General features: G+C 59.8%; 42 protein-coding genes and 2 rRNA genes (1 of these 44 only partly in view). 36 read left to right on the top strand and 8 right to left on the bottom strand.

The features are described 5' to 3' along the window. The first annotated feature begins 244 nt into the window (after positions 1-244). The 8 genes from HU754_RS04895 (at position 245) to yfiB (ending at position 15264) form a co-directional block, all read left to right on the top strand. Positions 245-3138 (top strand): 23S ribosomal RNA (locus HU754_RS04895). A gap of 152 nt (positions 3139-3290) precedes the next feature. After that, a 5S ribosomal RNA gene (rrf, locus tag HU754_RS04900) occupies positions 3291-3406 on the top strand. A gap of 154 nt (positions 3407-3560) precedes the next feature. Continuing rightward, positions 3561-7013 (top strand): exodeoxyribonuclease V subunit gamma, encoded by a 3453-nt coding sequence (gene recC, locus HU754_RS04905; RefSeq protein WP_186622979.1) that lies wholly within the window; start codon positions 3561-3563, stop codon positions 7011-7013. Continuing rightward, complete coding sequence (gene recB / locus HU754_RS04910) at positions 7010-10699, top strand: exodeoxyribonuclease V subunit beta (RefSeq protein ID WP_186622981.1); 3690 nt, start codon at positions 7010-7012, stop codon at positions 10697-10699. Before recC ends, recB begins: the two co-directional genes overlap by 4 nt. Further along, positions 10696-12804, top strand: coding sequence for an exodeoxyribonuclease V subunit alpha (gene recD / locus HU754_RS04915; protein WP_186622984.1), 2109 nt, complete (start codon positions 10696-10698; stop codon positions 12802-12804). Before recB ends, recD begins: the two co-directional genes overlap by 4 nt. Positions 12805-12923: 119 nt before the next feature. Then, positions 12924-13499 carry a regulatory sequestration protein YfiR gene (gene yfiR / locus HU754_RS04920; RefSeq protein ID WP_093442386.1) on the top strand — a complete coding sequence of 192 codons (576 nt, stop codon included), beginning with the start codon at positions 12924-12926 and terminating at the stop codon, positions 13497-13499. Further along, the gene (gene dgcN, locus HU754_RS04925) at positions 13496-14764 is read left to right on the top strand and encodes a diguanylate cyclase DgcN/YfiN (RefSeq protein WP_186622994.1); all 1269 of its coding nucleotides are present in this window, start codon (positions 13496-13498) and stop codon (positions 14762-14764) included. The genes yfiR and dgcN overlap by 4 nt, the downstream gene beginning before the upstream one ends. Before the next feature lie 14 nt (positions 14765-14778). Beyond that, positions 14779-15264: an outer membrane lipoprotein YfiB gene (yfiB, locus tag HU754_RS04930; protein WP_189661466.1), complete on the top strand. Its 486-nt coding sequence runs from the start codon at positions 14779-14781 to the stop codon at positions 15262-15264. Here yfiB and HU754_RS04935 read toward each other — a convergent pair. Then, entirely contained in the window at positions 15261-16208 is a 948-nt protein-coding gene (locus tag HU754_RS04935) for a LysR family transcriptional regulator (RefSeq protein WP_186623125.1), read from the bottom strand. The two genes, yfiB and HU754_RS04935, sit on opposite strands and share 4 nt — an antisense overlap. Before the next feature lie 149 nt (positions 16209-16357). Between HU754_RS04935 and HU754_RS04940 the strand changes: the two genes are divergently transcribed. Together HU754_RS04940 and mmsB are read left to right on the top strand one after the other, a co-directional pair. Next, positions 16358-17884: a CoA-acylating methylmalonate-semialdehyde dehydrogenase gene (locus tag HU754_RS04940; protein WP_038357437.1), complete on the top strand. Its 1527-nt coding sequence runs from the start codon at positions 16358-16360 to the stop codon at positions 17882-17884. Between the two features lie 10 nt (positions 17885-17894). After that, positions 17895-18797 carry a 3-hydroxyisobutyrate dehydrogenase gene (gene mmsB / locus HU754_RS04945; RefSeq protein WP_093442369.1) on the top strand — a complete coding sequence of 301 codons (903 nt, stop codon included), beginning with the start codon at positions 17895-17897 and terminating at the stop codon, positions 18795-18797. A 163-nt stretch (positions 18798-18960) separates the two neighbouring features. Here mmsB and HU754_RS04950 read toward each other — a convergent pair whose 3' ends face one another. Then, positions 18961-19305, bottom strand: coding sequence for a cupin domain-containing protein (locus tag HU754_RS04950; RefSeq protein WP_003177747.1), 345 nt, complete (start codon positions 19303-19305; stop codon positions 18961-18963). Between the two features lie 511 nt (positions 19306-19816). Here HU754_RS04950 and HU754_RS04955 point away from each other — a divergent pair. From HU754_RS04955 to HU754_RS05005, 11 genes are read left to right on the top strand one after another with little or no spacing between them, the layout of a single operon-like run. Continuing rightward, complete coding sequence (locus HU754_RS04955) at positions 19817-20386, top strand: acyl carrier protein (RefSeq protein WP_186622998.1); 570 nt, start codon at positions 19817-19819, stop codon at positions 20384-20386. An 8-nt stretch (positions 20387-20394) separates the two neighbouring features. Then, positions 20395-21669 (top strand): beta-ketoacyl-[acyl-carrier-protein] synthase family protein, encoded by a 1275-nt coding sequence (locus HU754_RS04960; RefSeq protein WP_186623000.1) that lies wholly within the window; start codon positions 20395-20397, stop codon positions 21667-21669. Position 21670: 1 nt separating this feature from the next. After that, on the top strand, positions 21671-22729 hold the full coding sequence (locus tag HU754_RS04965) for a beta-ketoacyl-[acyl-carrier-protein] synthase family protein (RefSeq protein ID WP_186623002.1): 1059 nt from the start codon (positions 21671-21673) through the stop codon (positions 22727-22729). After that, complete coding sequence (locus HU754_RS04970; RefSeq protein WP_186623004.1) at positions 22726-24021, top strand: beta-ketoacyl-[acyl-carrier-protein] synthase family protein; 1296 nt, start codon at positions 22726-22728, stop codon at positions 24019-24021. The genes HU754_RS04965 and HU754_RS04970 overlap by 4 nt, the downstream gene beginning before the upstream one ends. Then, positions 24018-25226 carry a beta-ketoacyl synthase N-terminal-like domain-containing protein gene (locus HU754_RS04975; RefSeq protein ID WP_186623006.1) on the top strand — a complete coding sequence of 403 codons (1209 nt, stop codon included), beginning with the start codon at positions 24018-24020 and terminating at the stop codon, positions 25224-25226. Before HU754_RS04970 ends, HU754_RS04975 begins: the two co-directional genes overlap by 4 nt. Before the next feature lie 54 nt (positions 25227-25280). Then, positions 25281-28151, top strand: a complete 2871-nt coding sequence (locus HU754_RS04980) for an aminotransferase class III-fold pyridoxal phosphate-dependent enzyme (RefSeq protein ID WP_186623008.1) — start codon at positions 25281-25283, stop codon at positions 28149-28151. Between the two features lie 9 nt (positions 28152-28160). Next, positions 28161-28898 carry a 3-oxoacyl-ACP reductase family protein gene (locus HU754_RS04985; protein WP_093442345.1) on the top strand — a complete coding sequence of 246 codons (738 nt, stop codon included), beginning with the start codon at positions 28161-28163 and terminating at the stop codon, positions 28896-28898. After that, on the top strand, positions 28895-29659 hold the full coding sequence (locus tag HU754_RS04990; protein WP_186623009.1) for an SDR family NAD(P)-dependent oxidoreductase: 765 nt from the start codon (positions 28895-28897) through the stop codon (positions 29657-29659). Before HU754_RS04985 ends, HU754_RS04990 begins: the two co-directional genes overlap by 4 nt. A gap of 2 nt (positions 29660-29661) precedes the next feature. Continuing rightward, the gene (locus tag HU754_RS04995) at positions 29662-30960 is read left to right on the top strand and encodes a DUF1302 family protein (RefSeq protein WP_186623010.1); all 1299 of its coding nucleotides are present in this window, start codon (positions 29662-29664) and stop codon (positions 30958-30960) included. A gap of 57 nt (positions 30961-31017) precedes the next feature. Then, a complete protein-coding gene (locus tag HU754_RS05000; protein ID WP_093442334.1) occupies positions 31018-31854 on the top strand; it encodes an outer membrane lipoprotein-sorting protein in 837 nt (278 codons plus the stop codon). 33 nt (positions 31855-31887) lie between these two features. After that, on the top strand, positions 31888-34503 hold the full coding sequence (locus HU754_RS05005) for an efflux RND transporter permease subunit (protein ID WP_186623011.1): 2616 nt from the start codon (positions 31888-31890) through the stop codon (positions 34501-34503). A 69-nt stretch (positions 34504-34572) separates the two neighbouring features. Here HU754_RS05005 and HU754_RS05010 read toward each other — a convergent pair whose 3' ends face one another. The 3 genes from HU754_RS05010 to HU754_RS05020 all read right to left on the bottom strand — a co-directional run bounded on the left by HU754_RS05010 (position 34573) and on the right by HU754_RS05020 (position 36695). Beyond that, entirely contained in the window at positions 34573-34983 is a 411-nt protein-coding gene (locus tag HU754_RS05010) for a MerR family transcriptional regulator (RefSeq protein WP_034154373.1), read from the bottom strand. Between the two features lie 199 nt (positions 34984-35182). Further along, complete coding sequence (locus tag HU754_RS05015) at positions 35183-35758, bottom strand: NAD(P)H-dependent oxidoreductase (protein WP_095051034.1); 576 nt, start codon at positions 35756-35758, stop codon at positions 35183-35185. A gap of 55 nt (positions 35759-35813) precedes the next feature. After that, positions 35814-36695, bottom strand: a complete 882-nt coding sequence (locus tag HU754_RS05020; protein ID WP_093442329.1) for a LysR substrate-binding domain-containing protein — start codon at positions 36693-36695, stop codon at positions 35814-35816. A gap of 216 nt (positions 36696-36911) precedes the next feature. On the opposite strand from HU754_RS05020, the gene HU754_RS05025 reads away from it, so the two are divergent. Next, positions 36912-37676: a sulfite exporter TauE/SafE family protein gene (locus tag HU754_RS05025; protein ID WP_186623012.1), complete on the top strand. Its 765-nt coding sequence runs from the start codon at positions 36912-36914 to the stop codon at positions 37674-37676. Here HU754_RS05025 and HU754_RS05030 read toward each other — a convergent pair. Further along, positions 37666-37980 (bottom strand): putative quinol monooxygenase, encoded by a 315-nt coding sequence (locus HU754_RS05030; RefSeq protein WP_186623013.1) that lies wholly within the window; start codon positions 37978-37980, stop codon positions 37666-37668. The genes HU754_RS05025 and HU754_RS05030 overlap by 11 nt on opposite strands. 184 nt (positions 37981-38164) lie before the next feature. On the opposite strand from HU754_RS05030, the gene mdaB reads away from it, so the two are divergent. From mdaB to HU754_RS05070, 8 genes are all read left to right on the top strand, one after another. Further along, a complete protein-coding gene (gene mdaB / locus HU754_RS05035; RefSeq protein ID WP_186623014.1) occupies positions 38165-38755 on the top strand; it encodes an NADPH:quinone oxidoreductase MdaB in 591 nt (196 codons plus the stop codon). Positions 38756-38815: 60 nt separating this feature from the next. After that, positions 38816-39727 carry a LysR family transcriptional regulator gene (locus HU754_RS05040; RefSeq protein ID WP_116256485.1) on the top strand — a complete coding sequence of 304 codons (912 nt, stop codon included), beginning with the start codon at positions 38816-38818 and terminating at the stop codon, positions 39725-39727. Positions 39728-39830: 103 nt separating this feature from the next. After that, on the top strand, positions 39831-40724 hold the full coding sequence (locus tag HU754_RS05045; RefSeq protein WP_186623016.1) for an NAD-dependent epimerase/dehydratase family protein: 894 nt from the start codon (positions 39831-39833) through the stop codon (positions 40722-40724). A 140-nt stretch (positions 40725-40864) separates the two neighbouring features. Beyond that, on the top strand, positions 40865-41482 hold the full coding sequence (locus tag HU754_RS05050; protein ID WP_186623018.1) for a Fic/DOC family protein: 618 nt from the start codon (positions 40865-40867) through the stop codon (positions 41480-41482). Positions 41483-42112: 630 nt separating this feature from the next. Next, positions 42113-43462 (top strand): GntP family permease, encoded by a 1350-nt coding sequence (locus tag HU754_RS05055; protein ID WP_095051052.1) that lies wholly within the window; start codon positions 42113-42115, stop codon positions 43460-43462. 15 nt (positions 43463-43477) lie between these two features. Then, positions 43478-44338 carry a MurR/RpiR family transcriptional regulator gene (locus HU754_RS05060; protein ID WP_186623020.1) on the top strand — a complete coding sequence of 287 codons (861 nt, stop codon included), beginning with the start codon at positions 43478-43480 and terminating at the stop codon, positions 44336-44338. A 1-nt stretch (position 44339) separates the two neighbouring features. Next, positions 44340-45797 (top strand): N-acyl-D-amino-acid deacylase family protein, encoded by a 1458-nt coding sequence (locus HU754_RS05065; RefSeq protein ID WP_186623022.1) that lies wholly within the window; start codon positions 44340-44342, stop codon positions 45795-45797. A 118-nt stretch (positions 45798-45915) separates the two neighbouring features. After that, positions 45916-46284: a glyoxalase superfamily protein gene (locus HU754_RS05070; RefSeq protein WP_038357449.1), complete on the top strand. Its 369-nt coding sequence runs from the start codon at positions 45916-45918 to the stop codon at positions 46282-46284. 401 nt (positions 46285-46685) lie between these two features. Here the strand turns inward: HU754_RS05070 and HU754_RS05075 are convergent, their stop codons facing one another. Together HU754_RS05075 and gliR are read right to left on the bottom strand one after the other, a co-directional pair. Beyond that, positions 46686-47051, bottom strand: coding sequence for a DUF6124 family protein (locus tag HU754_RS05075; protein ID WP_099757938.1), 366 nt, complete (start codon positions 47049-47051; stop codon positions 46686-46688). A 482-nt stretch (positions 47052-47533) separates the two neighbouring features. After that, a complete protein-coding gene (gene gliR / locus HU754_RS05080; protein WP_186623024.1) occupies positions 47534-48550 on the bottom strand; it encodes an AraC family transcriptional regulator GliR in 1017 nt (338 codons plus the stop codon). A 211-nt stretch (positions 48551-48761) separates the two neighbouring features. Between gliR and HU754_RS05085 the strand changes: the two genes are divergently transcribed. The 6 genes from HU754_RS05085 to HU754_RS05110 all read left to right on the top strand — a co-directional run. Then, positions 48762-50357, top strand: a complete 1596-nt coding sequence (locus HU754_RS05085; protein ID WP_186623026.1) for an FAD-binding oxidoreductase — start codon at positions 48762-48764, stop codon at positions 50355-50357. 5 nt (positions 50358-50362) lie between these two features. Next, a complete protein-coding gene (locus HU754_RS05090; RefSeq protein WP_186623028.1) occupies positions 50363-51955 on the top strand; it encodes a glycerol-3-phosphate dehydrogenase/oxidase in 1593 nt (530 codons plus the stop codon). Positions 51956-51975: 20 nt separating this feature from the next. Beyond that, entirely contained in the window at positions 51976-53544 is a 1569-nt protein-coding gene (locus tag HU754_RS05095; protein WP_186623030.1) for an FGGY-family carbohydrate kinase, read from the top strand. Between the two features lie 241 nt (positions 53545-53785). Then, positions 53786-55075 (top strand): phospholipase C/P1 nuclease family protein, encoded by a 1290-nt coding sequence (locus tag HU754_RS05100; protein WP_186623032.1) that lies wholly within the window; start codon positions 53786-53788, stop codon positions 55073-55075. A gap of 46 nt (positions 55076-55121) precedes the next feature. Further along, complete coding sequence (locus HU754_RS05105) at positions 55122-57080, top strand: DUF1302 domain-containing protein (protein ID WP_186623034.1); 1959 nt, start codon at positions 55122-55124, stop codon at positions 57078-57080. Between the two features lie 145 nt (positions 57081-57225). Further along, positions 57226-57671, top strand: partial view of a DUF1329 domain-containing protein gene (locus HU754_RS05110; RefSeq protein WP_186623036.1) — the start only. 928 nt of this gene lie beyond the right edge of the window; the window shows 446 of its 1374 coding nt (coding positions 1-446); its start codon is at positions 57226-57228; the stop codon falls past the right edge of the window.

Genomic DNA, 57671 nt, shown 5'->3' on the forward strand with positions numbered 1-57671 from the left:
ACTGCTTCTCTTGTATAAAGCTTAGAAATGAGCATTCCATCATGATGATGGTGAATGTTGATTTCTAGTCTTTGACTAGTTCGTTCTTTAAAAATTTGGGTATGTGATAGAAAGATAGACTGAACGTTACTTTCACTGGTAACGGATCAGGCTAAGGTAAAATTTGTGAGTTCTCTTAATTGAGAAATTCGAATTTTCGGCGAATGTCGTCTTCACAGTATAACCAGATTGCTTGGGGTTATATGGTCAAGTGAAGAAGCGCATACGGTGGATGCCTTGGCAGTCAGAGGCGATGAAAGACGTGGTAGCCTGCGAAAAGCTTCGGGGAGTCGGCAAACAGACTTTGATCCGGAGATGTCTGAATGGGGGAACCCAGCCATCATAAGATGGTTATCTTGTACTGAATACATAGGTGCAAGAGGCGAACCAGGGGAACTGAAACATCTAAGTACCCTGAGGAAAAGAAATCAACCGAGATTCCCTTAGTAGTGGCGAGCGAACGGGGACTAGCCCTTAAGTGGCTTTGAGATTAGCGGAACGCTCTGGAAAGTGCGGCCATAGTGGGTGATAGCCCTGTACGCGAAAATCTCTTAGTCATGAAATCGAGTAGGACGGAGCACGAGAAACTTTGTCTGAATATGGGGGGACCATCCTCCAAGGCTAAATACTACTGACTGACCGATAGTGAACTAGTACCGTGAGGGAAAGGCGAAAAGAACCCCGGAGAGGGGAGTGAAATAGATCCTGAAACCGTATGCGTACAAGCAGTGGGAGCAGACTTTGTTCTGTGACTGCGTACCTTTTGTATAATGGGTCAGCGACTTATTTTCAGTGGCGAGCTTAACCGAATAGGGGAGGCGTAGCGAAAGCGAGTCTTAATAGGGCGTCTAGTCGCTGGGAATAGACCCGAAACCGGGCGATCTATCCATGGGCAGGTTGAAGGTTGGGTAACACTAACTGGAGGACCGAACCGACTACCGTTGAAAAGTTAGCGGATGACCTGTGGATCGGAGTGAAAGGCTAATCAAGCTCGGAGATAGCTGGTTCTCCTCGAAAGCTATTTAGGTAGCGCCTCATGTATCACTGTAGGGGGTAGAGCACTGTTTCGGCTAGGGGGTCATCCCGACTTACCAAACCGATGCAAACTCCGAATACCTACAAGTGCCGAGCATGGGAGACACACGGCGGGTGCTAACGTCCGTCGTGAAAAGGGAAACAACCCAGACCGTCAGCTAAGGTCCCAAAGTTATGGTTAAGTGGGAAACGATGTGGGAAGGCTTAGACAGCTAGGAGGTTGGCTTAGAAGCAGCCACCCTTTAAAGAAAGCGTAATAGCTCACTAGTCGAGTCGGCCTGCGCGGAAGATGTAACGGGGCTCAAACCATACACCGAAGCTACGGGTATCACCTTCGGGTGATGCGGTAGAGGAGCGTTCTGTAAGCCTGTGAAGGTGAGTTGAGAAGCTTGCTGGAGGTATCAGAAGTGCGAATGCTGACATGAGTAACGACAATGGGTGTGAAAAACACCCACGCCGAAAGACCAAGGTTTCCTGCGCAACGTTAATCGACGCAGGGTTAGTCGGTCCCTAAGGCGAGGCTGAAAAGCGTAGTCGATGGAAAACAGGTTAATATTCCTGTACTTCTGGTTATTGCGATGGAGGGACGGAGAAGGCTAGGCCAGCTTGGCGTTGGTTGTCCAAGTTTAAGGTGGTAGGCTGAGATCTTAGGTAAATCCGGGATCTTAAGGCCGAGAGCTGATGACGAGTGTTCTTTTAGAACACGAAGTGGTTGATGCCATGCTTCCAAGAAAAGCTTCTAAGCTTCAGGTAACCAGGAACCGTACCCCAAACCGACACAGGTGGTTGGGTAGAGAATACCAAGGCGCTTGAGAGAACTCGGGTGAAGGAACTAGGCAAAATGGCACCGTAACTTCGGGAGAAGGTGCGCCGGTGAGGGTGAAGGACTTGCTCCGTAAGCCCATGCCGGTCGAAGATACCAGGCCGCTGCGACTGTTTATTAAAAACACAGCACTCTGCAAACACGAAAGTGGACGTATAGGGTGTGACGCCTGCCCGGTGCCGGAAGGTTAATTGATGGGGTTAGCTAACGCGAAGCTCTTGATCGAAGCCCCGGTAAACGGCGGCCGTAACTATAACGGTCCTAAGGTAGCGAAATTCCTTGTCGGGTAAGTTCCGACCTGCACGAATGGCGTAACGATGGCGGCGCTGTCTCCACCCGAGACTCAGTGAAATTGAAATCGCTGTGAAGATGCAGTGTATCCGCGGCTAGACGGAAAGACCCCGTGAACCTTTACTATAGCTTTGCACTGGACTTTGAATTTGCTTGTGTAGGATAGGTGGGAGGCTTTGAAGCGTGGACGCCAGTTCGCGTGGAGCCATCCTTGAAATACCACCCTGGCAACTTTGAGGTTCTAACTCAGGTCCGTTATCCGGATCGAGGACAGTGTATGGTGGGTAGTTTGACTGGGGCGGTCTCCTCCTAAAGAGTAACGGAGGAGTACGAAGGTGCGCTCAGACCGGTCGGAAATCGGTCGTAGAGTATAAAGGCAAAAGCGCGCTTGACTGCGAGACAGACACGTCGAGCAGGTACGAAAGTAGGTCTTAGTGATCCGGTGGTTCTGTATGGAAGGGCCATCGCTCAACGGATAAAAGGTACTCCGGGGATAACAGGCTGATACCGCCCAAGAGTTCATATCGACGGCGGTGTTTGGCACCTCGATGTCGGCTCATCACATCCTGGGGCTGAAGCCGGTCCCAAGGGTATGGCTGTTCGCCATTTAAAGTGGTACGCGAGCTGGGTTTAGAACGTCGTGAGACAGTTCGGTCCCTATCTGCCGTGGACGTTTGAGATTTGAGAGGGGCTGCTCCTAGTACGAGAGGACCGGAGTGGACGAACCTCTGGTGTTCCGGTTGTCACGCCAGTGGCATTGCCGGGTAGCTATGTTCGGGAAAGATAACCGCTGAAAGCATCTAAGCGGGAAACTTGCCTCAAGATGAGATCTCACTGGAACCTTGAGTTCCCTGAAGGGCCGTCGAAGACTACGACGTTGATAGGTTGGGTGTGTAAGCGCTGTGAGGCGTTGAGCTAACCAATACTAATTGCCCGTGAGGCTTGACCATATAACACCCAAGCAATTTGCGTCGAAGAGACCAGATTGCGGTGTGTGAAGACGAAACGAACCGAAAGTTCGATGTTCACAAAACACCGAAAGCTGTCACATACCCAATTTGCTGAAGCGAGGCCACAAGGTCACGAGTCAGTACCCGAATTTCTTGACGACCATAGAGCGTTGGAACCACCTGATCCCATCCCGAACTCAGCAGTGAAACGATGCATCGCCGATGGTAGTGTGGGGTTTCCCCATGTGAGAGTAGGTCATCGTCAAGATTAAATTCCGAAACCCCAATTGCGAAAGCAGTTGGGGTTTTGTTTTGCCCGCAGGAAAGTTCGTACAGCATTCAAGGATGTCGTCCGGCTGTCATACCCTGTCGACAATGCTAAGGTTCTGCCCTGGCTTTTGTACTTCTCCAAGGAAACCCTTATGCCGGACGCCCAGTCCCTCAACGCTGCATTCATGGTGGTCCAGAGCAATAGTCTGGATGAACTGCGCAGCCTTGTGATCAGCATAATGCGGCGCTATCCACTGGCCCCGCTGGAAAACGAAATCGCTCTGGTGCAGAGCAACGGTATTGCCCAGTGGCTCAAACTGGCCTTGGCTGAAGATCCAGAGGACGACGACCTCGGAGGTTGCGGTATTGCTGCCGCGATAGATGTGCAACTGCCGGGCAGTTTCATGTGGCAGCTTTACCGCATGGTATTGGGTCGAGATGAAATTCCTCCCAAATCCCTGCTCGATAAGGCCCCGCTGACCTGGCGCCTTATGCGTCTGCTGCCACAGGTCATTGATCGCCCGCATTTCGAGCCGTTGCAACGCTTCCTTACCCATGACACCGACCTGCGCAAGCGCTATCAATTGTCCGAACGCTTGGCGGATCTGTTCGACCAATATCAGGTGTACCGGGCCGACTGGCTGGAAGACTGGGCCGAAGGCCGGCATCAATTGCGCACTGTCAAAGGTGAAGTAAAACCACTGCCCCCGACCAGTTGCTGGCAGGCAGAACTGTGGCGCGCGCTGCTGGATGACGTAGGCGAACAGGGCATGGCGCAGAGTCGTGCTGGCGTCCATCAACGGTTTCTCGAACGCATCAATAACCTCAACGAAGCACCTGCGGGATTGCCTTCGCGAGTGATCGTTTTCGGGATTTCTTCGCTGCCAGCCCAAGTGCTTGAAGCGCTGGCCGGGCTCGCACGTTTCAGTCAGGTTCTGCTGTGTGTACACAACCCGTGCCGGCACCATTGGGCCGATATTGTCGCCGACAAGGATCTGCTGCGGCATCAATACAAACGGCAATCGCGCAAGACCGGAATGCCAGCAGTGCTGGATCCTGAAACACTGCATCAACACGCCCATCCACTGTTGGCTGCGTGGGGCAAACAGGGCCGGGACTACATCAACCTGCTCGACAGTTATGACGATCCCAATAGCTATCGGGCGGCTTTTCGCGACGGCCGCATAGACCTGTTCAGCGAAACTCAGCCGCACAATCTGCTCAATCAACTACAGGACGATATCCTGGAGTTGCGCCCACTCAATGAAACCCGTGAGCACTGGCCTGCTGTCGATCTGGCACAGGACGAGTCGATCCGCTTTCATATTGCCCACAGCGCTCAACGTGAAGTCGAAATACTGCATGACCAGCTCCTGGCACGCTTCAGTGCCAACCCGGATCTGCGTCCGCGCGATGTGATCGTCATGGTGCCTGACGTCGATAGCTATGCTCCGCATATCCGCGCGGTTTTTGGTCAGCTTGACCGGCATGATTCGCGGTTTATCCCCTTCACATTGGCGGACCAGGGACAACGTGGCCGTGATCCACTGCTGATCGCGGTCGAACACCTGCTCAAGCTTCCCGACAGTCGTTTCCCGGTCAGTGAAATTCTCGACCTGCTCGACGTTCCTGCACTCCGCGCGCGCTTTGGTGTGGAGGAGCGCGACCTGCCGACACTGCATCGCTGGATCGAAGGCGCGGGTGTGCGCTGGGGCATGAATGCCGAGCAGCGAGCGGGTCTGGGTTTACCCGACGAGCTTGAGCAAAACAGTTGGCATTTCGGCCTGCGTCGCATGCTTCTGGGCTACGCCGTCGGCAGTGCCAATGCATGCGAAGGGATTGAACCCTACGATGAGATCGGCGGACTCGACGCCGCACTGATCGGGCCGTTGGTCGCTCTGCTCGATGCGCTGGAACTGGCCCACCAACAGCTCACCCAACCCGCTCAACCCAAGGAGTGGGGATACCGTTTGCAGGCCCTGATGCAACTGTTCTTCAAGGCCAGTAACGAGCATGACGACTACTTGTTGACCCAACTCGAAGAGCTGCGCGAAACCTGGCTGGAAACCTGTGACGCCGTAGGTCTGGCGGATGAGCTACCACTGACCGTGGTTCGTGAAGCCTGGCTCGCCGGTCTGGACCAGGGGCGTTTGTCTCAGCGTTTTCTGGCCGGTGCCGTGAATTTTTGTACGCTGATGCCCATGCGTGCCATACCGTTCAAACTGGTCTGCCTGCTGGGAATGAACGACGGCGACTATCCACGCGCACAGCCGCCGCTGGACTTCGACCTCATGGGCAGCGACTACCGTCCGGGAGATCGCTCACGACGTGAAGATGACCGTTATCTTTTGCTTGAGGCGCTTTTGTCGGCGCGCAATCAGCTGTACATCAGTTGGGTGGGACGCAGCATCCGCGACAACAGTGAGCGACCAGCCTCCGTGTTGATTGGCCAACTGCGCGATCACCTCGCCAGCGGTTGGCGATTGCTCGATGAAAACCGCGATCTGCTGAGTGCCATGACGCAAGAGCACCCGCTGCAGCCGTTCAGTGCGCGCTATTTTCATGAGGGCGATCAACTCTTCAGCTATGCCAGCGAATGGCAGGTTCTGCATCAACAGCATGAGTCTCAAAACGAAGCGCAGGTGCTGACGCCTTATGTACAAGATGAGCCGCTGAGCCTGGCGTTGTTGCAGGACTTTTTGCGCAACCCGGTCCGGCACTTTTTTACCCAACGTCTCAAAGTGTATTTCGAAGCGGCCGAAGCCCCCCTGGCCGATGAAGAGCCCTTCGTGCTGGACGCATTGCAGCGTTACACGCTCAGCGACAGCCTGCTCGAAGCTGCTCTCAGGCAACCGGACAATGTCGAACAGGCGCTGACTGCCCAGGCACGACGTCTGCAAAACAGCGGTCTGTTGCCAATGGCGGGTTTTGGCGAGTGCCTGCAACGAGAGCTGATCGAACCTCTGCCGGATCTACTGCAGCGTTATCAGCAACTGCTGACACTGTGGCCGACCCCGTTGAGCAGTGCCACGCCGGTCAACCTTGAATTACAGGGCTTGCGACTCGAAGGCTGGCTCGCCGGTTTGCATCAGCGTGCTGACGGAGGCCTGTTGTCGGTCACGACCATTCCCAACAGCATTGGCTCGATAAAAAGCCGTAAATGGCATCGTCTGATCAAACCCTGGGTCAATCATCTGGTGGCCTGCGCCAGTGGACTTTCCCTGAGCACCGCATTGGTGGCCAGCGATGACACGCTGCTGCTTGAACCGATGGAGCCGGATCGAGCGGTACGTTTCCTCGGCGATTTGCTCCTCGCCTGGCAGGCCGGGATGCGTCAGCCACTGCCGATCGCGGTAAAAACTGCCTTCGCGTGGCTCGCTCAGAGCGACCCGCTGAAGGCCGAAGCGGCCGCGCGTAAAGCCTATGAAGGTGACGGGCAGACCAGCGAAGGCGAGCGCCGCGAGAGCCCTGCGTTGTCACGGCAATTTGCCGATTTTGACGCATTGCTTGCCGAAGAGACGTTCTCCGGTTGGTGTGACGCCTTGTATCGCCCGTTGTTTGAAGCGCCCTGGCGTTCGCTGTCCACCGAAGGGGCTCGCGCATGATTACCAAGACACCCCTCGCACTGGCATTCCCGCTACAGGGCAGCCAGTTGATCGAAGCCAGTGCCGGTACCGGTAAAACCTTTACCATTTCGGCTTTGTATCTGCGGCTTATCCTCGGGCATGGTGACGAGGCGAGTGGATTCGGCCGAGAATTGTTGCCACCACAGATTCTCGTGGTGACCTTCACCGATGCCGCGACCAAGGAACTGCGTGAGCGCATACGCACGCGTCTGGCTGAGGCCGCGCGATTCTTTCGTGACGAAACGCCTGCGCCCGACGCGCTGATCGCCGAATTGCGTGATCAATTCGACTCCCCACAATGGCCCGGTTGCGCCAACCGCCTCGATGTCGCCGCGCAATGGATGGACGAGGCAGCTGTCTCGACGATCCACAGTTGGTGTCAGCGCATGCTGCGTGAGCATGCGTTCGACAGCGGCAGCTTGTTCACCCAATCCCTGGAAACCGATCACAGCGAGTTGCTCGGCGAAGTGCTGCGCGATTACTGGCGGCTGTTCTGTTACCCGATGCAGGGCGATGCCTTGAATTGGGTTCGCAGCAATTGGGGTGGGCCGGCGGCGTTGTTGCCTCGGGTGCGCGGCCTGTTTGCCAGCGAGCGTGACAGCGACGAGGGCAAGGCGCCTGCGGAGCTGATCGATGAATGTCTGCAAGAACGCCGTGCCGCGCTGATCGAGCTGAAAAGGCCATGGCGTCAGTGGGCAGACGAATTGCTCGCCATCTGTCATCAAGGTGTTGCGAGCAAAACTGTCGACGGTCGCAAGATGCAGGCGCGTTACTTCGAACCGTGGTTCGAAAAGCTCAAGGCATGGGCCGAAGATGAGTCCCTGGAGCAACTGGATATCGGCACCGGTTTCACCCGACTGACTCCCGACGGGATGGCCGAAGCGTGGAAAGGCCAAGCTCCCAGTCACCCCGGCCTGGACGCGATGCCGAAGCTCAAGTCGAGCCTCGATGCATTGCCCACTCCTGATGCCGCTGTGCTGCAACATGCCGCCAAATGGGTAGGCGCGCGCTTTGAAGAAGAGAAGCGGCGTCGCGCCGAGATGGGCTTCGACGACATGTTGTTGCGCCTGGATGCCGCTCTGCAATCCGACGGAGGCGAACGTCTTGCGACGTTGATTCGCGAGCAGTTCCCGGTCGCGCTGATCGATGAGTTTCAGGACACCGACCCGGTGCAGTACCGAATCTTCGAAAGTATCTATCGCATCGAAGACAACAGTCCTGAGACCGGCCTGTTCCTGATTGGTGATCCGAAGCAGGCGATCTACGCTTTCCGTGGTGCAGACATCTATACCTACCTGCGCGCGCGTCAGGCCACCACTGGCCGGCTGCATACGCTGGGCACCAACTTCCGTTCCAGCCACGGCATGGTCAACGCGGTCAATCATGTTTTCGCACGCGCCGAGTCCCGAGAGCAGGGCCGCGGAGCGTTTTTGTTCCGCGAGAAAAACGGCGACAACCCGGTGCCGTTCCTCCCCGTCGAATCTCAAGGTCGCAAGGAACAGCTGCAAGTTGCCGGGCAAGCTGTCGCGGCGTTGAATGTCTGGCTCTTGTCCACCGACCAGCCACTGTCAGGTGCGGTCTATCGTCAGCAGTTGGCGGCAGCGTGCGCCAGCGAAATCACCTCGCTGCTCAATGGTGGGCAAAACGCTAGCGCAGGGTTCATTCAGGACGGCAAAGATTTCAGAGGCCTGAGGCCGTCCGACATCGCGATTCTCGTGCGCGATGGTAAAGAGGCCCAGGCCGTACGTGGAGAACTCGCCGCCCGTGGCGTGCGCAGCGTTTATCTGTCGGACAAGGATTCGGTATTCGCGGCACAAGAAGCCCACGACCTGTTGTCCTGGCTTAAGGCCTGTGCCGAGCCGGATGTCGAACGCTCCCTGAAAGCGGCATTGGCTTGCATCACCCTGAACCTGCCATTGGCCGAACTGGAACGTCTGAACCAGGACGAACTGGTCTGGGAAACCCGGGTCATGCAGTTCCGTGGCTATCGCGAGCTATGGCGCAAGCAAGGCGTGCTGCCGATGTTGCGCCGCCTGCTGCACGACTTCCATCTGCCGCAAACCTTGATGACGCGCACCGATGGCGAGCGTGTCCTGACCAACCTTTTGCACCTGTCGGAATTGATGCAGCAAGCAGCAGCGGAGCTGGACGGTGAACAAGCGCTGATTCGCCATCTGGCTGAACTGCTGGCAGTGTCTGGCCAGGCCGGCGAAGAGCAGATTCTGCGTCTGGAAAGTGATGAGCAATTGGTCAAGGTCGTGACCATCCACAAGTCCAAAGGACTGGAATATCCATTGGTGTTCTTGCCGTTCATTTGTTCGGCAAAACCCGTGGATGGCAGTCGCCTGCCTCTGCATTACCACGATGCAGAGGGCAAGGCTCAGGTGAGTTTGAAACCAACTGCCGAGTTGGTAGCGCAAGCGGACGATGAGCGGTTGGCCGAAGACTTGCGCTTGCTCTACGTTGCGTTGACTCGGGCACAACATGCCTGCTGGTTAGGCGTGACGGATCTCAAGCGGGGCAATAACAACAGCTCGGTGCTGCACCTCTCGGCGCTGGGTTATCTGCTTGGTGGTGGCGCATCGCTTGGCGAGTCCAGCGAACTGAAACGCTGGCTGCAAGATCTGCAACAGGATTGCCCGGCTATCCATATCGATGAAATGCCCCAACCCACTGACGAGCATTACCAGCCGCCACGCAATGACGCCGTGCTGAGTGCCACACTGTTGCCCAAGCGCAAGGCCAGCGAAAACTGGTGGATCGCCTCCTACAGCGCTTTGCGCATCAGCGATGTGTTGAGTGGCGGCAGCGATGAAGCACCAGACAGCCCGCAAGCGCAAAAGCTGTTTGATGACGAACGCCTAGACCCCGATGCTCCACGGGAAATCATTGCCGGCGGTGCCGATATTCACCGCTTTCCGCGCGGCCCCAATCCCGGAACGTTTCTCCACGGTTTGCTGGAATGGGCCGGAGATGACGGCTTCGCCGTTTCCCGCGAGGCGCTGGAGGATGCGATTGCCCGACGCTGCAACCTGCGCGGTTGGGAGGGTTGGATCACCACCTTGAGTGACTGGTTGCAGCATTTGCTCAAATCGCCACTGCCGATTGCCGGCGGGCAGCCACCGGTTGTACTCGAACAACTGAAGCAGTATCGGGTCGAGATGGAGTTCTGGTTCGCCAGCCATAAAGTCGATGTAGTCAAACTCGACGAACTGGTGCGTCAGCACACGCACAGGGGCGTGGCCCGCGTGGCAGCCGAACCGGTGCAACTCAATGGCATGTTCAAAGGCTTCATCGACCTGACCTTTGAACATGATGGCCGTTATTACGTGGCGGACTACAAATCCAACTGGCTCGGTGTGGATGATCAGGCCTACACCGAGCAGGCCATGGAACAGTCGATCCTCGACAACCGCTATGACCTGCAATACGTGTTGTACCTGCTGGCGTTGCATCGCCAGCTCAAGGCGCGGCTGCCTGATTACGATTACGACCGACATGTCGGCGGCGCGTTGTATCTGTTCCTGCGTGGCACGCGTGCTGACAGTCGTGGTGTGTATTTCGCCCGTCCACCCCGTGAACTGATCGAGCGTCTCGACCGTATGTTTCAAGGAAAACCTGAACCCAAGTCCGAACCCGCCTGGGAACAGGGAGTCCTGCTATGAGCCGCACCTTTGCCGATTTGCTCCCCACGCCGTTGGCAGCCGACAGCCTGTCGAGGCTTTCGCCGCTGACTAGCGCCGCTGACCTGTTGATATTGCTGACTCGTTGGGTCGAGCGTGGTTGGTTACGTGCGCTGGACAAAGCGTTCGTCGCGTTCCTGCACGAACTTGAGCGTGATACGGATCCGCTGGTGCTGCTGGCTGCCGCCTTGACCAGCCATCAACTGGGCCACGGTCATGTCTGTCTTGATCTGTACGAAACCCTGAAGGCTCCTGACTTCGCGCTGTCGCTGCCCCCCGAAGGCGACGTGCAAGGCGGTGTGCTGTTGCTGCCGTCGCAATTGCTTGAGGCGCTCGACGGTGCTCACTGGTGCAAGGTTTTGGCCGGCAGCTCTTTGGTCGCGCTGGCGGCGGATACCAGCGATTTCGCACAGCAACGCCCGCTGGTCTTGTCGGGCAAACGTCTGTATCTGCGACGCTACTGGACCTACGAACGGCGCATTGATACGGCGTTGCGCCAGCGCCTGCAGCAAGTCGAACCAACACCGGACGATCTGCCGCAGCGCTTGAACGAACTGTTCGGATCAGCGAGAACGGGTGAGGTGATCGACTGGCAGAAACTCGCCTGCGCCCTTGCCACTCGTGGTGCATTCAGCATCGTCACCGGCGGTCCGGGGACCGGCAAAACCACTACGGTCGTACGTTTGCTGGCCCTGCTGCAAGCACCCGCAGTCGCTACCGGTCATCCGCTGCGGATTCGTCTGGCGGCACCGACAGGCAAGGCCGCGGCGCGGTTGACCGAGTCCATCAGCCAACAGGTGCAGTCGCTGAAAGTCACCGAAGAGGTGCGGGCGAAGATTCCTTGTGACGTCACCACCGTGCATCGTCTGCTGGGCAGCCGTCCCGGCACCCGCCATTTCCGCCACCACGCCGGCAATCGTTTGCCACTGGATGTGCTGGTGGTCGACGAAGCCTCGATGATCGACCTGGAAATGATGGCCAATCTGCTCGATGCCTTGCCACCCCATGCACGCCTGGTTCTGTTGGGCGACAAGGACCAACTGGCCTCTGTGGAGGCCGGCGCTGTGCTGGGGGATTTGTGCCGTGACGCCGAGGGTGGCTGGTACAGCCCGCAGACCCGACAGTGGCTGGAGTCGGTCAGCGGTGAGTCGTTGCAGGGCAGCGGCTTGCATGAAGACGTCGAAGGCGCCCACCCGCTGGCCCAGCAAGTGGTCATGCTGCGCCACTCCCGGCGCTTCGGCGAGGCCAGCGGGATCGGTCAGCTCGCGCGTCGGGTCAATCAACAGTTGCCGGATGAAGCGCGTCAGTTGCTCACCGCCGGACACTATGACGACGTGTATTCGTTGCCGCTCAAGGGCGAACAGGATCACAAGCTGGAGCGCCTGCTGCTGGAAGGGCACGGCGACGGCCCGCAGGGTTACCGCCATTATCTGAGTGTGCTGCGTGATCAGCGCCCACCCTCGGGTCGGCCCCTCGAACATCCGGACTGGGTCGTTTGGGCCCGCGAAGTCTTGCAAGCTTTCGACACTTTCCAGTTGCTGTGCGCCGTGCGCAAAGGGCCATGGGGTGTCGAAGGCCTGAATCAACGCATTACCGCCGCATTGCTCAAAGCACGTCTGATTGAAAACGATCAGCAATGGTACGAAGGCCGTCCGGTTCTGATGACTCGCAACGATTACGGTCTGGGCTTGATGAACGGCGACATCGGGATCGCTCTCAAGCTGCCCGAGCGCGAAGGGCCGGACGCGGGAAAACCGGTATTGCGCGTGGCGTTCCCGCGCAACGACGGCCAGGGCGGCGTGCGCTTTGTACTGCCCAGCCGCCTGAACGACGTTGAAACCGTCTACGCCATGACGGTACACAAGTCCCAGGGCTCGGAGTTTGCCCACACGGCGCTGATCCTGCCGGATGCCTTGAACCCGGTGCTGACCAAAGAATTGATCTACACCGGCATCACCCGCGCCAAGCACTGGTTCACCCTGATCGAATCCCGCCCGGGGGTGTTCGAGGAGGCAGTGCAGCGCAAGGTCAAACGCCTGAGTGGGCTGATGCTGGAACTGGAAGAGGGCGCCGTGCTTCGGGGGTGAAAATCCAGACGATTGACGGCGATTACTGACCGACCGGTCAGGGGTCGCTGTCTCGCTGGCGTTCCAGTGCTGTGCTATCGTTGCGGCATCATTTCGCTACGATCCAAGAGAATCCCTGCATGAAGGTGTCTGTCTGGGCGACAGAGCGCGTAGTTGTCTGCAAGCACGCGTTGCTTGTCGGTCTGCTCTGGTTGTTGACGGGTGCGGCTGTCGCACAGTCGCAAGCGCCGACGGGCATGGCCGAACAACGGGCCAAATCTGTCACTCAGGTTGTTCTTGGCATTCTCAGCTACGCGCGCTGGCCGGTGGAACCGGCGCAATTGCGCTTGTGCATCGTCGGCCCCACCGAATACACCGATGATCTGGTCAAAGGCACCACTCAAGCCACCGGCCGGCCGGTGACCGTACGTCGCCTGCTGGCCGACAACCCGGCCATCGTCAGCGACTGCGATGCGGTGTACATCGGCAAACTCACGGTGGATGAACGCGCTCGCTTGTTCGCTTCACTGATCGGTCATCCGGTGCTGAGCATCAGCGAAGGCGGCGATCAGTGCACGGTTGGCAGTCTGTTCTGTCTACGCGTTGGCGATGAACAGGTGTCTTTCGAGGTCAACCTCGACTCTGTTGCCCGCAGCGGCGTGCGTATTCATCCAAGCGTGCTGCAATTGTCGCGTCGCAAACCGGCGGCGCCATGAAACTGTTCCGAGCGGAAAAACGCCCGACGTTGGGGTCGGTCATCGGCCGAGGGCATTTGATTGTTGCGCTGGTGGGCGTGGCGATGGCCAGTGTTTCGCTGACATTGCTCGGTGTATTGGCGTTACGGGTTTACGCCGACCATAACCTGCACTTGATCGCCCGTTCGATCAGCTACACCGTGGAAGCTGCGGTGGTGTTCAACGACAAGACGGCCGCCAACGAATCGCTGGCGCTGATTGCTTCCGCCGAAGAGGTCGCTGATGCCCAGGTGCTGGACAGCCAGGGACAACTGCTCGCGCATTGGCAGCGACCGGAAAACGGCTTGTTCTCTGAGCTGGAAATGCAGATCACCCGCGCCGTCCTGGAAAAACCCATCAGCCTGCCGATCGAGCATCAGGACCGTGAAATCGGTCGCGTATTGCTCACTGGTCATGGCGGTAGCCTGATGCGCTTTCTGCTCAGTGGTCTGGCGGGGATCATCCTCTGTACCGCGATCAGCGCCTGGGTCGCGCTCTACCTGGCGCGCCGCCAGTTACGCGCGATCACCGGTCCTCTGCGCAGTCTGGCCAATGTGGCCCACGCCGCCCGCAGCGAACGCGCGCTGGATCGCCGCGTGCCGCCAGCGCAGATCGCCGAACTCGACAACCTCGGCAATGACTTCAATGCCTTGCTTGACGAGCTGGAATCTTGGCAAAGCCATCTGCAGAACGAAAACGAAACCCTCGCTCACCAGGCCAGCCATGACAGCCTCACCGGTCTGCCGAACCGCGCCTTTTTCGAAGGGCGGTTGATCCGCGCTTTGCGCAATGCCGGCAAACACAATGAACGCGTTGCCGTGTTGTTTCTCGACAGCGACCGCTTCAAGGGGATCAACGACAACTTCGGTCACGCTGCGGGTGATGCTGTCCTGGTCGCCGTGGCCAATCGCATTCGCACACAGTTGCGCGAAGAGGATCTGGTGGCGCGACTGGGCGGTGACGAGTTCGCGGTTCTGCTCACGCCGCTGCACAAGGTCGAAGATGCCGAGCGGATTGCCGACAAGATCCTCGCCAGCATGGACATGCCCATCGCGTTGCCGGGCGACACCAGTGTGGTGACCTCGCTCAGTATCGGCATTGCGGTTTTTCCCGATCATGGTGCCACGCCGGGGGCCTTGCTCGATGCCGCCGATGCGGCGATGTATCAAGCCAAGCGCCTGTCGCGCGGCGCCCAATTCACGGCCGGGGCGGAGCACCCGGTCGATTCCGTGAAAACCAGGAGCTGACTCTCGTGTCCACACTGACCATTCGATCTTTTTACGCTGTGCTGTTGATCGCCGTACTGGCCCTGACCGGTTGCCAGACCGCGCCGCAAAAAGGCCTGACCCCGGCGCAAGTTGCGGTCCTCAAACAACAGGGCTTTGAACTGACTGACGAGGGCTGGGAGTTTGGCCTGTCCGGCAAAGTGCTGTTTGGCAGCGACGTCGAAAGCCTGAATACGCAAAGCACCGAGATCGTCGAACGCATCGGCAAGGCATTGCTGGGCGTCGGTATCGAGCGCGTGCGCGTCGATGGTCACACCGATGCATCGGGCAAGGAAACCTACAACCAGCAACTGTCCCTGCGCCGTGCGAAAAGTGTCGCCAACGTCCTGCGCACAGTCGGCATGACGGACGAAAACATCCAGCTGCAGGGCTTGGGCAGCAAAGAGCCGGTGGCGTCCAACGATACGGCAGCCGGTCGCACGGAAAACCGCCGGGTCTCGATTGTGGTCAGCGCCGACTAGTCGGCGAACTGCATGTCGCGGGTCTGCCCCATCAGCAGGCCCTGATTACGCTCAGTCACCTCACGGATGTAATCCCACAACAAGGTGATCCGCTTCAACTTGCGCAGATCCTCCCGGCAGTACATCCAGAACTGCCGGGTGATATCGATGTCCTCCGGCAACACCGGCAGCAGGCGCGGATCCTGCGCGGCGAGGAAGCACGGCAGAATCGCCAGAGAGCGCCCCTGCTGTGCGGCGACGAACTGCGCGATCACGCTGGTGCTGCGCAAATGCGCGCTGGCGCCCGGCAACACGTTCGCCAGGTACAGCAGCTCCGAGCTGAACGCCAGGTCATCCACATAACTGATGAATTGATGCTTGCTCAAATCGGCCGGGCGCTGGATTGGTGGGTGTTTGTCCAGATAGTCCTGGGTTGCGTAGAGCTGCAAACGGTAGTCGCAGAGTTTGCAGCAGACGTACGGTCCATGCTCCGGGCGTTCCAGGGCAATGACGATATCGGCCTCGCGCTTGGACAGGCTGATGAAGTGCGGCAGTGGCAGGATGTCCACCGAGATCGCCGGGTAGGCGTCGACGAAATGGCTCAACTGCGGGGTGATGAAAAAACTGCCGAAGCCTTCGGTACAACCCATGCGCACGTGCCCGGAGAGTGCCACGCCAGAGCCTGATACCTGCTCGCAGGCCATGTGCAATGTGCTTTCAATCGACTCGGCATAACCGAGCAAGCGCTGGCCTTCGCTGGTCAGGACGAAGCCGCTGGTCCGCGATTTCTCGAACAGCAAAGTGCCCAATGCCGCTTCCAGCGAACTGATCCGCCGCGACACCGTGGTGTAGTCGACAGCCAGCCGTTTGGCCGCGGTGCTGGCCTTGCGGGTGCGCGCTACTTCGAGGAAAAACTTGAGGTCGTCCCAGTTCAGCGAACCGAGGGAGGTGATGTTTTTTTGCATGATGGACGGGCTTATATGTGCGTTCTTATTAGAAGTTTGCACATCTATACTCCAAAAACAGTCCGACAACCAATTCGTGACACACGCCTCATCTCAAGGCGAACCCTTCGCCTTGGCTCCTACGATAAAAACAAGTTTCGGAGACCAGCATGAACGCATCGCTTACGCCCAACGACACCACGCTGCAGAAGGTCAAACTGCTGATCGACGGCGAGTGGGTCGAGTCGCAGACCACCGAATGGCACGACATCGTCAACCCGGCCACCCAACAGGTGCTGGCCAAAGTGCCGTTTGCCACCGCCGCTGAAGTCGATGCCGCCGTCAGCGCCGCCCAGCGCGCTTTCCAGACCTGGAAACTGACTCCGATCGGTGCGCGCATGCGCATCATGCTCAAGCTGCAAGCGCTGATCCGCGAGCACTCCAAACGTATTGCCGTCGTCCTGAGTGCCGAGCAGGGCAAAACCATTGCCGACGCCGAGGGCGATATTTTCCGTGGTCTGGAAGTGGTCGAGCACGCGTGCTCTATCGGCAGCCTGCAAATGGGCGAGTTCGCTGAAAACGTCGCCGGCGGCGTCGATACCTACACCCTGCGTCAGCCAATCGGCGTGTGTGCCGGCATCACCCCGTTCAACTTCCCGGCAATGATTCCGCTGTGGATGTTCCCGATGGCCATCGCTTGCGGCAACACTTTCGTTTTGAAGCCTTCGGAGCAGGATCCGCTGTCGACCATGTTGCTGGTGGAGTTGGCCATTGAGGCCGGCGTTCCGGCGGGCGTGTTGAACGTGGTTCATGGTGGTAAAGATGTGGTCGATGGCCTGTGCACGCACAAGGACATCAAAGCCGTGTCCTTCGTCGGTTCGACGGCCGTCGGCACCCACGTTTATGACCTGGCCGGCAAGCACGGCAAACGCGTGCAATCGATGATGGGCGCGAAGAACCACGCCGTGGTGCTGGCCGATGCCAATCGTGAGCAGGCGCTGAATGCGCTGGTCGGCGCCGGTTTCGGTGCGGCCGGGCAACGTTGCATGGCCACCTCGGTGGTGGTGCTGGTCGGTGCGGCGAAACAATGGCTCCCAGATTTGAAAGCGCTGGCGCAGAAACTCACCGTCAACGCCGGTAATGAGCCGGGCACCGATGTCGGCCCGGTGATCTCGAAGAAAGCCAAGGCGCGAATTCTCGACCTGATCGAAAGCGGCATCAAGGAAGGCGCCAAGCTGGAACTGGACGGCCGCGACATCAAGGTGCCGGGCTACGAGCAAGGCAACTTTGTCGGCCCGACCCTGTTCTCGGGCGTGACCACCGACATGCAGATCTACACCCAGGAAATCTTCGGCCCGGTGCTGGTGGTGCTGGAAGTCGACACCCTCGATCAGGCGATTGCGCTGGTCAACGCCAACCCGTTCGGCAACGGCACGGGCCTGTTCACCCAGAGCGGCGCGGCGGCGCGTAAATTCCAGACCGAAATCGACGTCGGTCAGGTCGGTATCAACATCCCGATTCCAGTACCGGTGCCGTTCTTCAGCTTCACCGGTTCGCGCGGTTCGAAACTCGGCGACCTCGGCCCGTACGGCAAACAAGTGGTGCAGTTCTACACGCAGACCAAAACGGTCACGGCGCGCTGGTTCGATGACGACAGCGTCAACGACGGCGTGAATACCACCATCAACCTGCGCTGAGGAATCGACCATGAAAATCGCATTTATCGGTCTGGGCAACATGGGCGCACCGATGGCGCGCAATCTGATCAAGGCTGGCCACTCGCTGAGTCTGGTCGATCTGAACAAAACCGTGCTGGCTGAGCTGGAGCAACTGGGCGGCAGCATTCGTGCCTCGGCCCGCGAAGCCGCTGAGGATGCTGAACTGGTGATCACCATGCTACCGGCGGCGGTGCATGTGCGCAGTGTCTGGCTCGGTGAGGACGGTGTGCTGGCTGGCATCCGCCAAGGTGTGCCCGCGGTGGATTGCAGCACCATCGATCCGCAGACCGCTCGCGATGTGGCTGCCGCTGCGGCGAAACAAGGCGTGGCCATGGCCGACGCGCCGGTGTCCGGTGGCACCGGTGGCGCGACGGCGGGGACGCTGACCTTCATGGTCGGCGCCACCCCGCAACTGTTCGCCACCCTGCAACCGGTGCTGGCGCAAATGGGCCGCAACATTGTGCACTGCGGCGAAGTCGGCACCGGGCAGATCGCCAAGATCTGCAACAACCTGCTACTGGCGATTTCGATGGTCGGTGTCAGCGAGGCGATGGCGCTGGGCGATGCGTTGGGCATCGACACCTCGGTGCTGGCCGGGATCATCAACAGCTCGACCGGGCGTTGCTGGAGTTCGGAGATGTACAACCCGTGGCCGGGCATCGTCGAAACGGCGCCGGCCTCGCGCGGTTATACCGGTGGGTTCGGTGCGGAACTGATGCTCAAGGATCTGGGGTTGGCGACCGAAGCAGCGCGTCAGGCGCACCAACCGGTGGTGCTCGGCGCGGTGGCGCAGCAGTTGTATCAGGCGATGAGCCAGCGCGGTGACGGCGGGAAAGACTTCTCGGCGATCATCAACAGCTATCGCAAGCCTGCAATTGAAGGGCAGCGCTGAACAAACTGCGGGAGCGAGCCTGCTCGCGATGACGGCGGTTGCTTCAACAAGGAAGTGACTGACGGTCCGCTTTCGCGAGCAGGCTCGCTCCCACAGGGGATTTGCGTATATCAGACATTGTTTGCCGGGAAATCACGTCGGGTGATCTCCCGGCTTTTTTGCATCAGGCGAACACGAAATATTTACGCACGGTCTCGACCACTTCCCACGTGCCTTTCATCCCCGGCTCAACCACGAAAATATCGCCGGCGCGCAGATGAATCGGCGCCATGCCGTCCGGAGTAATCACGCAGTAGCCTTCCTGGAAATGGCAGTACTCCCACTTCACATAATCGACGCGCCATTTACCCGGGGTGCAGATCCATGTGCCCATGATCTTGCTGCCGTCTTCGCTGGTGTAGGCGTTGAGGTTGACGGTGTGCGGGTCGCCTTCGAGTTTTTCCCATTTGCAGGCATCGAGTACCGGCAGCGGATGAGTGTCGCGTAGAACGGTGATAGGGGCGGTCATGTGTCGGCTCCAGACAAGGCGATCAAACGGAAGCTGCACCCTATAGCGCCGTGCCTTGGCCCAGATGTCTGTGCTCGACATGCAGATATCCAGAAACGCTGCCAGATTTACGGATGGAGACGTAAACCTTCCAGCAAAATCAATTAACGGCAGTATTGATCTAAAACAAAGGCTATGAAGTTATAACTATTTTACTTGTCTGGTTTTTACTTTTAGTACGTCTGTTCCGTTGCGTCCTTAGTTGCTTTCGATAGTCAGCCTGCCTGATACCGCGGGCGCCCCACCATACCCCGTCTTTGTTAAGTAAATAAGTCGTTCACCGCACCAAGGAGGTGCGGTGTCAGTGGGCTTTTGCAGACTTTTTTCGAGTTGTAAAAAAACCTTGAATAGTTCGTTGACTCTCCCCTTAAGGGCAGAGTTTAGATTCCCGCCGCGTGAGAAGTTGCTGTGGGAAAAGTTACTTTTCATAAGTCGAATTCATGAAGTAGCCACGACATATAGGGAGATAGAAATGAACAATCCATTGGACTTGGAACATGTCGTTGCCAGCACTCGCGAAATCCTCGCACAGCTGTTGGTGATGGATGCGAATGACATCGAAGAAAACAGCAGCGTCGTCGAAGACCTGGGTGCCGACTCGCTGGACATCGTCGACCTGAGCTTCCAGCTGGGCCGCCAATATGGCTGCACACTGCCGAAAACCAGCGTGCTCGACCATGCGGTGGCGGTTTGCGGTGATGCCAGCGAGTTTCTCGCCAACGGTCGCATTACCGAAAGCGGCAAGCGCCTGCTTGAGCAAAGCCTCAGCGCCTACACCCCGGATCAACTGAAGGCGGGCATGCAACCGGCTCAGGTCTTCGCGGCGACCACCGTGCGTAACTGGGCCAACCAGTGCCGCAATCTCTTCAACTACCTGCCAGCAGCGTGCCCGGATTGCAACGCTCACCAAGCGGTTCTGAACGAGCGCCAACAAGTGGTCTGCGGCGCGTGCAGTGCACGTCTGGTGCCGACGGATGGCGATGAAGTGTCCCGTCAATTGGTTGAGCAGTTTGTCACCACTCACACCAAAGAAGCGGTGTAGGAGTTCTCATGCGGGCACGAGAAGTCTATGTGAGCGGGTTCGGTCTGGTGGCGCCCATGGCGCTGGACGCTGCCACGTTGTTCGAGCGGATTTGCCGGAAGCAATCCTGTGTCCGCGAACATCCTCGGTTCAAGGCGCTGGGATTCAACAACAGCGCCGCCGGTTTTATCGACGATACGCAGTGGCAGCGGATCGGGGCCGGTTTCGGCGGCAACGCGGCGCTGCACCCGCGACAAAGTGTGCTGGCCGAATACGTTGCCCGGCAGGCGCTGGAGCATGCCGGTCTGACACCGGCAGACTTTGCCCACAGTCGCAGCGGTCTGTTTCTGGGCGCCAACAAGTACTGTGCCGACAGCCACGACCTGCAGCGGCTCAGCCGGTGCATGGATGAGGGCGGACGCGTCGACCTCGACCGTCTGCTGGACAGTCCGGCACCGTCCAGCGCGACTTTCACCCGGCGGGTCGATCAACAGACGCAGCACCTGGCCGATCGGCTCGGCATCCGCGATCACATCTCGACCCATTCCGATGCCTGTGCCGCCGGCACTATGGCCATCGGCAGTGCTTACCGGGCGATCGAGCGCGGAGAGATCGATCTGGCTATCTGCGGCGCCGTCGAACTGATGGCCAACGAACTGCCTTATTACATGTTCAACAGCCTCGGCGCGCTCTGTCAGGCCGACTTGCCGGCGAGCGAACAAAGCCGCCCGTTTATGCCTGACCGTAGCGGTTTTGTCCTCAGCGAAGGCTCGGCGATGGTCATTCTCGAATCCGCTGAACACGCCCAACGGCGCAAGGCTGCGCCACTGGGCCGGGTGTTGGGTTACGCGAATGTCTGCGAGGCGCAGAAAATGACCTCCAGCAGTCGCGACGGCAGTAAATACGAGGAATGCATGGAAGCAGCAATCGAAGACGCCGGGCTGCTGCGCAGCGCCGTGCAACACGTCAACACCCACGGTACCTCCACGCAGGCCAATGACAGTTGTGAAGCGTTGGCGCTGCAGCGTCTGTTCGGCGGCTGCCAGGACTTCATGACCTTCACCGCCAACAAGTCCGCCATCGGGCATTCCCTGGCAGGCAGTGGCGCGATCGAAGCGGTGCTGTCGCTGATGAGCCTGCGTGACGGTGTGCTGTTGCCCACCCTGAATTACGACCCCGAGCGCGCCGAATACCCTTCGCTGAAGTTCTTGAGCGAGCCGGTGCGACAGCCGATCAGCGTGGTGATGTCCAACTCGTTCGGCTTTGGCGGCATCAACAGCTCGCTGGTTCTGGGGAGGGCATGACATGAACCGAGCCATCTACCTGAATGCCGCTGCGGTGCTGAATGTGGCGGGCAGTGAATGCGCTGACTTGCTCGGCACACCCTGCGCGGCGCAACCGCTGGCCTTTGACGCACAGCGTCAGGCGTTTGCCTTGCCGACGCCGCGACTGGCCAGTGATCTGTTTGATCGCAAGATCCAGCGCAGCGTCGAACCGCAGGGCTTGCGCCTGTTGCATTGCGCCGCACGGCTGGCGCCAGCGCTGGCGGCGCTGCAATTGTCCGCGTCACGCATTGCCCTGACAGCGGCCATTCCTGAAGTCGACGCGCCGAGTCCTTGCTGGGATGCGGTGCAGGCGATCATCGAACAGCCGCAAAAACAACTGGCGCAGTTATTGGCCAACACACCGCCCCTGCATGCGCTGACCCTGCTCAACAGCAGCGTCATGGCCTATGTGGCTGAAGCATTGAATTGCCATGGGCCAATGGGTGGATTTTGTTCTCAGGACAACGCCGGGCTGGATGCGCTGATCGAAGCTTGCCAGCAGATTAGCGAGCGACATGCCGACGCCGCGTTGGTGGTCAGCAGCAGCCCGAACCTGACCCCGGCCCTGTATCTGCGCGAGCCCGATCAGGCGAACGAAGCGATTTTCGGTGAGGGCGCCGCCGCGCTGTTGCTGGCGTCGACACCAGCACCGGGTGCGGCACACGCCGTGCGCATTGCCGGATTTGCCCGTGGTTACAGCAACGATCCGCAACGCTCTGTGGCGGTGGGTCGGCGCGTCATCGATCAGGTCCTGAGCGTCGAAAAACTGCGGGTCGGCGACGTCGAGCATATCGTCGGTAATTGCGCTGACGGGCAAGTGATGAAGTTGCTCGAAGCTTTCCCGCGCGAGATTCGCAGTACCCGCGCCATGACCGGCGAACTGGGCGCCAGCGGCTTGCTGACAGAGGCCGCACTGACTTTGCATCTCAGCGGTGATACGGCGGCGGCACCGGGTTACACGCTGCTCGTCAGCCACACTCGCGCCGGTCACTGGGGCGCATTGCTGTTGGCCAGTGAAACCATGGAGAAGCACGCATGAGTGCGACACGGATTGTGATCACCGGCATGGGCGCCGTCACCGGTTTCGGTTTCGAATGGCAGACCCTCTGGGAAAAAATGCTCGGCGCCGAACATTGCGTGCGGCCATGGCAGCCGGACGACTTGCAAGAGGCGTCGTTCGCGGTGCGTTATGCCGCGCCTGTCGACATGCGCCTGTTGCCGGAAAAACTGCAAAGCCATCCGGCCTGGACGATGCCGCTGGAAAAGCGCAGTCGGTTTGGCTGGGTGGCTGCCACGCAGGCAGTCGGTGACAGCGGCTTGCAGCCAGAACAGTTGCGTGGCGCGGCGGTGCTGTGTGCCTCGGGAGCACCGCAGCACATGCTCGCCGACATGCTGCTGACCGAAGCCCCGAATGGTGGCACCCCGAGCTGGTCGTACCTGATGCCACGGGCCGGGCAAGTGAATGCCGATGGCTCACTGCGCCAGAGCAACGATCGTCTGGCGCGGGTAATCGCCGACGACCTGGGCTGTGAAGGACCGGTGATCAATATCAGCAGTGCCTGTGCCGGTGCTTCACAAGCCATTGGCAATGCCTTCCAGATGATTCGTCGCGGAGAAGTCAGCGTAGCGCTGGCGGGTGGCGCCGACTCGGTACTCAACCTCGACACCATGGCCGCGTTGTATTTACTCGGTGCCGCGTCGGGTGAGCAGCGCTGGGGCGCGGATCTGTGCCGTCCGTTCGATCGTGACCGCAGCGGTCTGATTGCCGGCGAGGGCGGTGGTTTTGTCGTGCTGGAAAGCCTCGAACATGCCTTGGCCCGTGGCGCCACGCCGTATGCCGAGGTGTTGGGTTTCGGCAGCAGTCTGGATGCCTACAAAGTCACCGCACCGCAACCGGAAGGACGCGGTGCGGCACTGGCGATGCAGGCCGCGCTGGATGACGCCGGTTTGCGCGCGCAGCAGATTGATCTGATCAACGCCCACGGTACTTCGACACCGCTCAATGACGTGGCCGAGACCCTGGCGATCAAAAGCGTGTTCGCCGAGCACAAGCATTATCGAACCCTGGCCGTCAGCGCCAACAAATCACAGTTCGGTCACCTGATCGCGGCCGCTGGCGCCCCTGAATGCATCGTCACCGCGTTGGCCTGCCTCAACGATCTGGTCACGCCAACGGTGAACCTGCATGACGCTGACGAACAGTGCGATCTGGATTACTGCGCCGGGCAAGCCGTCAGCCGCCGAGTGGATTACGCGTTGAGCAATTCCTTTGGTTTCGGTGGCCTCAATACCTCGCTGGCCCTTGGCAAATATCGGGAGCATGGACAATGACTGACGCCACTGTACGTGTCGCGATCGCCGGCAGCGGTTGTGTATTGCCCACCGGCTGGGGCGTTGAGGGTTTCTGGGCGGCGGCCCGCGAAGGGCGCAGCGCAATCTCGCCCCTGAACTCGTCGCTGTTCCGCAGCGAGCGGGTCACCGCGTTCGGGCATATCGCTGATCGAGATCATCAACGTAGCCGTCAGGACGTTGCGCAAAACCTCCAGCGTTACTGCCCGCCGGCGGTGATCTGGGGCGTCAGTGCGGTGCGCCAGGCGTTGGCCGAGGCCGGGCTTGAACCGGGCCGCGACAACGTGCGTTTTGGTCTCTATTGCTGCCAGGGCGGTTACACCCATCCGTCGCTCGCGTCTTACGGTGAACTGCTGCACGAATGTCAGACCGAGAGCGGTGCCGACATGCAGCGTCTGGCCAAACGTGTGTTGCAGGAGCGCGCGCTCGATCCGTTTCTGGTGCTCAAGAGCCTGAGCAACGGTTTGCTCGGCGTCGTCAGTCTGGCCTTGAAGCTTGAGTGCGAATGCAACGCCTACATGCAAGGCGTGGCCGGCAATCTGGCGGCGCTGCGCGAAGCCTGCGCGGCGTTGCAGAGCGGTCGGATCGATGCGGCCATTGTGGTGGGCGCGGGTAGTGAACTGGATCCGCTGGCCCTCGCCGCACTGGCCGAGGCGGGGGTGATCAGCACCGACGGTTCGCCAAGCCTGCGTGCCTTTGATCGCCAGGGCCGTGGCGGCATTGCCGGCGAAGGTGCGGCGGCGCTGGTACTGCGCCGCGCCGATGATCTGCCGGCCGGGCCGCAAGCCTGCCTGACAGCAATGTTCGCCCATCCGCGTCTGGACTCGCTGAGCTTGCCGGACAAACAGGTGGATCTGCTGATCAGCAGCGCCACTGGCGATCCGCACAAGGATGCCGATCTGGCCCGCACGCTGGCGCGAACCGGCGCCGCGCACATCACCAGCAGCACGCCGCTGACCGGCATGCTCAGTGGTGCACCGAGCCTGGTTGATCTGATCTTTGCCCGGCTGGCTTTGCAGGCGCAGAGCATCCCGCCGGTCAGTGGCCTGGAGCAACCGCTGGATGCGCATCTGCCGTTCGTTATCGGCGGGCCGCGCGATGCCGTGCTCCACGATTGCCTGGTCATCAACCGCGACGACAACGGTTTTAGCGCCGGTTACCAACTCGAAATTCACGCGGCCGACTGACCGTCGGCACGCAACGAAACGCAGCTGATTTTTTACTCAAGGGATAGAACTGTCATGGATTACCGCGATTACGTACGGCCGAAATTCGTTGAATTGATGCAGGCCCTGGGCCTGGAGTGCCAGTTCCACAGAGCGCTGGGCAGTAAATTGTTTTACCGCGACCGCCAGGGCGAAGAGGTGACGGTTACTGACTTCCTCGGCGGTTACGGCGCCGCGCTGTATGGCCACAACGATCCGCAATTTGTCGATCAACTCGTCGACCTGCTGCGTGCCGATGTGCCGTTCAATGCGCAGATGTCGGTGCGCGGTGCGGCCGGTCAATTGGGGCGTGAGCTCAGTGAAGCGTTCAACCGTGAGCTGAACAACAGCGAACGCTACATTTCGACCTTCTCCAACAGTGGCGCAGAGTCGGTGGAAATCGCCGTCAAGCACGCCGAATACCGTCGTCAGAAAAACCTGCAGAAGCAATTCGACGAGCGTGATTTCGCCCTCGCCAATCTGGTTGCCAGCGACAAGGCTTACGTCGAACTGGACATCGACGATCTCGATTTGCCCGCCGGCCTGCTGCCGCAGAATCTATCCTGCGTCACCGTGCGCCAAGTGGCCGAAGCGGTGCGTCAGCACAACCTGGCGCAGTTGCATGTCGAGCCGGTGTTCCTCGCTGTGCGCGGCAGCTTCCACGGCAAACTGGTGAACACCGTTCAGTTGACCTATGGCAAGCAGTACCGCAAGCCGTTCGCCCGTTTCGGCCTCAACGTCGAGTTCATCGACCCGCAGCAACCCCAGCAATTGCAAGAGCTGCCGGCCCGTCATATCCGTCACTGGCTGAGCCTGGAATGGAGCGGCGAAACCCTGCAGGTTCGCCGTGAGGCGTTCAGTGCGATCACCGCTGTATTGCTGGAGCCGATTCAGGGCGAGGGCGGCATCAACGAGTTTGCCAATGAGTTTTATCTGGGCCTGCGGCGTCTGTGCAACGAGCAGCAATGCCCGCTGATCATCGACGAAGTGCAATCGGGTTTCGGCCGCACCGGCACCTTGCTTGGCGCCAGCCATTTCAACTTGCAGGGTGATTACTACTGCCTGTCGAAAGCGCTGGGCGGTGGCCTGATGAAAATCGCCGCGACGGTGATTCGCGCCAGCCACTACGAAAACGATTTCAGCTACATCCACAGTTCGACCTTTGCCGAAGATGACGCGTCCTGCCATATCGCCCTGTCGGCCTTGCGCCGTCTGTTCGAGAACGACAGCGCGATGCTCAAGGACGTGAACAAGAAGGGCGAGTACCTCAAGGCTTCGCTGCTGGAACTCAAAGCAGCGTACCCGGACGTCATCGCCGACGTGCGTGGGCGCGGCTTGCTGCTGGGCTTCGAACTGCACGACCTGACCGGCACCAGTTCACTGGTTCAGGCCTCGGCGCAGTACAACGATGCGCTGGGCTACATCATCGCCGGCTACCTGCTGCAATTCGAATCCCTGCGCGTGGCGCCGTCGGGCAGCAATGCCAATGTGATCCGTCTGGAACCGCCGGTGTGCATCACCTTCGAAGAAATCGACGGCTTGATCGGCTCCTTGCAGAAAGTCTGCGACATGCTGCGCCGCCGCGATGCCTTCCCGCTGGCCGCCGGGGTGTGTGCCGACAGCATCGCTGATGTACCGGCGCGTGAGGTCAGCTTCAAGGAGACCGAAACCCGCCCAAAGTCTGACGAGAACGTGCGCGTGGTGGCCCGCGTGGCGTTCATCAACCATTTGATTGATTCGGACATGCTCAGCGACGTCGATCCTTCACTGTCGACCCTGAGCGCTGAACAGAAACGCGAGTTCATCAAACGCATGGCCCCCGAGCGCCGTGCCGCGCCGATCGGACCGGTGCAGATTCGCTCGAAACTCGGCACCGCCGTGGAGTTCACCCTGTACCCGCTGTGCATGGATTCCGACGCCATGGCGGCGTACATCGCCAGCGGCGATCTGCAAACCATCCGCGAAGAAGTCGGCAACCGTATCAAGGATGCCCGCGCCGACGGCTACAGCGTCGCCGGGCTGGGCATGTACACCTCGATCGTCACCAACAATTGCCAGGCGCTGCAGATTCCCGACATGGCGCTGACTTCCGGCAACGCGCTGACCATCGGCATGGGCCTGGAAGCCATCGAACAGGGCTGCAAACAGCAAGGCCTTGAGCTGGGCGAGCAGACCGCTGCAGTGGTCGGTGCCGCCGGCAACATCGCCTCGACCTACGCCTCGCTGCTGTCGACCAGCGTCGAGCACCTGATCCTCATCGGTAGCGGCCGCGACGGTTCCCTGCGTCGTCTGGAAAAAACCGCGCAACAGATTTACGCCGAAGCCGCCCGCGCGATTCTCAAGGGTGTCGCCGAACACGATCGCCTCGCCCGTCGCCTGCAGCAAATTGATGGAATCGATGCGCTGTTGCAGGCCCACGGCAGCAGTGCCGATCTAGGCCTGCGCGTGGCGAAACTGGTCGAAGAACGCCTGGGCGCGAATGCCTTCATCACCGTCAGCAACGATCTTGATGTGCTGAAACAGTCACGCATCGTGCTCTGCGCGGCGAACGCACCGCAGCCGTTTCTCTTTGCCGAACACTTCGCCGAAAACAGCGTGATCTGCGACATCGCCGTGCCGCTGAACGTTGACCAGAACCTCGCTAGCCAACGCTCCGACGTGCTCTACATGCACGGCGGCATCGTGCAGACGCCGCTGGGCGATGGCCTGGTGAAAAACGTACGGGCCTATCTCAAGCAAGGTCAGTTGTACGCGTGCATGGCCGAGTCGGTGCTGATGGGCCTGTCCGGTATGAAACAGCACTACTCCTACGGCGACATCAGCCGCGAGCAAGTGCAGCAGATTCGTGCACTGGCGGCGACTCATGGCTTCAGCCTCGCGCAGTTCAAAACCGACAACTCGCTTTAAGGAACGGTCATGCCGAATAAAGTAGCAGTGGTGACCGGTGGCAGTCGCGGCATCGGCCGGGCGATTGTCCAGACCCTGGCCGGGGCGGGTTATCAGATCGCGTTCAGTTACGTGCGCGATGAAGTCGCGGCGATGGCCTTGCGCGATGAGGTACAGGCGTTGGGCATCGATTGTCTGGCGTTGCAGTGCGATGTCAGCAGCGGCGACAGCATCAAGGCGTTTTTCGAACGGGTCGATCAGCATTTTCAGCGTATCGATCTGCTGGTCAACAACGCCGGCATCACCCGTGACGGCTTGCTCGCGACGATGTCGGCGCGCGACCTGGTCGAGGTGATCCAGACCAACCTGATTGGCACGATGCTCTGCTGTCAGCAGGTGGTGCCGGGCATGTTGCGCCAGCGCAGCGGTTGCATCGTCAACATCAGTTCGGTGGCGGCGCAGAAGCCCGGCAAAGGCCAAAGCAACTATGCCGCCGCCAAGGGCGGGGTCGAATCCTTGACCCGTGCCTTGGCGGTGGAGCTGGCGCCGCGCAACATTCGCGTCAACGCGGTCGCCCCGGGCATCGTCAAGACCGAGATGAGTACGGCGCTGATCGGCAGTCAGGAAGAAGAAATCCAGTCGCGTCTGTTGATCAAACGCTACGCCGAACCGGAAGAAATCGCCGAAGCGGTGCTGTACCTCGCCGATCGCGGTTTGTATCTGACCGGGGAGGTCCTGTCGGTCAACGGCGGGTTGAAAATGCCATGAGCCGGACCATTCTGATCACCGGTGCGGCCAAAGGCATCGGCCGCGCGGTTGCCGAGAACTTTGCCGCCGACGCCGACAATCGCCTGATCCTGCTGGATCTCGATCTGGCCGAACTGCAGCACTGGGTCGACGAGCGACAGGAGCAGATCAAGGCGCGGGTCGAAACCCATGCGGCGAACATTGCCGACCTGCCGGCCATGCAAGCGTTCTTTAAAACCCTCGGTTCGCAAGTCGAATACGTCGATGTGCTGGTCAACAGCGCCGGCATCTGCAACGAGAACGAACCGGAAGATCTGCACAACTGGCACAAGGTGATTTCGGTCAACCTCAACGGCACGTTCTACGTGACCTCGTTGTGTCTGGCGCTGATGCCCGACCGTGGGCGGATCATCAACATGTCGTCGATCCTCGGCCGTGCCGGCAAGGTGCGCAACACCGCGTACTGCGCGTCCAAACACGGCATCGTCGGCATGACCAAGGCGCTGGCGCTGGATCTTGCTTCGCGGCAGATCACCGTCAACGCGATTCTGCCAGCGTGGATCGACACGCCGATGTTGCAGGGTGAACTGGCGACGCAAGCGGCAATTGCCGGTTTGACCCAGGAGCAGATCGTGCGCAACGCGAAGAAGAAACTGCCGATGCGCCGTTTCATCCAGAGCGAAGAAGTGGCGGCGATGGTGCGTTACCTGGCCAGCCCCGAGGCTGGCGGGGTGACCGCGCAGAGTCTGGTGATCGATGGCGGTGTCGGGTTGGGAATGTAGCGATGCCTCGATTTCACAACAGTCACATCGTGGGTGCGGTGTGGGCGTGCATGACTGCGCCCGCCGCGATGGCCGAATTTACCGTCGCTGATCTGAAGCCCGATTACGCCGACGGAGAAGTCGGCGTGGCCACGGCCATGCGTCTGCACGGCGACGATCAGGTCACGCAAAAAGCCGTGTATTTCAAAGCCAACCTGGAAGACAACTGGGAGGGCGGTTATTACAAGGCCAAGGGTCGCGTGCGTTACGACGCGCGCTATGACGGCAACAATCCGTACAGCGAACGGGCGCGCGACAAGTACCGTTTCGACGCTGATTGGCGGCACCTCTACGTCGGCCATTCGCTGGGTGACGGCGAAGTGACGGTGGGCTGGCAGCAAGTGGTCTGGGGCCGCGCGGATGAATTGCGCGTGCTCGATCAGATCAACCCGCTGGACTATCGCGACGGTCTGACGCCGCTGCTCGAAGACAGCCGCATCGCCTTGCCCATGGTGCGTTTTGCGCAACCGGTGGGCGAGTGGGAACTGGAGGCGCTGTGGATCACTGACTTCGTGAAAAACCAGGCGCCGGTTGAGGGCAGTGAATTTGCCGCGCCGCTGTTTGCCACGCCGGATCCACAGTATTTCCTGCTCGACTCCAAGCCCGGCTATGACGGCGACAAGGGCTATTCCTATGGCCTGAGCGCCAACGGCCGGATCGGCGCGGTGGACACCAGTTTTGTCGCCTTGAGCGCGCGTCAGCAGGACCCGGTGTACGCGGTCGAAGGCCTCGCCGACGACGGCCGTACGCGGCTGGAACGGCAGTTTCCCCGTTACACCATGGGCGGTGCCGGGCTGGCGATCGACGCCGGGCACAGCATCGTGGTGCGCAGCGAGGTGGCGTATTTCGACAACTGGCGCGTGACCAATCCGACGCGTGCCTACGGTGCGGACAGCACGCCTATGGTCAAGTCACTGCTGGGTGTCGACTACCTGTTGCGCGACTGGCTGATCTCCGCGCAATGGCAGGAGCAGGTGTTGCTCGACTGGCAGGACGGCATGTTGCAGGACAAACGCGAACCGCTGTTCACCCTGTCGGCCGAAGGCACCCATTGGCAGGACCGCCTCAAGAGTCGTCTGGTCGCTGCTGCCTCACCACCGTTTCAGGACAACGCATTGCTGCAAGGCATCTTCACCTACAAGCCGGTGGACTACATCAAGCTCGGCCTGGAAGTGGATGTGTTTTTCGGCAAACCCGACAGGTCTTTTGGCGAGTACAGCAAGCGCGATCAAGTGCGGCTGTCGGCCGGTTATCTGTTCTGACCCATCACGCCTGCCGCGCTCGCGCAGGTGCACTCATCCAACGAAAAGGAAGTTGTTATGTTGCCGTTTTTGAAAAGTCTGACCACCGCCGCATTGATCCTCGGTAGCGCCTGCGCCAGTGCCGCCGAGGCTGGCAATGCTGATGAGATCATCCGTCAGGTACGCGATCGCAATGACGGGAACAGCTTCATGTCCCAGGTTTCGCTGATCCTGCATGACAAGAAAGGTAATACCCGGGTTCGCGAGTTCACCTATCTGCAAAAGGATTACCCGGACAGCGACAAGTTCAGCATGTACTTTTCCGCGCCGACTGACGTCCGTGACGTGGCCTTCCACATCGAAAACCCGCACGAAACCCTCGGCCTGGAAGACAGCCAGTGGATGTACCTGCCAGTCAGCCGCCAGACCCGCCGCATCTCCACCACCGACAAGCGTGGCTCGTTCATGGGCAGTGAGTACTCGTACGCCGATCTGGACAAGATCCGCGTCAAGGATTACTCGCAGAAACTCGTCGGCGAAGAACAGATCAAGGGCCGCGACTGCTACGTGATCGAGCGCGAACCGGCGTCCCCCGAAGTGCTGGCCAAGACCGGTTACAACAAGCTGAAGGTGTGGATCGACAAGCAGAATTTCCTGGTCATGCGTCAGGATTTCTTCGACGTCAAAGGTGTGCTGATCAAGCAGATGCGCACGCAGAAAGTCGCGACCATCGATTCGATCGACAGCATCGTGCTCAGTGAAACCGAGCACTTCATCGACGGTACGCGTTCGGAAATGCGCTTCAACCAGTTGCAGTACAACGTCTCTCTGGAAGACCGCCTCTTCACCCAGACCGCCATCAAACGCGGGCTGAAAACCGGTGACCTGCCGGACTTTGCCGTGTCTGCCCGCTAAGCGCCGACCCCGACGACCTGGAACCGCATGATCATGGAAAGATATCTGAATTTCGTCGAGCGCTATGCGCGGGCGATTGTTTTCCTGCTGGTGGCGATTACGGCGTATTTCACTTATACGCTGGGCGCGCTGGTGTCCGACACCAACCCTTATCTGCTCAAGGAAAGCCACCCGGCGCGCAAGACCATCATCGATTTGCAGGGTGAATTCACCGGCACGTTCGACTCGGTCATGGTGGCGCTGAACAACCCGCAAACGGTGTTCAACAAATCGACGCTCAACGCACTGTTTTCGATGTCGCAATCAGTGCGCAAGATGATTCTGGCCAACGATGCCGACAAGGAGCAGTTGGCGCAAATCGTCGCCCGGCATGCAGACGACAGCCGTGCGCAGTTGTTGACCCGGGACATTCTCGAGGGTGGCTTTTCGCAGAACGATTACGCTAACGCCAAGGCCTTGCGTGATCATGCCCAGAGTCAAAACTGGGATTCCCATGATCAGCTGTTCCTGACCTTTCTCGCCGAGCGGATCAACCCGATCCGCGAAATGGCCTCGATGGGCGACCTGGAAAACATCGTCCTGACCGACGACGGCGAGCTGTTGATCCACAAAACCCTGAATGCCTATGACATGGACCCGGCGCTGGTCGAGTCGCAGATCATGGGCAACGAATTGATGGTCGACGGGGTGGTGTCCAAGGACAAGAAAGTCGCGATGCTGGTGGCCGAACTTGGCACCAAGCAGGACGACGCTCAGGCGCAATTGCGCGCCTATCAGATCGTGCGCGGCATCGTCGCGCAATATCAGGCCGAACACCCGGAGTACAAGGACGAAATCTTCATTGCCGGCATGCCGATCTTCATCGCCGCGCAGCAGGAGATCATCGATCACGACCTGGCCGTGCTGTTTCCGATCGTGTTTTTGCTGATTACCTTGCTGCTGATTTTCTTCTTCCGCAAACCACTGGGCGTGCTGCTGCCGCTGTTCAACATTCTGTTCTGTACCATCTGGACCTTGGGCCTGATGGCGCTGTTGCGGGTGCCGTTCGACCTGTTGACCAGTGTGCTGCCGGTGTTCCTGTTCACCATTTGCTGCTCGGATGCGATCCACGTGATGGCTGAATATTACGAGCAGAAAAACGCGGGCAAGAGCAATCGTGAGGCCAACCGTGAAACCCAGCGTCTGATGGTGGTGCCGGTGGTGTTGACGACCGTGACGACCATCGCCACGTTCATGATTTCCACCACCAACAACATTGTCAGCATCCGCAATTTCGGCGTGTTCATGTCGATCGGTCTGACGGCAGCGTTAATCATTTCGCTGCTGCTGATTCCGGCGTGGATCGCGATCTGGGGCAAGGATCAGCCGCAGCAGGCCAAGGCTGAAGTACACAAGGAATCAATCATCTCGCGGTATCTGGTGGCGTTCTGTGCCTGGATGATCCGCTTTCGCAAACCGATCCTGATGGTCATTCTGCCGCTGTTGGCGCTGGCCACCGTGTTCACCTTCCGCGTCGATATCGAAGACTCCGGCATCGCTTACTTCAAGCCGGAAAGCCACATTCGCGTGTCGGATCAGTTCATCAACCACGCCAAAGTAGCGGGCACGGCGCCGGGCTGGATCGCGATCGACAGCAAAGAGCCCCGCGGCGTGCTGACCACCGAAGTGGTGCAGTTCATCGACAAGCTCGACCACTTCATCAAGCAGCAACCGAACGTCAGTTACGGCTACTCGCTGGCCACGTACGTCAAGCGCATGAACCTGGTGCTCAACGACATGAACCCGGAGTATCTGCGGGTGCCGAATGCCGTGGAGAAGGTCACCTCGGTCAATGACGACGGGCAGGTCGAGCAGTTTGAAGTGCCGGGCAATTCGCTGATCGAACAGCACGTGATGCTGTTCGAAAACGGTGGCGGTTCGGACCTGAACAACGTGCTCAACGCCGATTTCTCCAAGGCCTTGACCCTGTACACCATGACCTCGTCGGTCGCCAGCGACTATCAGGGCATGCTCGATCGCCTCGATGCCTGGTTGCTGGTGAACAAACCGGCCAACCTGGAGGTGACCCACGCGGGCACGCCGTTGATCTGGACCGGGGTGTTGCAGGAAATCACTCAAGGCCAGGTGCTGAGTTTTTCCCTGGCCTTGCTGGTCGTCACGCTGATGATGATGTACTGGCTCAAGTCGGTGCGCCTCGGTGTGCTCGGCATGCTGACCTTGCTGACCACGTCGGTGACGGTCTATGGCTTCATGTTCCTGTTCGGCATTGAGCTGAACATCGGCACGACGCTGGTGACGTTCCTGGTGGTCGGCGTGGTGGATTACGCGGTGCACCTGCTGTCGCGCATCAAGTTGCTGGTGCAGCAGGGCATTGAGATCGACGCGGCTATTTTGCAGGCGATGCACAGCGTTGGCCGCTCGACGGTGATCAACGTGGTGATCTTCTCCGTAGGCTTCATGGCATTGCTGTTTTCCGACTTCAAGCCGATTGTCGATCTCGGCGCACTGGTGGCGATGGCGCTGTTTTCCAGCGGGGTCATGACCATTGTCCTGGTGACACTGGTATCGCCGTGGTTCTTTGCGGCGATAGCACCGGTGCATGCGCCGGTTCAAGCGCTGCGCACAGAAGGGGAGGCGGTACCGGGCTGATTCGCCAACGACCGGGCGCGCCTGCCCTGAGACGACGGGCGAACCCGGTCATGCGGCGCAGCAGGGTTTTCAGTTCAGTGTATTGACCGGGTTTTTTTCGCCATAGCGGGCGATGCGCTCGAACTGACATTCCTGGCGGGCGTCGTTAAGGTTGTGTTCAAACGCCTCGAGGCCATCATGCAATTGCTGCAAATCGCCGATCTGGGTCACCAGTTCGGCTTTTTTTTCGGCAATGGCTCGTTGCGCCATGTCCCACGGGAATTCGTCGCCGCGGTAGTTGTTGAGGATCACCTGCAGCTCTTTGAGCTTGAAGCCCAGTTGCTGGGCGCACTTGATGAACGTCAACACTTCGACACTTTGCTGGCTGTAGATGCGGTATTTGCCTTCACGCTTGGGCTCGGGCAACAGGCCGATTTCTTCGTAATGGCGAATGCTTTTGACTGTGGTGCCCGACAGCTGGGCGGCTTTGCCGATATACATAAGGTCCGTCTCGATGATCAAACATAGCGTAGCGCGATCAGGCGTCATGCCGGATCGGCGGCGATTATATGTCCAATACCATCTGAAAATGGCAACTGCGCGTAAATGACGTGCACAGGCGACGGACGGGCTCGTGGAGGGAGCCCGAAGAGACACTGACGGCGGCGGGTGCGCCGTCAGTTGAAGCGGCTGGAAAACCCTAGACGGCGGCGGTCACGCGCGCCTGTTCCAGCCAGGCATCGCGCTGGTTTGGCTTGGAGCCAAGGATCGGCCCGAAGGTCAGCGTCTTCAGTGGCTTGATGCCGCAGAATTCCAGCGTGGTCTTGCGCATCTGATTCAGCCCCGGCATGCCGTAAATCCATTTGTAGTACCAGTACGGCGTGTCCATGGTCACCAGCAAATGCGCGGTGCGGCCTTTGAGCAGCTTGTCGGGGAAGGCTTTGCCTTCGCGGTATTTGAAGGCGAAACCCGGCAGGAAAATCCGGTCGACGAAGCCTTTCAACAGCGCCGGAATCCCGCCCCACCAGATCGGATAGACGAATGTCAGGTGCTCGGCCCAGGTGATATCGGCCTGGGCTTGCAGCAGGTCCGGCTCCAGCGGCTGCACCTTGTTGTAACCCTCGTGTAGAACCGGGTCGAACTCCAGCGCATCCAGACGCAGCAGCCGCACGTCATGCCCGGCGTCCTTGGCGGCCTGAACGTAAGTCTCACTCAATGCCCCGCAAAAGCTGTCGGTGGAGGGGTGACCCAGTATCACGAGCATTCGTTTGCTCATTGTGTGTACTCCTGAAATGAAGCTCACAGGATAGAGTCTGCCCCTAGCGGTAGAGTCAAGGCACCAGCGCATCAAACAAGGCCCGGGCGTAACCGGGCAGGTGGTCGAAATCCCGCGCACACAGTTGCAAGGTGCGATGCGCCCAGACTTCGTCCAGCGGCCGGCACGTTACCGAGTGCACCGCCGCCCAGCGCTCGATGGCCACCTTGGGCACGATAGCCAGCCCCGCACCTCGCGCCACCATGCGCATGACGCCCTCGAAGCCATCGGCACGGATCCGGATCGACATGCGCTGGCCGATGTGCAGCGCTTGTTCCTCCAGGTGAATCGCCAGCGCGCTGTGGCTGCCAAGCGCAACATAGTCGTGCGCCAGGGTTTCACCAAACGTCAGCGACGCCTGACTCGCCAAAACATGCTCAGGGGGCAGGATCAGCACCAATGGATCGTCGCGAAAGGGCCGGGTCTGCAGACCGTGGGTGTCGACCGCATCGGAGACGATCCCGAGGTCCGCCGCGCCTTGGCGCAAGGCATGGGTGATGCGCGCGCTGGGCAACTCCTGCAAGTCGATGTCGAGATTGGGATGATCGCGCAGGAAGTCCGCGAGTACTTCCGGCAGGTATTCGGTGATCGCCGTGGTGTTGCACAGCAAACGCACCTGACCTTTGACGCCTTGGGCATAGTCGGCCAGATCCTGCTGCAGGCGCTCGGCCTGTTGCAAGAGGATGCGCGCGTGCTGGGCCAACGCTTTACCGGCCGGCGTCGGGGTGACGCCACGACGGCCGCGTTCGAGGAAATCGATGCCGAGCGAGGCTTCCATTGCGCGGATTCTGGCGCTGGCGGCGGCCAGGGATAAATGGCTGCGGACGGCGCCGGCGGTGATGTTGCCGGTGTCGAGGATGTGCAGGTAGAGGCGCAGGTCGGTGAGGTCGAAGTGCATGAGGGTGGCCTCTGGTTTTAGGGTGTTCGGGCTGGCCCCTTCGCGAGCAAGCTCGCTCCCACAGGGAGTTGCGTACGACACACATCCAATGTGGGAGCGAGCCTGCTCGCGAATGGGCCAGAAGCCTCAATGGAATAATCAGCCTCTTGCTAAAAGAGAGGCACCCTCAGTATATGGCAGATTTTCAGCCAACCCCGACTGGCGCACAGTAGCGCCATGAACACACTCGCGGACTTTTATCAAAACCTCGGTCTGGCCCTGTCCTTACTGGTCATCCTGACGTTCATCCTCGCCGGCCTGATCAAAGGTGTGATCGGCCTCGGCCTGCCCACTGTCGCCATGGGCTTGCTCGGTCTGGCTATGGCGCCGTCGCAGGCAGCCGCATTGCTGATCATCCCGGCAACACTGACCAACGTCTGGCAACTGGCTTTCGGCGGTCATCTGAAAGGACTGGTCAAACGCCTCTGGCCGATGCTGCTGATGATTTTCCTCGGCAGCGGAATAGGCACGTTATCGATCGGCATGGCGGGCGGGCATTGGGTGGTGCGCGGGCTCGGCGCGGCCCTGTTCCTCTATGCGTTGAGTGGTTTGTTTCTGCCAACGCTGAGCGTCAATCCGCGCCATGAAGGCTGGCTGGGTCCGGCGTGCGGTTTGATCACTGGTGTAATCACCTCGGCCACCGGCGTCTTCGTGATTCCGGCGGTGCCGTACCTGCAAGCGCTGGGCTTGAATCGCGATCAACTGGTGCAGGCACTGGGCCTGTCATTCACCGTTTCGACGCTGGCATTGGCCGCAGGATTGCTCTGGCGTGGCGCCCTCGGTGGCGGCGAACTGAGTGCTTCGCTGCTGGCGCTGATCCCGGCCATTCTCGGTATGTTGCTGGGCCAATGGCTGCGCGAACGGATCAGCGCCGTGTTGTTCAAACGGGTGTTCTTTGTCGGTATGGGCGCGCTCGGCGCGCACTTGTTGATCAGCGGTTAGCCGAGGCTTCGCTGAGCATTTCGATCTGGCGGATATCGAAATCGCGCTCCAGATAGTCCATGCGCTGTTCAAAGAAAGCCTTCATGTGCGGCAAATTCGAATGCACATCCAGGTGCGCCTGGGAGGCCCAGATCTCGTAGAAGATAAACAGCGTCGGATCTTCCTTATCACGCAGCATGTGGTACTCGATGCAACCTGGCTCCGCGCGGCTCGGTTCGACGTAGACGCGAAACAGCGCTTCGAAAGCCTCGGATTGTTCCGGGCGGGTCTTGGCGTGCAGGATAAAACCCAAACGTTCACTCATCACAACGACTCCTCACATTCAGAATGCCGCGGATGTTATTGCAACAATCGGCGATGGATTCGTGCTTTTTGATCAAATGTATTTTGCGCGATCGGGCCTTATTCCGCGCGAGGCGGATCGTTAATCTGCCGCCATTCCAGTTTCCCTTCTCCATCCAGCCCAATGGCTGCGCCGAGGCTTTCTCATGAAAAAAGTGCTGTTGCTCAATGGCGGTAAAAAATTCGCTCACTCTGACGGTCGTTACAACGCCACCCTGCATGAAGCCGCGTTGAGCGTGCTGGATCGCGGCGGCTTCGATGTGAAAACCACCTTCATCGACGAGGGCTACGACGTTGCCGAAGAAGTGGCGAAATTTCTCTGGGCCGACGTGATCATTTATCAGATGCCGGGCTGGTGGATGGGCGCGCCATGGACGGTGAAAAAGTACCTCGACGAAGTCTTCACCGAGGGTCACGGCAGCCTCTACGCCAGCGATGGCCGCACCCGTTCCGATGCGTCGCAGAAGTACGGCAGCGGCGGTCTGATTCAGGGCAAGCAATACATGCTGTCGCTGACCTGGAACGCACCGCAGCAAGCCTTCGATGACCCGACTGATTTCTTTGAGGCCAAAGGTGTCGACGCGGTGTACTTCCCATTCCACAAGGCCAACGAGTTTCTCGGTATGACCGGGTTGCCGACGTTCCTTTGTGTGGACGTGATGAAGCGGCCGAACATCGAGGCTGATGTGGCGCGTTACGAGCAGCATCTGAGCGAGGTGTTTGGCCTCAAGGGCTGATGCTCGGCTACTATCGAAGGCCTGAGCCTGCGGAGCAGGCCAATCGATTTGAGGACACCCGTGAAAGCCAGATCCGATGAGTTGCAGATTTTCGTCTGCGTGATCGAATGCGGTTCGATTTCCGCCGCCGCCGAACAGGTCGGGCAAACGCCTTCGGCGGTCAGCCGCACGTTGTCGAAGCTGGAAGCCAAGCTCGACACCACGCTGATCAACCGCACCACGCGGCGCATGGACCTGACCGAGGAGGGCAAGTATTTCTTCGAGCAGGCCAAGCTGATTCTCGATCAGATGGATCAACTTGAAGAACGCCTGTCCTCGCGCCAGCAAACGCCGTCCGGGCGCCTGCGGATCAACGCCGCGTCACCGTTCATGCTCCACGCAGTGGTCCCGTATATCGACGAATTCCGCCGTCTCTATCCGGACATCCAGCTCGAACTCAACAGCAATGACCTGATCATTGACCTGCTGGAACAAAGCACCGACATCGCCATCCGTATCGGCACCCTCGCTGACTCGACGCTGCATGCGCGCTCGCTCGGTTGCAGTCCGCTGCTGATCGTCGCCAGCCCCGCCTACCTGAAAAAACATGGCGCGCCGCAGCAGGTCGCGGACTTGAGCGAACACACCTTGCTCGGCTTCACCCAGAACGAAGGCCTCAACCAATGGCCGCTGCGCTACGTGCACGGTGACCGCTGGCCAATCAACCCGGCGATCGGCGCCTCCAGCGGCGAGACCGTGCGCCATCTGGCGCTGGAGGGGCAGGGCATCGCTTGCTTGTCGCACTTCATGACCATCGACGACATTCGGGCCGGGCGCCTGAAAGTCTTGCTCGCTGAATTCAACAGCGGTTATCGCCAGCCGATCAACGCCGTGTACTACCGGAACTCGCAACTGGCGTTGCGCATTCAGTGTTTCCTCGACTTTATCCAGAGCAAACTCGCCGCTTACGCCAGCGCCGATTTCAAGGGCTGATTCGTGACCTCTGCGCAAGAGTGAATTGGTCGAGGGCGGGTTTTTCCCTCGGACCCACAGGCCGATACTCGACCCATCACTTATTCACGCAGGGAGTTTCTCCATGAACGTATTCGTCACCGGCGCTGCCGGTTTTATCGGCGGCTCCATCGCTAGCGGTCTGGTCAAGGCCGGGCATCAAGTCACCGGTCTGGTGCGCAACCCTGAACAAGCGGCTGAGCTCAAGGCGCTGGGCATGACCCCGGTCATCGGCACCCTCGACGACAAAGCATTGCTCGCCGAACAGGCCCGTGCTGCCGACGCAGTAATCAACGCCGCCAGCAGCGACCATCGCGGCGCCGTCGAAGCGTTGCTCGATGCTTTGCGCGGTTCCAGCAAAGTGTTCCTGCACACCAGCGGTTCGAGCATCGTCGGCGATGCATCGGGCGGCAAGTCCAGCGATGTCATCTACTACGAAGACAACTTGCCAGAGCCGACTGTCGACAAAGCAGCGCGCGTGGCAATCGATAACCTGATCCTAGCAGCGGCGCAGGACGGCGTGAACTCGGCGGTGATCTGCAACACGCTGATCTACGGCCACAGCCTGGGCGTTATCCGCGACAGCGTGCAATTGCCGCGTCTGCTCAAACAGGCGCGTAAAAGCGGTGTGGTGCGCCACGTCGGCACCGGCCAGAACATCTGGTCCAACGTGCACATCGAAGACGTCGTCGCCCTGTACCTGCTGGCGCTGACCAAGAACGTACCGGGTACTTTCTACTTCGTCGAAAGCGGCGAAGCATCGTTCATCGACATGACCACCGCCATGGCCGAAGCCCTGAACCTGGGTCAACCGCAAGACTGGCCGTTGCAAGACGCCGAAGCCGAATGGGGCTACGAAATGGCCAATTACGGCCTCGGCTCCAACAGCCGCGTACGCGGCAAACATGCCCGCGAACTGCTGGGCTGGGCACCGAAACGCACGTCGGTGGTTGAATGGATTCGTAACGAAATGGTTTGATGGGTGTTTAAGCCCCACCGGGCTTTGTTATCGCCCTTTAGAACGGCTGCCATCGGGCAGCCGTTTTCGTTTCGGGCTTTACGCTTGTGTCACGCCAGACCTATGGTGCTCTGAACATTGCCAGTTCAGCAGGGACAAGGATGATTAACCGTTATGACGCAGAAGGGGCGCAAAGCAGCTTTCAGCCCGGCTCGAATGAGCAAGTGCTGAGCAATAAACTGGGAATTGTCGAACCCGAAGACATGGATGATGCAGAGCTGGTTCTGTTGGAAAAGCTCTACCAATCGGTACTTATCGAGCATTTGCCTGATCGGTCACTGACTGTTCAGGATTTGAAGGATTGGCATCGACACTGGCTCGGGAACATCTATCCATGGGCGGGGGATGTGCGCGCGGTAAATTTGGGCAAGGATGGATTTTTCTTTGCTGCTGCGCCGCAAATTCCTCGATTGCTCAATGGATTTGAAAGGGACTGCCTGGCGAAATACACGCCATGTCGGCCCGATCTGGACGAAAACCTGATTCGCGCCATTGCTGTAACGCACGTCGAGTTCATCCTTATTCATCCCTTTCGCGAAGGTAACGGACGCTTGTCGAGATTACTGGCGGATGTCATGGCCGTTCAGGCGGGCTACGTGCCGCTGGACTACAGCAGTTGGGAGCGAAACAAAGAGGCTTATTTTGCAGCCATCAACCAAGGGCTTAACTGCAACTACGAACCCATGGAGTATTGGGTCCGGCAGGCATTGTGGACTTGAGGCGGAGCTACTTGGCCAGGGACAAGTGCAGGAACTTGCTGGACCTGAGTTTGAGTTTGCGCTCAATGGTCTCCACGCTTTGACCCGTCTCGATGGCTGTCGAACTGGCAACTGCGCGAATCAACGTTTCGGTTGTCAGTTTTTTTTTGGTGCGAGGCGTGGGGCTCATGGCAGGGACTCCGCGGAGGTTGTCAGGCGAGTATAGCGCTTGGCTGGATTTGAAAAACATGTCTATGGCTGGGCACCGAAACGCACGTCGGTGGTTGAATGGATTCGTAACGAAATGGTGTGATCCGTACGCTACGTCCCACAGGTTTTGCGCATTCTGTCTGGAAGAATGCGATCAAACTGTAGGAGTGAGCCTGCTCGCGATAGCGGTCATTCAGCCAATGATGATATTGACTGTTACGACGCAATCGCGAGCAGGCTCACTCCTACAGGGGGCTGTGTTGGCTGTAAAAGTATGTAAATCCCGCCCCGCTATTTTCATTAATCACGACAAGACATATCCATCAGCGACACGCCTTGCCTCTCCACGAAAATTACTTTCATGCGGTTTGAAATCTCGATCTCGAAATGATTTATGAGTTTCACAACCCATTCGAACGTGACCCTTTCGAGGAGTACCGCATGACGCCTTCCTTCGGCTATTGGCTGCTGGTCTATGCCGCCGTCGCCATCATTGCGCTGATCGTGTTGATCGCCCGTTACCGGCTCAACCCGTTCATCGTAATCACCCTGATTTCCATTGGTCTTGCGCTGGTCGCGGGGATGCCGCCGTCGGGTGTAGTGGGGGCGTATGAGGCCGGGGTGGGCAAGACGCTGGGGCATATTGCGCTGGTGGTTGCGTTGGGGACGATGCTCGGCAAGATGATGGCCGAGTCCGGCGGCGCCGAGCAGATGGCGCGCACGCTGATCGATAAATTCGGCGAGAAGAACGCGCACTGGGCGATGGTCTGCATCGCCTTCTTGGTCGGCTTACCGCTGTTCTTCGAAGTCGGTTTCGTGTTGCTGGTGCCGATCGCGTTCACCGTGGCACGGCGCGTCGGCGTGTCGATTCTGATGGTCGGCCTGCCGATGGTCGCCGGCCTGTCGGTGGTGCATGCGCTGGTGCCGCCGCACCCGGCGGCGATGCTCGCGGTGCAGGCCTATCAGGCGTCGGTCGGGCAGACTTTGCTGTATGCGATCGCCATCGGCATTCCGACCGCAATCATTGCCGGTCCGCTGTACGCCAAATTCATCGTGCCGCGCATTCAACTGCCGGCAGATAACCCGCTGGAAAAACAATTTCTCGACCGCGAACCGCGCGACAAACTGCCGGGGTTCGGCATCACCATGGCGACCATTCTATTGCCGGTGGTGCTGATGCTGATCGGCGGCTGGGCCAACCTGATTTCCACCCCGGGCAGCGGTTTCAATCAGTTCCTGTTGTTCATTGGCAACTCGGTGATTGCCTTGCTGCTGGCGACCTTGCTGAGCTTCTGGACGCTGGGCATCGCCCAGGGTTTCAACCGTGAATCGATTCTGAAATTCACCAACGAATGCTTGGCGCCGACCGCCAGCATTACTTTGCTGGTGGGCGCTGGCGGTGGCTTGAACCGCATTCTGGTCGACGCGGGCGTCACCGATCAGATTGTCGGTCTCGCCCACGAATTCCACCTGTCGCCGCTGATCATGGGCTGGTTGTTCGCGGCGTTGATGCGCGTCGCCACCGGTTCCGCGACCGTGGCCATGACCACCGCGTCCGGCGTGGTCGCGCCAGTGGCCATTGGTCTGGGTTATCCACACCCTGAACTGTTGGTGCTGGCGACCGGCGCTGGCTCGGTGATCTTTTCCCACGTCAACGACGGCGGCTTCTGGTTGATCAAGGAATACTTCAACATGACGGTCGCGCAGACGTTCAAGACCTGGACCGTGCTCGAGACGCTGATCTCGCTGGTCGCGTTCGGCCTGACCGTCGGCCTTTCTTACCTGCTGTAACCGGAGCCTGCCGCCATGGACATCCTTTATCAGATCCGCGCCCGCCAGGATTCCTTCAGCGCCGGCGAAGGTCGCATCGCCCGGCTGATGCTCGACGACGTCGGTTTTGCCGCCAGCGCCAGCCTCGAAGACCTCGCGCAACGCGCCGAAGTCAGCACCGCCACGCTGTCGCGTTTTGCCCGCACCGTGGGCTGCCGCGACCTGCGTGATCTGCGCCTGCAACTGGCTCAGGCCAGCGGCGTCGGCAGCCGTTTTCTCGACCCGGCGGGCACGCCTGAGCAGTCGGCGTTCTACGGGCAGATCGTTGGCGACATCGAATCCACGCTGCGCCAGCACCTGGCCGGATTCGACGAATCGCGCTTTGCCGATGCGGTGAAAATGCTCGGTCAGGCACGGATGATTCACGCTTTCGGCATGGGCGGTTGCTCGACCCTCTGCAGCGACGAATTGCAGGTACGCCTGGTGCGCCTCGGCTACCCGATTGCCGTGTGCCATGACGCGGTGATGATGCGCGTCACCGCCGCCAGCCTGAACGCCGAGCAAGTACTCATCGTCTGTTCGCTGACCGGTATCACCCCGGAGTTGCTTGAGACTGTCGAGCTGGCGCGCAATTACGGCGCACGCATTCTGGCGATCACCCGCGCCGATTCGCCGTTGGCGCAACTGGCCGATATCGTCCTGCCGCTGCAAGGCGCGGAAACCTCGTTCATCTACAAACCGACGGCGGCGCGCTACGGCATGCTGCTCGCCATCGACGTGCTCGCCACCGAGCTGGCGCTGGCCAATCCTGAAGACAATCAAGAACGTCTGCGGCGGATCAAACTCGCCCTCGACGAATACCGTGGCGGCGACGATCACCTGCCGCTGGGAGACTGACATGCTGTACGACACGCTGATTCGCAACGCCCTGATCATCGATGGCAGCAACATGCCCGGTTACCGCGCCGACGTGGCGATTCGTGAGGGCCGCATCGAGCGTATCGGTGACTTGCACGACGCCACGGCAACCGAAGAAATCGACGCCGCCGGCCGCGTGCTGGCGCCGGGCTTCATCGACGTGCACACCCACGACGACACGGTGGTGATTCGTCAGCCAGAGATGCTGCCCAAGCTCAGCCAGGGCGTGACCACGGTGATTGTCGGCAACTGCGGGATCAGCGCTTCGCCCGTGACATTGAAGGGCAATCCACCGGATCCGATGAACCTGCTCGGCACAGCGGCGGCATTCGTTTATCCACGTTTCAGCGATTACCGCGCGGCGGTGGAAGCGGCCAATACCACGCTGAACGTGGCGGCACTGATCGGCCACACGGCGCTGCGCAGCAATCATCTGGATGATTTGTTCCGTACCGCGACGCCAAAAGAAATCGCCGCGATGCGCGAGCAGTTACGCGAAAGCCTTGAGGCGGGCGCGTTGGGTTTATCCACAGGTCTGGCGTACGCCAGCGCCTACAACGCCTCCACCGATGAAGTGATGCAACTGACCGAAGAACTGACGGCATTCGGCGCGGTGTACACCACGCACCTGCGCAGCGAATTCGAACCGGTGCTGGAGGCGATGGAAGAAGCGTTCAGCATTGGCCGTCACTCGCGTTCACCGGTGATTATTTCCCACCTCAAGTGTGCTGGCGTCGGCAACTGGGGGCGCAGTCCGCAATTGCTCGCCTCATTGGAAGAGGCCGCTAAAACCCAGCACGTGGGGTGCGACTGCTATCCCTATGCGGCGAGTTCTTCGACGCTGGACCTGAAGCAAGTCACCGACGCGCATCGCATCACCATCACCTGGTCGACGCCGCACCCGGAAGTCAGCGGTCGCGACCTGATCGACATCGCCGCCGAATGGAATCTGCCGCTGCTCGATGCCGCCAAACGCCTGCAACCGGCCGGCGCGGTGTATTACGGGATGGACGAGGCGGATGTACGAAGAATCCTCGCCCATCCGTTGTCGATGGTCGGGTCTGACGGACTGCCCGAAGATCCGTTCCCGCATCCGCGCCTGTGGGGCGCTTTCCCACGGGTGTTGGGACATTTCAGTCGCGATGTCGGGCTGTTTCCATTGCACACCGCGGTGCACAAGATGACCGGACTGTCGGCGGCGCGATTTGGCTTGAAGGAAAGAGGCGAGATTCGTGAAGGCTATTGGGCGGATCTGGTCTTGTTCGATCCGGCGACGGTGCGTGATGTCGCGGATTTCAGTGATCCGCAACGGGCCGCGCAGGGGATTGATGGCGTGTGGATCAACGGTGTATTGAGTTATCGCGACGGGCAGGCGAATGGTCGCAGGGAAGGGCGCTTTCTGGCTCGACAGGGCGATCTGCGCGACAACTTTCACTGAGGTTTCGCGGACTGGATCACGGTGATGGCACATTGCGATTAAAGAAAGCCATCAACAGGCCGAATTGCTGACATCCACCCCGTCTACACTGTGGGGCCAACCAGTCAGGGAGCACCCCATGAGCTTCGGCAAAACCACCCCGATCCTGCGGATCTTCGATGAAGCCAAAGCTGTCGAGTTCTACGTCGATTTTCTGGGTTTCAAGATCGACTGGCAGCATCGCTTCGAGGCGAATTTTCCGTTGTATCTGCAGGTGTCGCGGGGCGAGTGTGTGCTGCATTTGTCCGAACATCATGGCGATGCGTGTCCGGGTTCGGCGCTGCGTATCGAGACGGATGAGCTGGAGGCGTTTCAGCAGCAGTTGGAGGCCAAGGATTACAAGTTTTCGCATCCGGGCATTCAGGCGATGCCGTGGGGGAGTCAGGACATGACGATCGTTGATCCGTTTGGTAATCGGCTGGTGTTTACCAACGCGATTTGTCTCTGAGCTGAAAAGCCCCTCACCCTAGCCCTCTCCCAGAGGGAGAGGGGACTGACCGAGGTGTCTGGCGCTGTACATCGACGTGAAAGATCTGCAGCGATTATGGATTCACGGCAGCACTTTCAGGTCGGTGTATTTAGCGAACATCCCACGGTTGGCCCTCACCCTCACCCTAGCCCTCTCCCGGAGGGAGAGGGGACCGATTCGGGGATGCTTGAGAGATGCACCGACCTGAACCTGCTCGGTCGAATCCATAATCGACTCGGTCATTCAGGTCGATGTCTAGCGCCAGACAACTCGGTCGGCCCCCCCTCCCTTTGGGAGAGGGCTGGGGTGAGGGGAAAATGGCCCACCGCAAAAAGAAGCCCGCCACCTAACCATCACAGTTGGGGCAGCGGGCTTTTTCGTTACTCGGTCGGCACTAACCTGTCCAACACGCGATTGACGGCCATTTCCGCCACCATCACCACTTGCGCAATACCCTGCAGCGTCTTGCGGTGTGTGCCTTCAACCTGCGCGGCATGGTTGTTGAGCATGACGGTCGCCGAGCCAAGCGTTTCGCTGGCGTCGGCCAGCAGGGATTCGGTGCCTGCCTCGGGGTTGGCCATGTACAGCGTGTTGGGGGAGTAGGGCGTTGCCATGAGGTCGGCGTTCGTCGGACCGAGGTAGTGGTCGAGCGCGCGCTCGGCGGCTTCGTGGAATTTCTTTGAATCGGCGGATTCGTAGGGGGAGGCCGGGTCGGTGACCGGCGGGTTTGGCGTTATCTTGAACATAGCTGTGTTCCCTTTGTTGAGCGGCAACCCTTTGGCTACTAAACGAAAGGGTGGCAGCTGTACGCAGGTTAGTAGACCGGGGAACTCAGCTAAAAGCCGGCGCGCCGAAGCGCCCTGCGTACAGCCACCATCAAGCTCAGGTACGCGAGTACCTGTGATGAATGTACGACCAGCAGAATTACCGCCGGGCTACTAAACCCGATCACTGGGAATCAGTGACGCAATCAAGTTACGCAGCATGCTCCGGGCGCACAAGCCGGCGGATTCTGGCGCAGGCGTAGGTTACGGCGCAAGGATTTGTGGGCTGTTTCGCGTAACGCTGAGTGTCTTTAAACACCTTCGATAAAAGTGTTTATTGTGTTGTGGCGGCTGGCCTCATCGCGAGCAGGCTCACTCCTACAAGGGATTGTGCCGGACACGGAATCTGCGTTCACTGGAGATCAATTGTAGGAGTGAGCCTGCTCGCGATGAGGACCATGCATTCACCCCCGATGCATCTGCCGAAACTCCCCCGGCGGCATCCCGCGCCGACTCTTGAACGTGCGGTGAAACGAGCGGGGTTCGGTAAACCCCAGATACTGCGCAATGTCCTGAATCGGCAGCGTGCTATTGAGCAAATAATGCTCAGCCAGCTCCTGACGCAAATCATCGAGAATCTGCTGATACGACGTTCCCGCCTGGTGCAACTGCCGCTGCAACGTCCGCACCGAAACGCTCAACTGTTCGGCAACCTGTTCCTTGCGCGGCAACCCCTCCTTGAGCAACTGCCGCAGGATGTTTTTCACCTGCTGCTCAAGCGACGCATCCTCCAGCGTCGCCATCAAGCCCAGCGCATGTTCTTCCAGCGTTCGCAGCAACTGCGCATCGGCCTGTCGCAACGGCAGCTGCAAATACGCCAGCGGCACGACCAGCGCCGAATACGGCTGATCGAACAACACCGGGCAATCGAAAAACGCTTCGTACTGCGCTGGCGTGGCCTCCGCCGGGCATGAGTGCTCCAGCCAGACAGCGGCCGGCGACATCTGCGTGTCGGCAATCCAGCGCGCGTATTGCAGCCATGACCCCAACACGTTTTCCACCAGATGCCGACGAATCCGTGGACGCTGATAGCGGCAGGTCCAGATCAAATGTACATGGCCGTCCTGCACCTCGGCACGGCTGACGCCCATGTCGCCGACCAGTTTCTCGAACGGCATGATCCGGCTCATCGCATCGCCCAACGTCGCGCAGTTCATGGTGATGTAACCGAGCACGCTCCACGAATTGGGCAGGACGAAATTCGCCGCGTTGAGCCCGAACAACGGATCGCCCGAGTGCTCGCAGAAATAATCCAGCAAGCGTTCATGCGCTTCACCGGGCAAACGCAGGGTGTTGTCGCTCAACTGCTGCGCCTGCAAACCCGCCGCCGCCAACGCCGGCTCGATGGCCATGCCCAGTTGTTCGGCGTGGCGCAGGTATTTGAGCAGGGGCGGAACCGAGGTGTAGCCGAGCGATTGCATGATCCCATTCCTTTGATCAACGGCAGCGGAGGCGGACGAAATAGCCTGAAAGGTAATTTGAAACCCCGACTAAAGTAAATGGCTGACGCTTGCGCGACGTTTGACTCAATTGGCTACACGAACTGGCCGGATGCGACCGTGACACTTGGCGGCCGCTGGCTAGTATGGAGGCCTGAAATATCCATCATAAGAACCGGAAAAGGACACACGCATGCGACGCTGGAACGGCTGGGGCGATGCAACCACGGTGGTCGAACTGCCGGCCCAGGGCGCGGAGTTTCTTCATGAGCGCCTGGGCGAGGGGCGCGCGCTGCCCGATGCGACGCTAGAGGCGGCGCTGGCGCGTGTGCCGAATTCGCGGTTGCAGGCGCACAGCTTGTACAGCGTCGACGCCTATGATCGTTTGCTGCATGCCCGAGGCCAGAGCCTGCCGGACTGGCTGGCGCTGCGCGAAGGTGCTTTGGGCAATTACCCCGATGCGGTGGCGTTTCCCGAGACTGCTGAGCACATTCGCCAATTGCTGGCGCTCGCCCATGAACAAGACTTGTGCCTGATCCCGTATGGCGGCGGCACATCGGTCGCCGGCCACATCAATCCACCGGATTCGGCGCGGCCAGTGGTAACGGTGTCGCTGGCGCGGATGAACCGCCTGATCGACCTCGATGAACAGAGCCTGCTGGCGACGTTCGGCCCCGGCGCGAGTGGGCCGCAGGTCGAAAGTCAGTTGCGTGCGAAAGGCTACACGCTGGGGCATTTTCCGCAGTCGTGGGAGCTGTCGACGCTGGGCGGTTGGGTCGCCAGCCGTTCCAGCGGTCAGCAGTCGCTGCGCTATGGCCGGATCGAGCAGTTATTCGCTGGCGGAACCCTGGAAACCTTCGCCGGGCCGCTGGAGATTCCAACCTTCCCGGCCTCTGCCGCCGGGCCTGACCTGCGCGAAGTGGTGCTCGGTTGCGAGGGCCGTTTCGGGGTCATTTCCGAGGTTAAAGTGCGGGTCAGCGCGCTGCCCGCCGATGAGCGTTTCTACGGTGTATTTCTGCCCGACTGGCCGCAAGCGCTAAGGGCGATCCGCCAATTGGCTCAGGCGCGCGTGCCGCTGTCGATGCTGCGCCTGTCCAACGCCGTGGAAACCGAAACGCAACTGGCGCTGGCCGGTCATCCGCAACAAATTGCCTGGCTGGAAAAGTATCTGAAACTGCGCGGCGCCGGTGCGGGCAAGTGCTTGCTGACCTTCGGCGTGACCGGCAATCGTCGGCAAAACGCGCTGTCGCTGAAACAGGCGCGACAACACCTCAAGGCCTTCGGCGGCGTGTTCACCGGCACCTTGCTCGGCAAGAAGTGGGCGCAGAACCGCTTCCGGTTCCCCTACCTGCGCGAGAACCTGTGGAACGCCGGTTACGTGGTCGACACGCTCGAAACCGCCACCGACTGGAGCAACGTCGACAACCTGCTCAACCTCGTTGAAAACAGCCTGCGCGAGGCCTTGGCCGCCGAAGGCGAGCGCGTGCATGTGTTCACCCACCTGTCCCACGTCTATGGCGAAGGTTCGAGCATCTACACCACCTACGTGTTTCGCCCAGCGGCGGATTACCCCGCGACGCTGGCACGCTGGAAAGCGTTGAAACACGCGGCCAGCCAGACCATCGTCGACAACCACGGCACCATCAGCCACCAGCACGGTGTCGGCAAGGATCACGCGCCGTACCTGCTGCGCGAGAAGGGCGTATTGGCGATGGACACCTTGCAGGCGCTGAGCAAACACTTCGATCCGGCCGGGCGCCTCAACCCCGGCACGCTGCTGCCGGAGTGACGGCCATGAGTCAGGACTGGAACGCCGCGTGGCGTCAGCAGATTCTGCCGACGCTGGCCGAGGAAAGCTGGGATCTGATCGTCATCGGCGGCGGTATCAGCGGCGCCGGCATCCTGCGTGAAGCGGCGCGTCGAGGCTGGCGCTGTCTGCTGCTGGAACAGCGCGATTTTGCCTGGGGCACGTCCAGTCGATCGTCGAAAATGGTCCACGGCGGTTTGCGTTACATCGCCAAAGGCCAGTGGCGCCTGACCCGCGATTCGGTGCGCGAACGTCAGCGCTTGCTCGACGAAGCGCCGGGGCTGGTCGAGCCGATGAGTTTCCTGATGCCGCACTATCGCGGCGGCTTTCCCGGGCCTCGTGTACTGGGCGGTTTGCTGAGCGTGTACGACGCCTTGGCGGGACGGCGCAGCCATCGCTTTCATGATGCGCAACAGCTTCGATATCTGGCGCCGGGGGTGAAGGAAAACGAATTGCTCGGCGGCACCTGTTTTGTCGATGCGCTGACCGATGACGCGCGGCTGGTGATGCGCGTGTTGAGCGAAGCGCGGGCCGAGGGTGCGGTCGTGGTCAATGGCGTGCGCGTCGAACAGCTGCTGCGTGAAAACGGCCGAGTGTGTGGCGTTCAGGTCGAGGATTGCGAAGCCGGCTCGTCACTGCAATTGCGCTGTGGCGTGCTCGCGGTGGCTACCGGCGCCTGGGCTGAACGCCTGCGCCCGGCAGAGGCGCCACGGCAATTGCGGCCGTTGCGCGGCAGTCATTTATTGTTGCCGGGTTGGCGTCTGCCGGTGGCGCAGGCGTTCACGTTTCTGCATGAGCGCGACCGGCGTCCGGTGTTCGTTTTCCCGTGGGAAGGCGCGACAGTGGTCGGCACTACGGATCTTGATCATCGCGAGGATCTGGATCAGAGCGCGAGCATCAGCACTGAAGAACTCGACTATCTGCTGGCCGCCTGCACGCAACAATTTCCCGGCGCAGAAGTGACGGCGAATGATGTGCTGTCGACCTGGTCCGGCGTGCGTCCGGTGGTGGGCAGCGCAGGTGCGCATCACGACAAACCGTCGAACGAAACCCGCGAGCATGTGCTGTGGCAGGAGCCCGGTTGCGTGACGTTGGCCGGCGGCAAACTGACGACGTTTCGCCCGCAAGCCATCGAAGTGCTCAAGGCCTGCGCGAGCATGCTGGATCGTCCTTTCGTCGATGACGCCGCTCCAGTATTTGCCGCTGTGCCTGCGCTGGTTATTCCAGAGTTGAGCTGTAATCAATGGCAACGTCTGGCCGGACGGCATGGCCGCGACCTGCCGAGGCTGGCGCGGTTGCTCGTTGAAGTAGGGCACGAAACGGTTGGCGCCACAGGCACTCTGTGGGCGGAATTGGCTTTCGCCTGTGAGACGGAAATGGTCCTGCACCTCGACGATCTGCTCCTGCGCCGCACGCGTCTCGGTCTGCTGTTACCGCGCGGTGGCGAAGAATATTTCACCGCCATCCGCCAACTCTGCCAGCCTCGACTGGGCTGGAGCGACGCACACTGGCAGCAGGAAGAACAGCGTTATCGGGCGTTGTGGCAACGCCATCACGGTTTGCCGGATGCCACGCCTTGATGCCCCTTGAAGAGAGCTCCATGGATAACCACCCGAACAAGCGCTACCTGCTGGCCATCGACAACGGCACCCAGAGCGTGCGTGCGCTGCTCTTCGATTTGCAGGGCAATCTGCTCGGCAAAGGCAAGGTCGAGTTGCAGGCGTATTACTCGACGCAACCGGGCTGGGCCGAGCAGGATCCTGAGTATTACTGGGCGAAACTCGGTGAGGCGTGTCAGCAGGTCTGGCAGCAAACGGGGATCGATCGCGCGCAGATTGCCGGCGTTTCCCTGACCACGCAGCGCGGCACGGTGATTAACGTCGATGCCGAGGGCAAGCCATTGCGTCCGGCGATTCTGTGGCTCGATCAACGTCAGAGCGAGGTCGAGGGCGGCATCAAAGGGCCGTGGGGCTGGCTGTTCAAACTGGTCGGCGCCCAGGCGACTGTGGATTATTTTCGTGCTCAGGCTGAGGCGAACTGGATCGCTCAGCATCAGCCGGAAGTCTGGGCGGCAACAGACAAGTTTTTGCTGCTGTCCGGTTTTCTCACCCATCGCCTGTGCGGGCGTTTTGTCGACTCTGTGGGTTGCTGCGTCGGCTACCTGCCGTTCGACTTCAAACGCCTGAAATGGGCCGCGCCGAGTGACTGGAAATGGCAGGCGCTGGCGGTGCGCCCCGAGCAATTGCCGACCCTGCACAAACCCGGAGAAACCCTCGGCCACATTACCGCCGAGGCCGCTCGCCATACGGGTATTCCCGAAGGCTTGCCGCTGATCGCTGCCGGCGCCGACAAGGCTTGCGAAGTGGTCGGTTCTGGCGTGGTCGATGCGAGCACGGTGTGCTTGTCCTACGGCACCACGGCGACGATCACCAGCACCCGCTCGCGCTATCTGGAAATCGTCCCGTTGATCCCGCCATATCCATCGGCGGTGCCGGATCAGTACAACTGCGAGGTGATGATTTATCGCGGTTACTGGATGGTCAGCTGGTTCAAGAACGAGTTCGGTTTGCGCGAGATGCAGCAGGCGAAAGAGCAGGGTATCGAGCCTGAGCAGTTGTTCGATGCACTGGTTGAGGCGGTGCCGCCGGGCTCGATGGGCCTGATGCTGCAACCGTATTGGTCGCCGGGGATTCGCGAGCCGGGTGTCGAGGCGAAAGGCGCGATGATTGGCTTCGGCGATGTGCACACCCGCGCGCATATTTATCGGGCGATTCTGGAAGGGCTGGCGTATGCGTTGCGCCAGGGCATGGAGAATATCGAGCGGCGTTCGAAGGTCTCGGTCAAGAGGTTGCGCGTGGCCGGTGGCGGCTCGCAGAGTGATGCGGCGATGCAGCTGACGGCGAACATTTTCGGCCTGCCGGCGGAGCGTCCGCATGTGTATGAGGCGTCCGGTCTGGGCGCGGCGATTTGTTGTGCGGTGGGGTTGGGGCTGCATGCGGATTTCCCTACGGCGATCGCTTCAATGACCAGAGTAGGGGCTGTCTTCACCCCACAACCCGATGCGCAAAAAATCTACGAGCAACTGTACAAAGAGGTCTACCTGCGCATGTATCGCCAACTCAAACCGCTGTATCAGAGCATCCGCAAAATCACCGGTTACCCCGCTTAGCTGACCACCACAAATCCCTTGTAGGAGTGAGCCTGCTCGCGATAGCGGAGGGTCAGCCAGCATCTATTTGACTGACACACCGCTATCGCGAGCAGGCTCACTCCTACAGGGGACGGTGGTGTTTTTGATATCGGGTAATTGGCGCCATCGGAGAGTTTTTCTGGTGAGATCGGACAGTGTCACCAGCGGGGTCGGTTGTTAGGCTCATCCCCCACGGCACCGCCAATAAGAACGAAAAGCAATGAAGCTGACCTTCCTCCTGTTGCTGCTTTGTGCAACGGCCCCGAGCGCCTGGGGCTGGTCGAACCATACGGTCGGCAGCTATCTGGCGTTGCAGGACCTGCCAGCGTTGCGCGACGCGCCAGCGGTTGCAGTCGAGCCACTGGAGCAGTTTCTCACCGAGCAATATCCGGCCGTGCTGGCATTGTTGGAACAACAGGAAAGCTTCGCCCGCGAACACTTCAGTCAATATCCGCCACGCCCCGATACCCTGAAATTGCCGGCGGTGCCGAGTGACAATCTGCGCCACGATTTCTTCACCGCGTTGCGCATCAACCCCGAGATTCACTTGGCAATGGTCATCCAGCCATTACCCGGCAAAGACCTGCCCGAGTGCGAGCATCTGCAAGCTAACCAGGTCATGGTCGAACAAACCCTGTCACCGTGGAATCGCCAGCGTTTCATCGTGGTCACCGATCATGAAAAAGTCGCAGCTCTGGCCGTGCTCGCCAGCGCCGCCGACGAGCCGGATTACGGCCACGACATCAATCTGTTCAGCGACAACCCCGGCAACGTCGGCGCGATCTACGGTTTCGGCCCGCAACCGTTCGGCGATGCTCGTTTCCAGTACAGCTCACAGGCGCCGTTCCACATGGGCTTCTTCCATGAAAGCGCGGTGGTGTATGCCGCTGCCGGTTTCCTTGAACGCAGTTGGCCGGACTGGCGCGCGTATCAATACCTGGGCTTGGCGCGACTGGCGTTTGCCAGCGGTCATCGGTATTGGGGGTATCGCTTTCTCGGCTGGGGCCTGCACCACATTCAGGACCTGACCCAGCCGTATCACGCCAAGCCATTGCCGGGCGTCGACCTCGCCAGTCTTCTGCTGCTGGAAGGCAAGGCGCTGGCCGGTTTCGCCGCCGACAAACAAGCCTCGATCGAACGCGTCGCCACACGGCATATGGAAGTGGAGAAATATCAGTCGACCTGGCTGCGCCGCGTGCTGCGTGCCGGTCAGCCGCATCCGATGCTCGCGGCTTACGCCGATGTGGTTCAGGACAAAAGCTACCCGCCGTACTCGGTCGATTATCTGCGCGAAGTGGTCAGCGCCGAAGCCGTCAACGACTCCGCCGCCTTCGACGAAGCCATCGGCCAGTGGCTGGAAACGGCGCCCGTCAGCAGTGATTTCAGCAGCGGCAATCAGCTGCAACGCGAAGACTTCGACCACCCGGCACTCAACCAGCAGCTATTGAAGTTGCTGGGGCATTTCGGCGCTCACAGCCGGATTTATGTCAGCGCGGGATTGGCGCCGTAACGCAGCAACGCACACCACAACAATAAAAACAGGGAAGGAGGAACACATGATCAACTCTCGATTGCGCCTGACGGGCGCCGCGCTCCCCGGTGTCGGCCTGGCAGGGCTGCTGCAGTTGTGCGCAGTCGATGCGGCGCACGCGGTGGAATTCAGCCTGATGGACAAACAGGTCACCGGCTCTGTCGACACGACCTTGTCTTACGGCCGTTTGTGGCGGGTGCAGGGCCGCGACAAGACTAACGATGACGTCAACACCAACGACGGCAATCGCAACTTCGACACCGGGCTGGTTTCCGAGGTGTACAAGATCACCTCCGAGCTTGAGGCCAACTATCAGAACTACGGCGTGTTCGTGCGCGGCACCGCGTTTTACGACACGCAACTGATGGACAAGCGCAACGACTACTACGACAACAACAGCCCCTCGCAACCGAGCCAGAGCTACCCGCAGGACAACCATTTCACCAGCCAGACCCGCGACATCGCCGGCAGTCGCATCGAGATGCTCGACGCCTACGTGCATGGCAGTTGGGACGTCGCGCAGATGCCGGTGACAGCGCGCGTCGGTCGGCAGGTATTCAACTGGGGCGAGGGGATTTTCTATCGCGGCGGGATCAACACCACCAACCCGGTGGATGCCGCCAAGTACCGCTTGCCCGGCGCCGAAGTCAAGGAAGTGCTGGTGCCGGTCGAGGCACTGAGTTTCAACATCGGCCTGACCGATTCGCTGACCATGGAGAGTTTCTACCAGACCAACTGGAAGGAAACCCGCATCGATCCGGTCGGCACCTTCTACTCGCAAACCGACTTGTTCGCCGACGGTGGCAACACCGGTTACAACAACTTCAGCGGCACGGCGCTCGATACGCCGGTTCCGGGGTTCGGCAACGTCATCGGTTTGTACAGCGCGCTGGGCAACAACCCGTTGCTCAACTCCGTCCTGCAAACCACTGGTCTGTATGCCAACGGCGTCACTCCGGCCTACGGCAACACACTGAAAGTGGCAAGCGTCGGCAAGGACTACAACGCACGCAACGATGGCCAGTTTGGTTTTGCCTTTCGCTATATCGCTGAACAACTCAACAGCACCGAGTTCGGTTTGTACATGGTCAACTACCACGCCAAGGAGCCGACCATCGCGGCGGATCTGGGCGGCTACAAAGGCATCGACATGGATGCGCTGACCAACCTGTTGTCCGGTGTCGCCGGCAGTCAGGCCGGGGCGCTGGCCAATGGGTTGGCGACGGCCGACGTGATGGGCAATATCCAGGCGCATCGGCGTTATGCCGAAGACATCCGCATGTACGGCTTCAGCTTCAACACCACGTTGGGCGAGGCCTCGGTATTTGGTGAGATTGCTTATCGGCCGAATCTGCCGATCGGCGTTGCGGCTACCAACGATTTGATTGGCGACCTGGCCAACGGTGCTGCGGCGGCAGTGACGGGCAAGTCGATCAACGTCGGCGGGCAGATGGTCACCCTCGACAGCCAGATCAATAACGCCGAGCGTGTGGAAGCGTTCAACACCTCGCTGGGCACCATCTACAACTTCGGCCCGACGGCTTCGTTCGACTCGCTGTTCGGCATCTTCGAACTGGCCTCCGAACACCTGCGCGGCAGCAGCCTGCAATACACCGCTTACGACGGCAGTCGTCGTTACTACGCCGGCACGGGCAACTATTCCTATGTCTCCGGCGGTGATCGCGACGATCAGGTCAACCGCAATTCCTACAGCTACACGGCGATGCTCAACGGCACCTGGAACGACGTGTACGCCGGGGTCAACGTCTCGCCCTACATCGTTTACAAGGACGATTTCGAGGGCAACAGCTATCAGGCCGGCAACACCATCGAAGGGCGCAAGGCCTACACGTTGGGGATAAAAGCCAATTACCAGAACAAGCTTGAAGCCGAGTTGCAGTACACCGAGTTCTACGGCGGCGGGCAGAACAACGGCATCCGCGACCGCGACAACGTCGGGTTCAACCTCAAGTATTTCCTTTAAAGGCTACACACAGCCCCTGTGGGAGCGAGCTTGCTCGCGAAGAGGCCGGCACATTCAGCATTGATGTCGACTGACCCACCGCTTTCGTCGGAACGCCGCCCGGAGCAGGCTCGCTCCCACAGGTTTTGTATTTTTGGAGAAAGTCATGATTCACACTTCAAGACTGACAAAAACATCGCTAGCGCTGTTTCTGACCCTGGCTGCCAGCACCGCTCTGGCCGCCATCACCCCACAACAAGCCGAACAACTGAAAACCACCCTGACCCCCATGGGCGCCGAGCGTGCCGGCAACGCCGCCGGCACCATCCCCGCGTGGACCGGCGGCATCACCCAAGCCCCGGCCGGCTACAAACCCGGCCAGCACCACCCCGATCCCTACGCGGCCGACAAACCGCTGTTCACCATCACCAAAGCGAATCTCGACCAATACAAAGCCCACCTCAGCCCCGGCCAGATCGCCCTGTTCAACAGCTACCCCGACACCTTCCAGATGCCGATCTACCCATCCCGCCGCTCCGGCTCGGCGCCGCAATGGCTGTACGACAACACCCTCAAGAATGCGACCTCGGCCAAATTGCTCGAAGGCGGCAG

It is taken from the genome of Pseudomonas zeae (assembly GCF_014268485.2).
Taxonomy (GTDB): Bacteria; Pseudomonadota; Gammaproteobacteria; order Pseudomonadales; family Pseudomonadaceae; genus Aquipseudomonas; species Aquipseudomonas neuropathica.

Coding starts and splice junctions, on each gene's coding strand:
- mdaB (WP_186623014.1), top strand. CDS start 38,165: ATGAAAAAAGTGCTGTTGCTCAATGGCGGTAAAAAATTCGCTCACTCT.
- recC (WP_186622979.1), top strand. CDS start 3,561: ATGCCGGACGCCCAGTCCCTCAACGCTGCATTCATGGTGGTCCAGAGC.
- recD (WP_186622984.1), top strand. CDS start 10,696: ATGAGCCGCACCTTTGCCGATTTGCTCCCCACGCCGTTGGCAGCCGAC.
- HU754_RS05015 (WP_095051034.1), bottom strand. CDS start 35,758: ATGAGCAAACGAATGCTCGTGATACTGGGTCACCCCTCCACCGACAGC.
- HU754_RS04975 (WP_186623006.1), top strand. CDS start 24,018: ATGACTGACGCCACTGTACGTGTCGCGATCGCCGGCAGCGGTTGTGTA.
- HU754_RS05070 (WP_038357449.1), top strand. CDS start 45,916: ATGAGCTTCGGCAAAACCACCCCGATCCTGCGGATCTTCGATGAAGCC.
- HU754_RS05065 (WP_186623022.1), top strand. CDS start 44,340: ATGCTGTACGACACGCTGATTCGCAACGCCCTGATCATCGATGGCAGC.
- HU754_RS05030 (WP_186623013.1), bottom strand. CDS start 37,980: ATGAGTGAACGTTTGGGTTTTATCCTGCACGCCAAGACCCGCCCGGAA.
- HU754_RS04995 (WP_186623010.1), top strand. CDS start 29,662: ATGCCTCGATTTCACAACAGTCACATCGTGGGTGCGGTGTGGGCGTGC.
- HU754_RS05010 (WP_034154373.1), bottom strand. CDS start 34,983: ATGTATATCGGCAAAGCCGCCCAGCTGTCGGGCACCACAGTCAAAAGC.
- HU754_RS05045 (WP_186623016.1), top strand. CDS start 39,831: ATGAACGTATTCGTCACCGGCGCTGCCGGTTTTATCGGCGGCTCCATC.
- HU754_RS04955 (WP_186622998.1), top strand. CDS start 19,817: ATGAACAATCCATTGGACTTGGAACATGTCGTTGCCAGCACTCGCGAA.
- HU754_RS04980 (WP_186623008.1), top strand. CDS start 25,281: ATGGATTACCGCGATTACGTACGGCCGAAATTCGTTGAATTGATGCAG.
- HU754_RS05050 (WP_186623018.1), top strand. CDS start 40,865: ATGATTAACCGTTATGACGCAGAAGGGGCGCAAAGCAGCTTTCAGCCC.
- HU754_RS04965 (WP_186623002.1), top strand. CDS start 21,671: ATGAACCGAGCCATCTACCTGAATGCCGCTGCGGTGCTGAATGTGGCG.
- HU754_RS05005 (WP_186623011.1), top strand. CDS start 31,888: ATGGAAAGATATCTGAATTTCGTCGAGCGCTATGCGCGGGCGATTGTT.
- HU754_RS05095 (WP_186623030.1), top strand. CDS start 51,976: ATGGATAACCACCCGAACAAGCGCTACCTGCTGGCCATCGACAACGGC.
- recB (WP_186622981.1), top strand. CDS start 7,010: ATGATTACCAAGACACCCCTCGCACTGGCATTCCCGCTACAGGGCAGC.
- gliR (WP_186623024.1), bottom strand. CDS start 48,550: ATGCAATCGCTCGGCTACACCTCGGTTCCGCCCCTGCTCAAATACCTG.
- HU754_RS05025 (WP_186623012.1), top strand. CDS start 36,912: ATGAACACACTCGCGGACTTTTATCAAAACCTCGGTCTGGCCCTGTCC.
- yfiR (WP_093442386.1), top strand. CDS start 12,924: ATGAAGGTGTCTGTCTGGGCGACAGAGCGCGTAGTTGTCTGCAAGCAC.
- HU754_RS04960 (WP_186623000.1), top strand. CDS start 20,395: ATGCGGGCACGAGAAGTCTATGTGAGCGGGTTCGGTCTGGTGGCGCCC.
- HU754_RS04985 (WP_093442345.1), top strand. CDS start 28,161: ATGCCGAATAAAGTAGCAGTGGTGACCGGTGGCAGTCGCGGCATCGGC.
- HU754_RS05105 (WP_186623034.1), top strand. CDS start 55,122: ATGATCAACTCTCGATTGCGCCTGACGGGCGCCGCGCTCCCCGGTGTC.
- HU754_RS05055 (WP_095051052.1), top strand. CDS start 42,113: ATGACGCCTTCCTTCGGCTATTGGCTGCTGGTCTATGCCGCCGTCGCC.
- mmsB (WP_093442369.1), top strand. CDS start 17,895: ATGAAAATCGCATTTATCGGTCTGGGCAACATGGGCGCACCGATGGCG.
- HU754_RS05060 (WP_186623020.1), top strand. CDS start 43,478: ATGGACATCCTTTATCAGATCCGCGCCCGCCAGGATTCCTTCAGCGCC.
- HU754_RS05085 (WP_186623026.1), top strand. CDS start 48,762: ATGCGACGCTGGAACGGCTGGGGCGATGCAACCACGGTGGTCGAACTG.
- HU754_RS05075 (WP_099757938.1), bottom strand. CDS start 47,051: ATGTTCAAGATAACGCCAAACCCGCCGGTCACCGACCCGGCCTCCCCC.
- HU754_RS05000 (WP_093442334.1), top strand. CDS start 31,018: ATGTTGCCGTTTTTGAAAAGTCTGACCACCGCCGCATTGATCCTCGGT.
- HU754_RS05100 (WP_186623032.1), top strand. CDS start 53,786: ATGAAGCTGACCTTCCTCCTGTTGCTGCTTTGTGCAACGGCCCCGAGC.
- HU754_RS04970 (WP_186623004.1), top strand. CDS start 22,726: ATGAGTGCGACACGGATTGTGATCACCGGCATGGGCGCCGTCACCGGT.
- HU754_RS05020 (WP_093442329.1), bottom strand. CDS start 36,695: ATGCACTTCGACCTCACCGACCTGCGCCTCTACCTGCACATCCTCGAC.
- dgcN (WP_186622994.1), top strand. CDS start 13,496: ATGAAACTGTTCCGAGCGGAAAAACGCCCGACGTTGGGGTCGGTCATC.
- HU754_RS04940 (WP_038357437.1), top strand. CDS start 16,358: ATGAACGCATCGCTTACGCCCAACGACACCACGCTGCAGAAGGTCAAA.
- HU754_RS04990 (WP_186623009.1), top strand. CDS start 28,895: ATGAGCCGGACCATTCTGATCACCGGTGCGGCCAAAGGCATCGGCCGC.
- HU754_RS04950 (WP_003177747.1), bottom strand. CDS start 19,305: ATGACCGCCCCTATCACCGTTCTACGCGACACTCATCCGCTGCCGGTA.
- HU754_RS05090 (WP_186623028.1), top strand. CDS start 50,363: ATGAGTCAGGACTGGAACGCCGCGTGGCGTCAGCAGATTCTGCCGACG.
- HU754_RS04935 (WP_186623125.1), bottom strand. CDS start 16,208: ATGCAAAAAAACATCACCTCCCTCGGTTCGCTGAACTGGGACGACCTC.